The following is a 40,849-nucleotide window of genomic DNA, read 5'->3' as shown; positions in this document are numbered from 1 at the left end:
CCCGGGAATGTGCGCCCGGACCCTCGTGGCGGCGCTGGTGTCCGCCTACCCTGGTGGTGTGGGTGACCCGCGACGCGGCGGACGCGCCCTCGCCGCCGGTCACGGCGGTCTCGTTCTGTTCCGTTGCGGCAGTCTGCTGCGGATCGGTGTTATCGAGCATGCGGGTGGATCTCCCGTCAGGCCCCCGGGCTCCGCATCCGGGCACGGCACGACACCGATGGGCGGCCGGCATCGCGAGGATGCCCGGACCGGACCCTTTGACGGTGCCGCCGTGCGGACGCGAGGCCGCACAGGGGCTCGTAGTCTCGCTCGGCGCCCCGCACACGGCGGGGTGTCGAAAGTCTTCTGGTCTGACCAGTCTTCTGAGGTTTTCCCAAGCTGCGCCGTCCCCCAACCCCGGGTGGCTCCCGGACGGGGTCCCGGACCGGCCGACCTTCCTGGTCGGCAGGCCCCGGGTGGCAGGCCTGCGCTGCAACGACGCTCGCTCCCCTGGGGAGCCGCGGGAACCCTGGAGGACCGTCGGGCCCAGTGAGGCACTGGGCCCGGCCTCCCCCCGCTAGGCGGACGCGGTAGCGTGCGGCCCTGCGGCCGGCTCCGAGCCGACCGGGGCCGCGGCGCGGTCGAGCGCCAGCGGGTCGGTCACCGTGCCGGTCTCCTCGTCGAGCGGCCCCTGCGCCAGCCTGGTCACCTCTGCGGGGACCGGCGGCGCCAGGTCGGCCGTCACACGGAGACCGGACAATACGTCGTCGGGTCGTACGGCGGGTGTGGCGTGTCGTACTACCAGGCGCAGTATCGCACAGGGACGGCCGGTACGAACATCGCGGTCGGTTTCCGTCCCGGCGCCCGCACCCGTCTCGACCTGGGCCGGGACGGCTTCCAGCGCCGCCACCGCGCCCCGCGCGTCGAAGACCCGCAGGCCGTTCTTGGTGCGGCGCTCGACCTCGACGCTCTCGGCGGCGAGGAAGCTCGCGACCGCCGCGGCGGCCACGTCGGGCTCGATGCCGTCCAGCCGGAGCAGCCACTCGGAGGCCTCCAGGCGCTCCACGAAGTTCGGCGTGCGCACCTCGACCGCGTCGATCACGTCCAGGCCCGTCGGCAGCGACTCGTCCAGCTGCGCCCGCAGCTGCTCGGGGTCGCGGACAGCGGCCAGGCCGATCTCCAGGTACTCCGCCTCGCTCGCCACCCCGGTCGGGGCCGCGTTGGCGTAGGAGACCTTCGGGTGCGGGGTGAAGCCGGCCGAGTAGGCCATCGGAACGGCGGACCGGCGCAGGGCGCGCTCGAAGGCGCGCTGGAAGTCGCGGTGGCTGGTGAAGCGGAGCCGGCCGCGCTTGGTGTAGCGGAGACGAATCCGCTGCACCGTCGGCGCGGGCGGCGGACCGTCGGGCGTACGGCGTGCCAGGGTCGCTCAGTCCTTAGTCAGTTGTCCCCGTCCGGCGCGGCGTCTTCCCGCCGCTGTCCGGACTCTGTCACCTCAAAGGGTACGCGCCCCGCCACCCCCTCGCTCCGCCCCTGGTCAGAGCCGGTCCTCAGTCCAGCGACCCGGGCTCGGCCAGCCACCTGGCCTTGAGGTCGGCGTGCTTGGCGATGGTCTCGAAGTCCCGGTCGTAGTGCAGCACGGTCAGCCCGTGGTGCATCGCCGTGACGGCGACCACAAGGTCGACCACACCCGCGGACCGATGGCTGCCCGTTTCGGCGAGCAGCAGTTGCAGGGCCTGGATGTCACGCCAGACCTCATCAGGCACGACCCACCAGGTATACAACCGCTCGAACTGCACTCGCATCGCCCGCATTTCGGCAGCCGACCGGGCCGAGTACAGCAGCTCGCCCTCAGTCGGAGCGCACATGCCGATCGCCCCCGACGCCAGGGCCTCACCCCAGAGTGACAACGCCGACGGCTTCGTGATCAACCGCGCCGCCGCCGAGGTGTCGATCAGGAAGCCTTCCCGAGCTCCCATTCAGCCCCACCCTGCTTTCCGCGCCGGACCTCGTCCTTGAACCCGGGCTCCAGCAACTTGTCGAACGCGCCGTCCTCAGCGAGCCGCATCAGCTCCTGCAGTGCGAGCTCCCTGCGTCGCCGTGCTCCTATCTCGGCGAGCGCGGCGTTGACAGTGTCCTTCTTCGTCGTGGTCCCGAGCACTTCGGCGGCCAGGGCCAGCGCCTCTTCATCGAGGTCGATCATCGTCTTGGCCATACTCTACACCTCCAATCGGATATATCACCTACCCACCCATGACAATACAATGGGTATCGTGGAAAAAACATCGAACCCCGCGCCGATCCATCCAGCGCGGGGTTCGATGTTTATCTGACTACTTATTGACGACCGTCAGCGGCAGCATCTTCTTGCCCGTCGGGCCAATCTGGATCTGGATGTCCATCTGGGGCTAAATGGAGGCCACCCCACAACCGTCGAGGGGGTCACCGACATGGCGAAGCGCACCCGTACGGCACGTGCCGCGCAGCAGAGGACGTACACGGTCGAGACCGAGTGGACCGCCGCGGATCTGGCACTGCTGGAGGAGCTGAAGAGAGTCGAGGCCGCCCTTCCGGCGGACGCGCCCGGGCACTCCTCTCGGTCCGGCTGTCCGTGCTGACGGAGGACACCACCTCCCCCGTCCGCCAGGAGCTCGACCTCCGCCGCGAAGCCCTGAACCGGGGGTGCCGGGTGGTCGGCGTCGCCAGCGACCTGAACGTGTCCGCGACCAAGGTGCCCCCGTGGAAGCGGAAGCAGCTGGGCGACTGGCTGAACAACCGGTCGCCGGAGTTCGACGTGCTGCTGTTCTGGAAGCTCGACCGGTTCATCCGCCGGCTCTCCGACCTGAACACGATGATCGACTGGGCGTTGAAGTACGGGAAGAACCTGGTCTCCAAGCACGACTCGATCGACCTGACCACGGTCGTCGGCAAGATCCTGGTGACGCTGATCGGCGGCATCGCGGAGATCGAGGCCACCAATACGAGCACCCGGGTCGCGAGCCTCTGGGACTACGCCAAGACCCAGTCAGCCTGGCTGGTCGGCAAGCCCGCCTTCGGATACACCACCGCCGAGGACGAGAACGGGAACGCCGTCCTCGCCATCGAGGCCGACGCTCACAAGGCCCTGCACTGGTGCCGACGCATGGCCCGTCGAGGCGTCTCCGCCACCCGCATGGTCAAACTGCTCAAGCGCGCGGGTCTCGCCAGCGACGGCCTCACGGCCACGACCCTCCTCCGCCAGCTCCGCAACCCCGCCTTGATGGGCTACCGGGTAGAAGAGGAGAAGAAGGGCGGCGCCCGCCGGTCCAAGCTCGTCCTGGACAAGGCCGGGAAGCCCATCCGGGTCGCGGAGGCCGTCTTCGCCAACGATGAGTTCCACGAGCTCCAAGCGGATCTCGACAAGCGCAGCAAGAACCAACCCCAGCGCCAGCCCGGCGGAGCCACGAAGTTCCTCGGGGTCTTCGTCTGCGTCGACTGCGGGACGAACATGCTGGAGCAGCGGAACCGCGTCAAGGATCGGGTGTACGAGTACCTGCGGTGCCAGGGCTGCAAGGGCGGAGGCCTGGGCGCCACCAACCCCGACGCGATCAACGCCAAGCTCGTCCTCGACGTGCTGTCGGTCCTCGGCGACGAGCCCGTGCAGGTGCGCGAGTACGCACGAGGCGCAGAAGCACGCGCCCATGTGGCGCAGCTTGAGGAGTCCATCGCCTACTACATGAAGGAACTGGAGCCCAGCGGCCGATACGCCAAGACCAGGTTCACGCGCGAGCAGGCGGAGGAGACGCTGGACAAGCTGATCACCGAACTCGGGGAGATCGACCCCGAGACCACCGAGGACCGGTGGGTGAACGTGGCCAACGGGAAGACGTTCCGGCAGCAGTGGGAGGACGGCGGTACCGAGGCCATGGCGGCGGACCTCCTGAGGGTGGGCGTCCGCTGCGAGGTCACCCGGACCAAGGTCCAGGGTCAGCGGGCTCCCGCGATCAAACTGCGGCTCCTGATCCCTAAGGACTACCGCGACCGGCTGATCGTGAAGGAGGACGACTTCGCGAGCAAGCTCTGACGGCGGCAGCCCCCGTCATCACGGCGGGGGCTGCTAACCGTCAGTGCTTGGCCGAGTCGTACGGCTCCTCGTGCCCGTCGGCGTCCACGATGACGATCTCGCTCTCGATGACCAGGGCCCGGAGCACCATCGGGCGCAACGGTGCCGGTGCTGCCTCGCACGGACTCGCCGCTGCTCCGGCCCCCGCCTGCTTGGTCGTCACGGTCTCTCCCCTGCCTGCTCCGCGCGGACGATCTCCCGGTTGGTGGCGAGGTCTTCGGCGATGCCGGCAGCGATGAGCGCTTCGGCCGGGGTGTGCCCGGTTCCGACGAAGCGCCAGGCACCTTCGGCCACGGTCCCGTCGTCCCAGTCCGCGTACAGGCCGCAGGCGTGTTCGGCGCGGGCGGCTCTGAGCTGCCCATATGTAGTGGAGTAGGCCCGCGTCTTGGTCAGGCAGTGCCCCCGGTACCCGAGCATGTGGGCCCAGGCCCGAAGCCGCAGGTGCTGAAGTTCGGGCAGGCCGCCGAGGCGCCAGGCAGTGGCGATGAGGGCGCGGACGTGCGGGCTGACCCGCAGGGCCTGTATCTCCGCCAGAGACTCGATGCGACGGTCGACAGCGCCGGCGGCCTCCACACTCTTGCTCGTGTACTTGGCGACGTAGGCCGCCACGGCATCGTCCGAGATGTGCCCGCCACCTCCCTTTATAAGGGGGTGCACATCCAGCTGAGCGCCGAAGCCGAGCCGTCCACCGCCGGAGGCCATCAAGTCGGGACCCGGGAGCGCCACGGCAGCGGCCGCCGAGCGGACGGCTTCCAGCAGGAGGTCTTCTGCTGCCCACGGCGGAGGCGGAGTAGTGGGACCGTCCGGGCCGTCGAGTCTGATGACGGCGTGGAAGTGGACGGCGCCACGCTTCTGGTACTCGGCGACCTTGGCGGTGGAGACCCTGACCAGGGTGCGCACCTCTGAGCGGCCGACGCCCGCCCCGGTGGCGAGGTGGTGGTACAGGTTGTCGCGGAAGGCCTTCCACAGGGCCGGGGCCATGGCGTTCCACAGGACGTGCCCAGGGTAGTCGTAGCAGTCCGCGCAGAGCGGTTGCCCGACGAGCGGGTCAGCCTCCAGGTGGGTTCGACCGCAGCCTTGGCAGCCGCCGTGCTCACACCGTCGACGCCGAGCCGGGTGGCAGTCGCCCGCCCGGTGCACCGGCCCGAACGACGGCGCCGTCAGGGTGACGAACAACCGCGGGTGCGTCCGTACCGTTTCCGGGACGCCTTTGCCGCCGACCAGACCGGAGCGGACCAGGTGGAAGGTGTCGCCGCTGTGCTCCCAGGAGCAGGGCGCGCAGCGGGAGGCCCGCCGGTTGCGGCAGCGGACGGCGAGCCGGCCACCGGGTTCGGTGCCGGTCGAGTAGTGGCGCAGGACTTCGCCGGTGTCGGCGTCGAGGGTGGTGGTGTGCCCAGCGAGGTAGACCGGCTCGGCACACCCACCGGTGGTACGGATCTGCTCCAGCCAGCGGTTCAGGTCCGGCATCTCACCGAGGCGGACGAAGTCACGTTCTGTCGGCGGCAGTTGGCGCAGCCGCGCCTCCCGGTCGAGGAAGGCACGGCGTGCGGTGGGGCCGGTGTACGGGTTGGTGCTGGCGGTCATGGTGGATGTCTCCAGGGCCAGGGTTCGCCGGGCCCCGGCCGGGCCAGGCATGCGGTGGCGCGGCCAGGGGTGGCAATGGGACGGGCGGGCTGGGTGGCTGGTCGGGTTGGCACGGTGATCACGCCTCTCAGGTGGTGTGGGTGAGTCCCTGGACGAGCCAGGTCACCGCGTAGACGACGGGGTCGGCTCAGCCGATGCGGTCGAGGTAGATCCCGAGGACGCCCACGAGGAGGACGTGCCAGATCTTGAGTTCGCCGGAGCGGACCAGGAGGTAGGTGACGAGGGCCAGGACGGCGGTCAGGATGAGAGCGGCGCCCATCAGATGTAGACCCCTTCGTTCGGCTCGTCCGCCGTGTGGAGGCCGGGCCAGGACGGAGCCAGCCGGGCGTACTTCCTTGCCGCTCGGCGTGCCTGTTCGGGGGTGACGTGGACGGACCGGGCGCGGATCCACCGACCGTCGGCGCCAACCGTGATGGCGACGCCCTGCTCAGCGGCGGTGATCTGCTGCGCGGCAGCCAGGGCGTCCTTGTCGAGATCGCCCAGCGCCATCTCCGCCGTCCCGGCATCGTTCACCCGGTGGCAGACCCGGCCGGCCAACTGCGCCCGCAAGGCGGTCACCCCGGGGCCGAGGTCGGAGCCGACCCGTTGCCCCGCGACCACCAGGTGGACGCCCAGAGCGGCACCGAGCTGGGCGAGCCGGAGCAGGTTGGTGGAGATCTCCCCCACCTCCGCCTTGTCGTCCCTGGTCGCCACCAGGTACAGCTCCGCGACCTCGTCCACGATGACGACGACAGGCATCTTGCGAAGCTTCGGCGGCAGGTCCCAGACGGACCGGGCCCCGACCGAGCGGCACAGCTGCATCCGCGCCTCGGTCTCCGCGACCAACTCCGCGAGCAGGTGGGCGACTTCCGCCCTGGTCGCCGCCAGAGCCGACAGCCGGTCCTCGAACAGGGACAGCTCCATGCCGCCCTTGAGGTCGATGCCGAACAGTGCGACGCGTTGCGGGGCGAGTTCCTTCACCAGCGCGGCGATGAGGGTGGACTTCCCGGAGCGGGTCGCGCCGACGATCAGCCAGTGCGGCGCCCGCCGCAGGTCGATCGTCCAGGCCCGGCCGTCCTCCAGCAGCCCTACCACCGCCCTCAGCAGCCGCTGCTTCAACCTGTACGGCACCACGGGCATGGCCAGCGGGTCCCAGGCGAGCGCCGAGAGGGTGACGAACCCTCGCTCGTTCAGGGCCAGCCGCACCGAGTGCACCCGCCAGGCATGGGTGAACGCGTCCAGGGCTTCGGCAAAGTGCTCGGGCACCTGCCCAGGGTGAAGCCGCACCCTCACGTCGACGCCGCCACGCCGGTACTTCGCCACGCCCAGACGGGGCGGAGTCGGCCGCAGCGGATCCCCGCGGACCATCAAGTCCCCGACTCGGGCCCGCCCAGGACGCTTGGCCACGGCGAGGCCGAGGTTCGTGGTCAGACGCCGCCACGTCACGCGGACTCGGACCACCGCAGCCGGGTAGCCGAGCAGGTACCACCAGAGATAGGGGTAGCTGCGCCGCAGCACCGGGGCCATGCTGAGCCCGATCAGCACCGTCGCCAGCATCACGACCCACAGCAGCTGGAGGACGATCACGGCCGCCCCCCGTTCTCCATCGCCGTGTTGTGGGCTTCGGTCTCCAGGTCGCGGGCCTGGCCGGCGGCCTTGCTGGCGACGACGGCGATGTGGTCGAACAGCTGGGCACCGTCGTCGTCCCGGCCGAACGGGTCGACCTCTTCGGCCAGCTCCCCGAGTTCGCGCAGCAGACCGCGCAGGCGCACGCGGGTCGCGCCGCTCATCAGGCGTCGCCGCCCTTGCGCGAGGCCGCCGGAGCGCCGACCGGAACCGGGGTGATGGCGTCAGCCCGGAAGGACAGGCCGTGCCGGTCCCCCATCGCCCAGGAGAAAGCGGTCAGGCCCGTGACGTGCACCCGCACGCCCTCCACCACGCCGACCGGTTCGCCCGACACGCTGATCTCAATGATCGAGGCCCGCCGGCCGTCCTGCCGGACCGCGACCCCGACCGTGTAGACGGTCTGGCCCTCCCGGTCCTTCCTGATCTTCCCAGTCTCGCGGTTCGCGATCCGCGCTTCGGGGGCAACGATGCAGGTCATCGCGCCGAGCCGGGTTCCGTCCACGGGAATGGACTGCATGAGCGCACACTCCTCTGACACCAAGGGCCGCATGACGTCAGTCGTCAAACGTACTTACCTTTGGCGCCTCGATGATGCTCCTCCTTGACGCCCCGACGCAAGCAATTCATGCTTACGTTTAACGGCTAGCAACTGACGACAGACCTAGAGATTCCGCCCGACCAGGGCAGACGACCACAGACGAACCCTCGAAAACGACACGGCACACGCGAAGCGGACCCGCCCCCGGCGCCCGCACCAAGGGGTCAACACCATGGCGATCATTCGGAACGAGGCACTGCACAAGCAGGTGGCGGCGGCGATGCGACAGTCGATCGCCACCGGCGAATGGCCCCCCGGTACCCAGCTGCCCACCGAAACCGATCTCGCCGAGACCTACGGCGTCTCCCGCCCTACCGTCCGCCTCGCGGTCGCCGCCCTCCGCAGCGAGGGCCAGTTGGACGTGAAGCAGGGCCGCGGCACCTTCGTCCGCGCCGCCGTCCACGGCCCGAGCGCCAGCCTGGACCGAACCATCGCCACCCAGGGCGACACCTTCTCGACGCCCATCGATCCCTGGTTCGCCCACGCCGAGGAGCCCACGGTCTACCGCACCCGCACCGACGCCATCACCGGGCCGCTGCTGGAGATGGATCAGGACGAGCTGATGCTCGGCTGCGACCGTCTGCTCACCGACCCCACCGGCAACGGCCGCGCCCTTCACCGCCTCCTACTCCCCATGGAACGCATCGAGGCCACCCCACTCGCCCAACAACCTGCCGCCACCCCGGCCGAGGCCTACGCGGTGCTCGCCGCCGTCGGCCACAGCCTCACCTGGCACGAGCGGGTCAGCGCCCGGGTCCCCCAGCCCGACGAGCGCGAAGCCCTCCAACTCTCCGAAGCCGCCGCCCTCCTGATCGCCCACCGCATCACCTGCGACCAGAACACCGGCCTCCCCCTCATCCTCGAAGAGACCCGCCTCGGCGCCGAAACCACCGCCCTCACCTACGCCATCGACGCCCACAAGCTCAAGCGCGCCACCCCCCGCTAACCATCCCGAACACACCAAAGCCCCCGTGTCCACACTTGGCTTCTAACGGTCGTCGCAACACCCCAGCTGAGGGGATGCGATGGACTTCGAGATCCGAGGGGACAGGAAGCCGCAGGGGCCCAGGAAGCTCCGTGTCGAGCGGGAGGAATACTTCCGGCTCGTGCAGCAGGGCTACAGCAACAAGGAAGCGTCCCGGCTCGTGGGGGTCCACGAGCGGACCGGCCGTGAGTGGCGCCACGGCCGGCCCGAAGGGCGCGTGAAGAGGCCTCGGCCGCCCGCGCAACCGGCGCGTGCGGCCGAGGTTTCTTCACCGCCGGGGCCGTCTCGGTACCTGCGCGAGGACGAGCGGATCCACATCGCCGACCGGCTGCGGGAGAAGGCCACCGTCCGGGCGATCGCGGCCGAGCTGGGCCGCAGCCCGTCCACGGTCAGCCGGGAGATCCAGCGCAACCGCCACCCGGGCAGCGGCAGTTACCGGCCGCACGCCGCGCAGGCCCGCGCCGACGCCCGCCGCCCCCGCCCCAAGCCCGCCAAGATCGCCCACAACCGGGAACTGCGGGACTTCATCCAGCACCACCTGGACCGCAAGTGGAGCCCGGAGCAGATCTGCCAGGCTCTACGGGACACCTTCCCCGCACGTCCGGAGATGCACGTGGCCCACGAGACCGTCTACCGGGCCCTCTACATCCAGGGACGCGGCGAACTGCGCCGGGAGCTCGCCGGTGCCCTGCGGACCGGGCGCGCCCGCCGTGTTCCCCACCGGCAGGCCAACTGCCGCAGGCCACGCTTCATCGACCCCATGGTCATGATCAGCGAGCGCCCCGCCGAGGTCGAGGACAGGGCGGTGCCAGGGCACTGGGAAGGCGACCTGGTCATCGGCAAGGACAACGTCTCCGCCATCGGCACCCTGGTCGAGCGCCACACCCGCTACGTCATGCTCCTGCACCTGCCGAACGGCCGCACCGCCGAACAGGTCCGCGACGCCCTCGTGGACACCGTCCAGGCCCTGCCCGCACACCTGGTGCGGTCGCTGACCTGGGACCAGGGCTCCGAGATGGCCTCGCACGGCTCGTTCACCGTCGCCACCGGCGTCCCGGTCTACTTCTGCGACCCGGCCAGTCCCTGGCAGCGCGGCTCGAACGAGAACACGAACGGACTGCTCCGGCAGTACTTCCCGAAGGGCACCGACCTCGCGGTCCACGGCCCGGAACACCTGGCCTTCGTCGCCGCCGAACTCAACGGCCGCCCACACAAAACGCTCGGCTGGGAAACCCCAGCCGAGCGCCTGCATAAACTCATCGCGGCCTGATCAAACCGACCACGTGTTGCAACGACCCCTAGAAACCGCCCACCGGGCACGGGGGCTGTCGCAACTCTTCTTCACTTACTCAAGGGCGCGCGCCCTGCGCGCGCCGCTGCCCCGCCCTGGGCGGCCGACGCCGGGCGTGCGGGCTGGCGCCCGGTCCCGGCGCGACCGCCCGGACAGGGGCAGCAGGGTGGCTGGGGCGGGCGGCTCCGCGGTTTTACCCACCTCCCCGGCCAGGGACCCGCGTCGAGCAAGACCGGGGGGCCACTCGGCCAAACTGCGGTCAGGCCCAAAAGCCCTGACCGAGTCGCAGCAGCTTACGGCCCCCCGATCATGCTCGACCCCAGACCGGAAAGGACACCGGCCAAAACCGCTCCACCGCCCAAGTTTGCCGCGCAGGCACCGCCACCTGAAGTGCTCAGGCCACACTTCCCCGCGGAACTACCCACTCTCCCTTTTGGCCGGTATGCGCAATGATCCGATCAAAATCTGAGTCATAGTGCAGTAGCGTCAAATTATTTCGCTGGGAAACCGCCGCAATTAGAAGGTCTGGAACCTTTGGGCCGCGATGCTGGGATTTTGCCGCCAGCTCGCGCTGAACCTCAAGGGCCAGTTGAATATCACGCTCGTCAATTTCCAGATATCCAAAGATTGACGCGCGCTCTGCCCGGTTTTCTTCGTATTCACGCGGATTGCGCGAAGAGTAGAGCGCCTCAATATCCAAAACGCCACAAGTTGCCACGAGCCCGCCCACAATAAGGGGGGTAAGGCGGTCGGCAACAGCCTGGTGCTTGAGGCGGTTCATAGCACTATTATCGATCAGATACTTCGGCTCTAGCGCCAAGCTTCGCCTCGCAACCTCTCAAGCTCTTCGGGATCGCGCGAGCGCATCTTTTCGATGAATGAAAGCGCCAACTTCTGACGAACGACCTCTCGAAGTGCAGCGTTCACCGTGTCACGATTACTGCTCGTACCAAGCAGCTTCTGCGCTTGGTCGAGGAATGGCTCATCGATGTTTTCTACGGTTTTTCCCACGCTTGCTCACCTTCTTGGGGGAGTCTCCGCGCTGAAGCATCTTGGCGCAGGTAGGACAGACTGCTCCGGTCATGAAGAAGTGGTTGATTCTAATTGCGATCGGCTCGAATCTATCTGTCGGATTACGACAGTAGTCGCAGGTGAACTCTTCCTCGTCGCCGAGTTTGAACTTGCCATCAAGAGCTGACTGCCGAAGATAAGCGTAGCACTGATCGCAGCGCCACTCCGTGTCGCCAATCAGCAGGTTCCAAGTTTGGGCCGCTAGCGTTTCCAGGTGTCCGCACCGAGGAGCTTCGGCTGTCAGTCGCTTGTCTAGAATACTCCGCGCCCACGCTTCGAACTTCCTCCCCTTCACGTCGACCCGATTTACTACTCGCTCCTCGACCTTCTTCCGAGTGCTTGAATTTATCGCATTCAATGTCTCACCGATTGTGCGACGCGATAGATCATCGTAGTGCTGCTGCAGATTCGGAAGAACATTATCATCCGCAGCAGGACAGTTTCTGCGATGCGGAAACTTGGCCGCGCTAAAGGAAATTTCTTCCAGGTTCCCGAAAGCGCCAATCCCAAACGTGGCATTGCATTCGCCACATTTCCCAGTAAAGGTGGCTTCCCGCCTCAGTCGCAATGCGTACTCAAGAAGTGGCGGCGCGTCAGGCGGAACCACAGGGATAATGAACATCGCATTCCCTACCGCCCACATTTCATCACGGCCTGTTGGCAAAACTGACAAGAGCCGAGGCTCGGTACCCTGCGCGTAGACACCGGCCATCTGCGCCTTGAAATCAGCTTCCCGCATGCGCCCCTCCGCCGCTCTGACTGGAGGCTCAGTGTCCCACGGCAACAGCTAGCGAGTCAGGTCGATGGGCCTGCTGGGAACGGCTAGATGTGGGCGGACCCACCTGATGGTTACGGACGGTGCCGCCGGTAAGCCAGTGCTGGCCGGCCGTTCCACAGGCCGCGAGATCGGGGGTACGTGGCGGTCGGGCGCGGAGCCGGCTTGGCGATAGGTTCGGAGCGCCACGTTTCGCGGGGAGCCGGACAGCCTCTCACGTAGAGCAGGCGTGCAGGCCGCAGGACCCGGACGATGATGGCCCGCATGATGCTCCGCGGTTCACCAACCATGGCCCCCAGGATGCTGCTTCTGGACCGCGTCGACTTCGAGCCCGGCTGCTACGTGTTCGATCTCGATCAACCACTGTTCCTGACCTCTGGAGACCAGATCTGGGCGGAGTGCAGTTCGGTGGTCGTACGGCGCGCGGTCACTGGAGTGCTGGAGCGACCTGCGGGCAACATGAATGCCGAGCGGTGGGCGTACAAGTTGTTGTAGTGCGGCCTGGCTGAGCCATCCGCGACCGGCAGGCTGAGTGTCTAACTGCGCTACAACGGGCACGCACATCGGCGGACGGCCACAGACAGCTGGGGACCGTTCGGGCAGGTCAGCGGCAGCGCTCCCCAAGGTCGTCCAGGTATCCAGGTTGTTCGGGACAAAGAGGCCGGGTCGATCTGTAGTGTGCGGCCATGATGAGAGAGATGGAACCGGCCGGGCCGTTGAGCGACGTTGAGGCCGAGCAGCTCCGGCAGCTGCTGAAGCGCTACCTGTCCCACGAGCTTGATCAGTGGGAGACCTGGAAGAGTGAAACGCCGTATGGGCCGGCCTACGTGATTCTGAGTCGTGCGCTGCCCGACGCGGCGCTGCCGGAGCACTTCCTCGACTTGTGAGCGTGCCACCGGCGTGCCAGATCGGGCGGTACGTGGCGCTCAGTCGTGGGCGCCGGCGGTTCGATGGCCGGGGAACCGGCAGGGTGGCCGAGCCTCAGGTCACGCTGGGTACCGAACGCCTGTCCTTGTAAAAAGGGGGTGAAGCTACCCACTTGCCGCCCCTCATCGCTGGGCTCTGATCTGGAAGGAGCGACCAGCGGGTGGGCTGCCTGCACTGGCCCTGTCACGTCAGTTCGCCACGGGCGTTGGCGGCCAAGCAGAGCAGTTCCTTGAGGCTCATCCAGCCCTCCAGGATGCCCTCAAGGCGGACCAGCGCCCCACCCTGAGCATCGGTGTCGGCGATCGCCCGCAAGTGCGATCGATCCACGCCGCATGCTGCCAACAGGGTGTTCACCTCATCCGCCGTCTGCCGCGCGGCTCTCCAGCCGGCGGCGTAGTCCACTCCCGGCAGCCATACCCATGAGTCAGGGTCGAGGCTCGCCGCCAACTCCGCACCGAAGTCGTCGTCCCCGTCCAACTGTTCTTCAACTCCCCTGGTCAAGAACCGAACCGGCTATCCATGCGCTGGCATGCCGAGGAGCCCGATACCATCGGCATCGGGTTCCGACCCACCGGACCACCCCTCTCCCGCCAAGGTTCCGGGGTGGTCCGGCACGTCTTCAGTTGTCCCTGATCAGGTCAGGTGCGATCCCGCGTCGGCTGCTCGCAGTCGAAGATCCGCCGGAACAGCTCCGCCTCGGTCAGGTCGAGCAGCGGATCGTCAACGCCGGTCTTCTCCCACCAGATCTGCCGCATGAGCAGCATCCGCTCTTCCTGAGCGAAGTCAGGCTCCGTGTACCAGGCCACCGCGTCGCGGTGCGCGGCTCGCCGGCTCGGCGAGACGGCCCGCACCGGCCAGGAGAACTGGCCGTCCAGCAGCCACCAGGTCGAGAGCCGGTCCCATCGGGCCCGCAGATGTCGGATCACTGGGCCGCCCCGGGGCCGGCGGGGTACAGGCGGACCACGGTCGGGGTCAGGCCGACGAATGCCAGGGCCCGCACCTCTCCGTGCGTCGCGAGCCGGCGCCCGATCTCCTGCTCCTCCGACGGCCCGAACAGCTCGGCGAAGTAGGCCTGCTGGTCCGGGCCGAGCGGAAGCGTCTCGACCGCGGCCAGGAGCGCGGCCATCGCCTCCGGCAGCTTCCCGAAGTGCTCGGGCTCCGCGACACCTCGAACTTCCAGGATCACCGGGAAGGGGTACAGGGAGAGCGTCTCCGGCGCATCGGGGACTCCAAGCGGCATCACTTCCCCGACACCTCCCCCGCGCGACGCGGGTGCCACCTGTGAACAGCGACCGTCTGCCCGTTCACCACGATGCTTCGGGTCAGCGCCTTGCTCAGCCCCGCGCCGCAGTAGTAGCACCGAGCCGCCGCCCCGGACGCCCGCCTGCTCATTCCACACCGCCTTCCGGGCCCACCAGGGCCCAAACAATCTTTCCGATGCCTTCGGGTCGGGGCTCGAAGCCCCATTCCCGGGACAGGGCCTCCACCAGGTACAGCCCGCGCCCGGAGACGTCGCTCAGGTCAGCGGCGCACCGGATCGCGGGCTTCTCGCTGCTCGCGTCGTGCACCTCGATCCGCAGGTGGTCGCGCACCACCTCGAACCGGACGGCGATCTCACGCCCAGGCGAAACACGCGCGTGCGTCACCGCGTTGGCCACCAGTTCACCGAGCACCAGCTGGGCGTCGTCCATGAGGACCGGGCCGCCCGGGACGTTCTGAAGGAAGTCACGCAGGTGGTTCCTGGCCACCGTGGCGGACCGCTTGTGCCGCCTGAGCCTCGCCTCGAACGCGGGTATCCCGGGGGCCGGCTTGTAGGGTTCGGAGCCGTCGGGGGGTTCTCCCGAGCTGGTCACGTGCACCGCCTCCCGATGCCCAATGGCGGCCCGAAACCCGGACGTTCCGGCCCTTTACTCCAGGCTGCCGGGAGGAAGTGCGGACTTCGTACCCAAGCTGGTTACCCAATGTGGGTAAACTCACAGTCGATCAACTTGCTTGCAGCGGCTGCTGATCGACGGCAGGAGCAGTGGTGACCGAGGCTCGCGCACCGGACCGGCTCCCAGCGGGTCTGCTGTCCAACCCGGAGATGATCGCTGCGTGTCGAGCGCGAGACTTCGCCGCCGTGTTCCGGCTGCTCAAGACGGCGGGGCTCTACCCGTCGCTCATCGCCCGCGCCTGTGACATGACACCGAGCCGGGTCGGCGAGGTCACCGCCAGAGGGACGGGCCTCAACGCACCGATCGACCCCGATCTCTTCGTCAGCCATCTGCGCGGTGCGATGCCCGGCCACTACAAAGCCGCGAACCTGCTCGGCTTCCGCCACGCGCTCGACGCAGTGACGCGGCACTTCCGACTTCTCGACCGCCTCCAACAGGACGCCGGGGGCCGCGCCCGCGACGAACTGCTCACGATCGGCGCGCGCACCGCGGAGTTCCTGGGCTGGCTGAACCAGGATCTCGGGGACTTCGACCGGGCCCTGTTCTGGTCGGACCGCGCCATGGAGTGGGCGCAGGAGGCCGGCGACGACGTGATGGCCGCCTACGTGCTCTTCCGGAAGAGCAACCAGGCCACCGCCCAGCGCAACGCCCAGAAGACCGTCAGCCTTGCCCGCGCGGCCCAGCGGTCGGTCGGGGCCACTCACCGGATCCGGGCACTGGCGGCGCAGCAGGAGGCGCAGGGCCACGCGATGATGGGCAACCCTCGCTTCGCACAGGCGAAGTTCGACGAGGCTCACGAGATCGCGGCCGCGCCGGACGATTCGCACGCCGACGACGCTCTTGATCTCGCCTACTGCACACCGACCTACATCGAGATGCAGCGCGCGAACTGTCTGATCGAACTCGGCGACCCGCACACGGCCGTGGGCATGTTCGAGGCGGAGCTCCGAGTGCTGCCGCCGGTCTATCGTAACGACCAGGGCGTCTACCTCTCCCGACTGGCGCGGGCCTACGCGGTGTCCGGTGAACCCGAGCAGGCGGTCGCCGCAGCCGACCGTGCACTGTCCATCGCCGTCGACACCGAGTCAGCGCGCGCAATGTCCGAACTATCCACCGCCGGAAAGGCCCTCCAGCGGTGGAGTGCCGTGCCCGAAGTGGCCACGTTCACCCGCCGCCTGGCGCTGATGGGCAGTGGGAGCCCTCTCGACCGCTGACGGTCCGATGGGAGAGGCTGGGCCTATGGACGCACTGATCACGGCCGCCACCTCCGCAGACGAACGCCGGCGCGGCGCCAAGATCGCCGTGCTGCCGGTCGGCAGCTTCGAGCAGCACGGCGATCATCTGCCCCTGATCACCGACACCGTCGTCGCCAGCCTGATCGCCCACCGGATCGCCACCGACTACGACCTGTTCCTCCTGCCGCCCGTCACCCTGTCCTGCTCGCACGAGCACGCCCACATGGCGGGCACCGTGAGCATCAGCGCCGCCACGCTCTACGCCATGATCAACGACACATGGAGGTCACTCCGGGCGTCCGGCGTCCCCGGCCTGCTGATCGTGAACGGGCACGGCGGGAACTACGTCCTCTCCAACGTGGTCCAGGAGGCCAACACCGAGGGCCCTCGCGTCGCCCTCTTCCCGGTCCGCGAGGACTGGCACCACGCCCGCGAGGCCGCCGCCCTGGAGAGCGGCGGCGGCGAGGACATGCACGGCGGCGAGTTGGAGGTCTCACTCCTCCTCCACGGCGCTCCCCACCTCATCCGCGAGGGCATCGAGCAGGACGACCACGACGCCCCGGAGCGCCCCCACCTCCTCACTCTGGGCATGGCCGGCTACACCGAGAACGGCATCATCGGCCGCCCGTCCCTCGGTACCGCCGAAAAGGGCGGGGCCATCCTGGAGAGCCTGTCCAAGTCGGCCGCCGGGCACCTGTCACTCATCAGAGGTAGCTGACAGCCACCGGCCATCACTCGAAGGCGTTCAGCACTCCATCGAACGCAGGAGCCCTCCCCGACAGGATCGGGGAGGGCTCTGGGCGTGGCCTCAGCGGGTCAGACCCACTCGATGGAGGACTCGATGTCCGGGGCGCTCCGGGCGGCGGGCAGGGGGGTCTTCCGGCCCCTCTGCCGGGCCTCCCGTGGGGCCGGGGCGGGCCCGCCCGGGGCGCGCGTCACACCGAGCGCGCCCAGGACGAGCTGTCGTTCACCCTCCGAGAGGCCGTGAAATACATCACACAGCTCGCCGAGCGTGTCCCCCATGCCTCTGGCTAACCCTGCTGGCCAGTGGCGTTGACGACCGTCAGCGGCAGCATCTTCTTGCCCGTCGGGCCGATTTGTATGGCCGTGTCCATCTGCGGGCACACGCCGCAGTCGAAGCACGGGGTCCAGCGGCAGTCGTCGACCTCGACCTCCTCCAGGGCGTCCTGCCAGTCCTCCCAGAGCCAGTCCTTGTCGAGGCCGCTGTCCAGGTGGTCCCAGGGCAGCACCTCCTCGTAGGTGCGCTCGCGGGTGGTGTACCAGTCGACGTCGACGCCGGTGCCGGCCAGGCCCTTCTCGGCGCAGAGCATCCAGCGGTCGTACGAGAAGTACTCGCGCCAGCCGTCGAAGCGGCCGCCGTCCTCGTAGACCGCGCGGATGATCGCGCCGACCCGGCGGTCGCCGCGCGAGAGCAGGCCCTCGACGATGCCCGGCTTGCCGTCGTGGTAGCGGTAGCCGATGTTCTTGCCGTACTTGCGGTCGCCGCGGATCGAGTCGCGCAGCTTGGCGAGGCGGGCGTCGGTGTCCTCGGCGGACAGCTGCGGGGCCCACTGGAACGGGGTGTGCGGCTTGGGCACGAACCCGCCGATGGAGACGGTGCAGCGGATGTCGTTCTGGCCGGTGACCTCGCGGCCCTTCTGGATGACGTTCTTCGCCATCTCGCCGATCTGGAGCACGTCCTCGTCGGTCTCGGTGGGCAGGCCGCACATGAAGTACAGCTTCACCTGGCGCCAGCCGTTGCCGTAGGCGGTGGCGACGGTGCGGATCAGGTCCTCCTCCGACACCATCTTGTTGATCACCTTGCGCATGCGCTCGCTGCCGCCCTCGGGGGCGAAGGTGAGGCCCGAGCGGCGCCCGTTGCGGGACAGCTCGTTGGCGAGGTCGATGTTGAAGGCGTCGACGCGGGTGGACGGCAGCGACAGGCCGATCTTGTCCTCGGTGTAGCGGTCCGCGAGGCCCTTGGCGATGTCACCGATCTCGGTGTGGTCGGCGCTGGACAGCGACAGCAGGCCGACCTCCTCGAAGCCGGTCGCCTTCAGCCCGCGCTCCACCATCTCGCCGATGCCGGTGATGCTTCGCTCCCGCACGGGGCGCGTGATCATGCCGGCCTGGCAGAAGCGGCAGCCGCGGGTGCAGCCGCGGAAGATCTCCACGGACATCCGCTCGTGCACCGTCTCGGCGAGCGGGACCAGCGGCTGCTTCGGGTACGGCCACTCGTCGAGGTCCATCACGGTGTGCTTGGACACCCGCCACGGCACGCCCGGGGCGTTCGGCACGACGCGGCCGATCCGGCCGTCGGCCAGGTACTCCACGTCGTAGAACTTCGGGACGTACACCCCGCCGGTGCGGGCCAGGCGCAGCAGCAGTTCGTCCCGGCCGCCGGGGCGGCCCTCGGCCTTCCAGGCGCGGATGATCTCCGTGATGTCGAGGACGGCCTGCTCGCCGTCGCCGACCACGGCGCAGTCGATGAAGTCCGCGATCGGCTCCGGGTTGAAGGCCGCGTGGCCGCCGGCGAGGACGATCGGGTCGTCGTCGGTGCGTTCCCGGGACTCCAGCGGGATGCCCGCCAGGTCGAGCGCGGTCAGCATGTTGGTGTAGCCGAGCTCGGTGGAGAAGGACAGCCCGAACACGTCGAAGGCCTTCACCGGGCGGTGGGCGTCCACGGTGAACTGCGGGACGCCGTGCTCGCGCATCAGCGCTTCGAGGTCCGGCCAGACGCTGTAGGTGCGCTCGGCGAGGACGCCCTCGCGCTCGTTGAGCACCTCGTACAGGATCATGACGCCCTGGTTGGGCAGGCCCACCTCGTAGGCGTCGGGGTACATCAGTGCCCAACGGACGTCGCAGGCGTCCCAGTCCTTGACGGTCGAGTTCAGCTCGCCGCCGACGTACTGGATCGGCTTCTGGACGTGCGGGAGGAGGGCCTCCAGGCGTGGGAAGACCGATTCGACAGTCATGTACTAGGAACCCTTACGACGTGATTCGGTGCCGCGGTCCGGCACGGGAGGGGTGACCCTCAAGGGTAGCCCAATCCGGGGAACGGGCTGTCTGCCCCGGATCACGGGCCGTCCGCGCTCCGGCGCGCCCCCGGACGGCCGCGGCCTTCCCGTTCCCGCCGGTGTCCGCCACCGGTCCTGGCCGTCCGCCCGCACCCGCTGGTGCCCGCCCCGGCACGCGCGGTGCGCGCCCGACGGCCGGTGCAGTCCGCCGTTGACACGCCCGGACGGGCCGTGCGGTACTGACAGGGCTCCGCCAAAGAGATCTGCACCCCTTCCGGACAAGGAAGTTGAGTCGTACGCTCGGCCCTCGCCGGTTTTTCCGGCCGGCGTTCCTCTCCCTCCCACGGGCCGCCCCGGTACGGCCCCGTCCGTCTCCGCCAGGCCCCGCCCCGGCCCCGCGCGGCCGCCGTCCCGGCCCGCGGATGCCACGCCCCGCCCCTTCACCCGTCCCCGTCCCCCCGCCCGCACGCCGTGCCCGGCGGCGCACCCGCACGCCCGCGCCCCGGCGGCCGTACGACCGGCGCAAGGAGAACCATGACCGACACCGGTCGGAGGATCCGCCCGCTCCGGACCCTCGACACCCGGCCGGCCCGCTACCCCACTCCGGCCCAGGCGGAGTCCGCCGCACGGCGGCTCGCCCTGCGGCACCCGGACCGCTGCCGGCTGCGCGAGGTGGGCCGCTCCCGGGCCGGACGCCCACTGCTGCTGCTCTCCGTGGACCGCGGGCCGCGCGCCGTGCTGGTGGTCGGCGGCCCGCACCCCAACGAGCCGGTCGGCACCGCCGGGGCCGTCCGGCTCGCCGAGGTGCTGCTGGACCACCCCGCCCGCCCCGGGCTCTCCTGGCACCTGCTGCTCTGCCTCGACCCGGACGGCGCCGCGCTCAACTCCGGCTGGCTGGACGGCCCGCTCACCATGCGGCGCCACTACGAGCACTTCTTCCGCCCCTCCTTCGAGGAGCAGCCCGAGCTGCTGCCCGCCCCCGGCTCCGGCCGCCCGCCGATGCCGGAGAGCGTGGCGCTGACCGGGCTGATCGACGAGCTGCGCCCCTTCCTCCAGTGCTCGTTGCACGGGGTGGACTTCGGCGGCGCGTTCGCCCAGCTCACGCGTCCCGTCCTGGGGCTGGCCGGGCGCTTCGCCCGCTCCGCGCAGCGGGCCGGCGTCCCGCTCGACGTGGACTCCTACGACGCGATCGGCTGGGCCAGCCCGGACCCTGGCACCTATCTGATGCCGGCCCCGGGCACCGGGGGCTCCCTGGCCCTGCCGGACGAGCCCGAGCTGTCCACCTGGTCGTACGCGGCCCGGTACGGCGCGGTCACCGCGGTGCTGGAGGTCCCGATGTGGGCCGTGGACGCGGTCGGTGACGCCCGCCCCCACCCGGCCGGCCGGCGGGCCCTCGCGGATGCCGCCCGCGACCTCACGCTGGGCGCCGAGGAGCTCGCCGGACTGCTCCCGGGCGTCCCGGCGCACGGCCACGAGGCGTACGGCCACGAGGCGTACGGCGCGCTGCTGCGCACCGCGGAGTCCAGTCTGGCGGTCGCCCCGCGGGTGGCCGAGGAGTGGCTGGAGCGCTGGGGCGCCGAGCCGCTCACGACCTCCCGGGTGACCACCGCCGGGCTGGTCGCGGCGCGGGTGCCGCTGCGGGTGGCGTCGGTCCTGCTGCGGCTGCTGGCCGACGCCCGCGGCCCGGCCGCCGAGGCCGCCCGCGAGCGCGCCCGCGCGGTCGTCGCCGACAGCCTCGACCGGTTGCGCCGGCACTTCGGCGTCCGCTGGGTCCCGGTCCAGGAGCAGCTCGCGCACCAGACCCGCGCCGTCCTCGCCACCGCCGACTGCCTGCTCTGACCGGGCCCGACCGGACGAAGGCCGACAACCGTCAGCAGGACGGGAGTCGGCGAACACTTCGACCGGCCCGGCGGGCGCCGACCGGCCCGGGAACGGCGGCAAGGTCGGCCCGGCAACGGCGGCGGGGCCGGCCCGGGAGATCCCGGACCGGCCCCGCCGCACCGCGCCGCGCGCTCAGGCCGCTATCGGCCGCTGGCTCCGCACCGCCTGGAGCAGCCCGATGGCGATCCAGTTCGCGAACATCGAGGAGCCGCCGTACGAGACGAACGGCAGCGGGATGCCCGCGACCGGCATGATGCCCAGGCACATCCCTATGTTCTCGAAGGCCTGGAAGGACAGCCAGGCGATGACCCCGGCCGCGACGATCGTGCCGTACAGGTCGGTCGCCTGCCGGGCGATCCGGCAGGCCCGCCAGAGGACCACCCCGACCAGCGCGATGATCGCCAGCGCGCCGATGAAGCCCAGTTCCTCACCGGCCACGGTGAACACGAAGTCGGTCTGCTGCTCCGGCACGAACTGTCCGACGGTCTGGGTGCCGTGGAACAGCCCCTTGCCGGTCAGCCCGCCCGAGCCGATCGCGATCCGGGCCTGCGCGGTGTTGTAGCCGACGCCGTTCGGGTCGAGCTGCGGGTTGGCGAAGGCGGCGAAGCGGTCGATCTGGTACTGGCTCAGCAGCCCGAACTTCCAGATCGCCACGCACCCGGCGGTGCCCGCGACCAGCAGCCCGAGCACCCAGCGGTTGGCCGCGCCGGAGCCGAGCAGGATGCCCAGCACGATCGCGGCCATCACCATGACCGAGCCGGCGTCCGGCATCAGCAGCACTATGCCCATCGGCAGCCCGGCCCAGATCAGCCCCCGGAACACCGCCCGGTGCGAGGGGAACTCCCGCTCCCCCGCGTCCACCTGGTCGGACAGCACGACCGCCATCGCCAGCACGATCGAGAGCTTCGCGAACTCGGCGGGCTGGATCGAGAAGCCGCCGCCGAGCTGGATCCACGAGTGCGCGCCGTTGATGGTCGAGCCCAGCGGGCTGAGCGTGGCCAGCAGCATCAGGATCACGCCGACGTACAGGAACGGCACGATCGTGCGGAAGCGCCGGCTCCCTATCGCTATCACCACGGAGCACAGCACCAGCCCGACCACGAAGTTGGTCAGGTGCCGGTACAGGAAGTACTGCGGGTCCCCGTGGGTCAGCGAGTCGCGTCCGCGGGTGGCCGACCAGACCAGCAGCGAGCTGCCGGCCGACAGGGCCAGCGCGGCCACCAGCAGTATCCAGTCCAGCCGCCAGAGCGGGGAGTCCTTGGCCAGGGCCTTGGAGACCCCGCGGCGCTGCGGGGCCAGCCGCAGCTGCCGGTACGAGCCGTAGGAGGTCATGCCCGTCCCCTTCCCGGTCCGCGCGAGGGTTCGAGCGCGGCGTCGGCCGCGGTGTACGACGCCGGGCGGTCGGCCGGCGGCGTCTCGTCGAGGAAGGCCGAGGCCGGGGCCGGCTGCGCCGCGGCCGTGTCGAGCAGCGCCGGGGCCGGCACGGCGGCCTGGGCCTGCGCCGGAGCCTGGGCCTGGGCCTGGGCGCCCGGCGCCTGGTCGACGCCGTAGGCGACCGGCTTGATGATCGCGGTGCCGTCCGGGTTGAACTTCGGCAGCTCGGCCTGCGGCGCAGGCAGCAGCGCCTTGCCGTTGTCGATGGCGCCCTTGTCGTCGACGCCGTACAGCGCCTGGTAGATCCGGCGGATGGCGTCACCGGAACCGCCGGAGCCGGTGCCGCCCTGGCTGATCGTCATGACGACCGCGTAGTCCTTGCTGTACGTGGTCAGCCAGGAGGTGGTCTGCTTGCCCTCGACCTCGGCGGTGCCGGTCTTGGCGTGCAGCGTGATCTTGTCCTGCGGCCAGCCGTTGAACTTCCAGGCGGCGGTACCGGTCTTGATGACGCTCTCGGTGGCCTGGTCGATGTAGCTGAGCAGCTTCTGGTCGCCGGGGAACTTGGCGTCCTCGTGCGGGGGGATCTCGCGGACGAGGTCGCCGCCGGGGCTTATCACGGCCTTGGCGACGGTCGGCCGGTAGAAGGTGCCGCCGTTGGCCAGCGCCGAGTAGATCCGGGCCATCTGGACCGGGGTGACGAGGGTGTCGCCCTGGCCGATCGCGAAGTTGACGGCGTCACCGGCGCGCATCTGGTAGCCGTCGACGCAGTTCTCCCGGGCGATCTGGTCGGAGTAGCTGTTGCCGCCCTTCTGCCCCTGCGCGCACCAGGCGTCCTTGTTGTTGTCGTAGAAGGACTGCTTCCACTGCCGGTCGGGCACCCGGCCGGGCACCTCGGAGGGCAGGTCGATGCCGGTCTTGGCGCCGAGGCCGAACTCGTGGGCGGTCTTGAAGAACCAGTCGCCCGGGTCCTTCTTGGGCTTGATGCCGCCGTCCTTCAGCCACTGGTCGTACGCCAGGCCGTAGAAGACGGTGTCGCAGGAGACCTCCAGCGCCTTCTCCAGGGAGATCTGGCCGAAGTTCTCGCTCTCGAAGTTCTTGAACTCGCGGCCGCCGATGGTCATGCTCTTCGGGCAGTCGTAGCGGCCGTCCAGCGAGTAGCCGGCCTGCACGGCGGCGGTGGTGGAGATGACCTTGAAGGTCGAACCGGGGGCGGACTGGCCCTGTATGGCCCGGTTGAGCAGCGGGAAGTTGGACTCCTTGCTGGTCAGCGACTGGTAGTCCTTGCCGCTGATGCCGCCCACCCAGAGGTTGGGGTCGTAGGTGGGGGCGCTCGCCATCGCGACGATCCGCCCGGTGTGCACGTCCATCACCACGGCGGCGCCGGAGTCGGCCTCGTAGTTGCGGTTGGTGACCTTGTCGAAGGTGTTCCGGGCGTCGTTCATGGCCTGCGCCAGGTTGTCCTCGACGACCTTCTGCACCCGGGCGTCGATGCTGGTGACCAGGTTGTCGCCGGTCTGCGGGGCGACGGTGCCGGCGTTGCCGATCACCCGGCCGAGGTTGTCCACCTCCAGCTTGGTGATGCCCGCGGTGCCGCGCAGGTCGCGGTCGTACACCGACTCCAGGCCGGCCCGCCCGATCTGGTCGGCCGGCAGGTAGCGGTCCAGGCCGCTCTTGCCGGCGGTCTTGCTGACCTCCTCGTCGGTGACCGGCGAGAGGTAGCCGAGCACCTGGGCCATGTTGGCGCCCTCGGCGCCGGTGTAGCGGCGCACGGCGGTGGGCTGCGCGGTGACCCCGGGGAAGTCCTCGCGGCGCTCCATTATCTGCATCGCCTGCTGGGTGGTCGCTTCCTTGGTGACCGGGATCGGCTGGTACGGCGAACCGTTCCAGCAGGGCTGCGGGGTCTTGGCGTCGCAGAGCCGGACCTTCTCCTGCACGTCCTTGGCGGGCATCCCCAGTACCTCGGCCAGCCGGGCCAGCACGGCCTTGCCGCCGTCCTTCTGCTGGAGCAGCGAGGTGCGGCTGACCGAGACGACCAGCCGGGTCTCGTTGCCGGCCAGCACCCGCCCGGAGGCGTCCAGGATCTCGCCGCGGACGGCCGGTTCGACCACCTCGCGGATGTGGTTGCCGGTCGCCTTCGCGGTGTACTCCTTGGCGTTGCGGATCTGCAGGTACCACAGCCGCCCGCCGAGGGTGGCGAGCAGCGACAGCACCAGGATCTGCAGCACCACCAGACGGATCGTCACCCGTCGGGTGCGTCCGGTCTCGGGGATGTTGCTCACGTCTCGTGCGCTCCAGGATGCGGGGAGGTCGGGTGGTCGGGGCCGGGCCGGTTACGGGCGGCGGGCGAAGCCGGGCACGCGCCGCTTCTTGTACGACGGGCCGGACGAGGCGTCGCGGGTGGTGCGGTAGCGGGACAGCGTGCCGAGGCCGGAGCCGCCCTCGTCGTCGTCCGCGGCGGCCACCGGGTCGCGGCCGAATCGGCGGCCGAGGTACATCACCAGCGGCACCACGAAGGGCGCCAGCAGCAGGTCGTAGAGCAGGGCGCTGATCACCAGTCCGCCGAGGCCGACGTGCCGGGCCGCGGTGTCGCCGACCAGGGCGCCGACCATCGCGTAGAGCAGGGTGGAGGCGATCGCGGCGGCGCCGACGACGACGAGCGAGCCGGCCACGGAGCGCTGGCGGCCGTGGTCGGGGCGCAGCAGTCCGGCGGCGTAGCCCATCAGGCAGAGCACCAGCGCGTAGCGGCCGATGGCGTGGTCGGAGGGCGGCGCGAGGTCGGCGAGCAGGCCTCCGGCGAAGCCGACCAGGCAGCCGCCGGTGGGCCCGTAGACCATGGCCAGGCCGACCACGACGAGCAGCAGTATGTCCGGGGTGGCTCCCGGGAGCTGGAGCCGGCCGAACACGCTGACCTGGAGGATCAGGCCGAACAGGACGAGGCCGGCGGAGACGGGGATGCGGGCGAGGCGCATGGCTCAGTTCCCCCCAGTGGGCTTGGCGGGCGGGGCGGCGGGCGCGACGGCCGGGACCTGGCCGGGCGCGGTGGCCGGACCGGGCGCGGTGGCGGGCTGGCCCGCGGCGGGCGCCGGCGGCAGGATGGCGTCGCGCGGGTCGGTGCGCGGCGGCACGACCACCACGCCGACCAGGTCCAGCCGGGTGAACTGGACGAAGGGCTCGACCAGGACGGTCTTGGTCAGCTGGCCGGCGTTGGCCTGGACCTCGACGACCTTGCCGACCGGGACGCCGGGCACGAACGGGCGGCCGCTCTGCGAGCCGAAGGTGACCAGCCGGTCGCCGGCCTTGACCTGGGCCTTGCCGTTGAGCAGGGAGACCTTCATCGGGCTGTCGCCGCCGCCGGAGGCGAAGCCGATCTCGTCGCTGCCCTCCAGCCGGGTGCCGGCGGAGAAGCCTGGGTCGGAGGCGAGCAGCACGGTGGCGGTGGTGGGGGCGACGGTGGTGATCCGGCCGACCAGGCCCTGACCGTTGATCACCGTCATGTCGCGGGTGAGGCCGTCGTCGCTGCCGGCGTCGATGGTGATGGTCCAGGAGAAGCCCTGGGCCGGGCCGATCGCGATGACCTGGGCGGCCTTGACGGTGTAGCCGCCGGATCCGGCGGTGCGCAGCAGTTCGTCCAGCTGCTTGGTGCGGCCGGTCGCCATGTCGGAGGAGGCGAGCTTCTGCCGCAGCTCGGTGTTCTCGCGGGCGAGCTGGTCGGTGCGGCCGCTGTCGGTGGCCGCGTCGCGGAAGGCGCGGACGGTGTCGGCGACCGGGTCGACGACGGTGGCGGCTCCGCGTTCGACCGGTCCGAGGACACTGGCGGCGGCGTGCCGGGCCGGGCCGAGCGGGGAGTCCTCACCGCCCTTGATGTCCACGGTGATCAGCGCGAAGGCGACGGCCACCAGCAGGATCAGCAGCAGCCGGCTCTCTCGTGTGTCCCTCACGGTGCTGGTACTGCCCCTTCGTACCCGGCCGCCGCCCGGGGCTGTGGGGCCCGGGCGGCGGCCCGTTCAGTCGAGTGTCGGATGTGGCGCGTGGTACCGGTGGTGCGGCGATCTGTCAACGACGCGGTGAGGCGTCGAGTACCTGCTGGAGTGCCTCGAACTCCTCGACGCACTTGCCCGAGCCGAGTGCGACGGAGTCCAGCGGGTTCTCCGCGATGTGGATCGGCATGCCGGTCTCGCGGCGCAGCCGCTCGTCCAGGCCGCGCAGCAGGGCGCCGCCGCCGGTGAGCACGATGCCCCGGTCCATGACGTCGCCGGCCAGCTCGGGCGGGCACTGGTCGAGGGTGGTCTTGACCGCGTCGATGATCGCGTTGACCGGCTCGTCGATGGCCTCGCGGACCTCGGCGGCGGAGATGACCACGGTCTTGGGCAGGCCGCTGACGAGGTCGCGGCCACGGATCTCGGCGTGCTCGTCCTTCTCGCCCTCCAGGCCGAAGGCGCTGCCGATGCTCATCTTGATCTGTTCGGCGCTGCGCTCGCCGAGGAGCAGCGAGTACTCCTTCTTGATGTGCTGGACGATCGCGTTGTCCAGCTCGTCGCCGGCCACCCGGATGGACTGGGCGGTGACGATGCCGCCGAGGGAGATCACGGCGACCTCGGTGGTGCCGCCGCCGATGTCGACGACCATGTTGCCGGTGGCCTCGTGGACGGGCAGGCCGGCGCCGATCGCGGCGGCCATCGGTTCCTCGATGATGTGCACCTGGCGGGCGCCGGCCTGGGAGGAGGCCTCGATGACGGCGCGGCGCTCGACGCCGGTGATGCCGGAGGGCACGCAGACCACGACGCGGGGGCGGGCCAGGTAGCGGCGGCGGTGGATCTTGAGGATGAAGTAGCGCAGCATCCGCTCGGTGATCTCGAAGTCGGCGATCACGCCGTCCTTGAGCGGGCGGATGGCGACGATGTTGCCCGGGGTGCGGCCGATCATCTTCTTGGCCTCGGCGCCGACGGCCAGGATTCCGCCGGTGTTGGTGTTCACCGCGACGACGGACGGCTCGTTCAGAACGATGCCCTTGCCCCTGACGTACACCAGCGTATTGGCTGTTCCGAGGTCGATCGCCAAGTCGCGGCCGATGAACGACAGGTTGCTCGCCATGGGGTGTGGGTGCCTTCCCGGGCTCGGAGTTCATGGGGGGGTGGACGAATGCGTGCGCCCACGCTCGGGCGGAGACCAGCTGAGCTGCCTTACCGGGCCCTTGAGTCGCGTCCATCGTAGTCACGCCGCACGGTACGGACGTCGACGTGGGGCATACCGTCCATTGTCCGGGGCGTGATCGCATCTCCGAGGATTGGGACGCCGTGTCGGCGCCGCCAGTTCCCTATTTCACGATAAGAATGCCCCGGCCGGGCCAATGGTCCCGACCGGGGCGGTACGAACGTCCCCCCGGGCGTGTCGCCCGGGTCCTGCTCGCCGGATCAGGCGTGCGCGGGGAAGAAGATCTTGATCTCGCGCTCGGCCGACTCCGGCGAGTCGGAGGCGTGGATCAGGTTCTCGCGGGTGATCGTCGCGTAGTCGCCGCGGATGGTGCCGGCCCCGGCCTCCAGCGGGTTGGTGGCGCCGGCCAGCATGCGGATGCCCTTGACGACCTCCTCGCCCTCGACGATCAGCGCGATCGACGGGCCGGAGGTCATGAACTCCAGCAGCGGCTCGTAGAACGGGCGGCCCACGTGCTCCGCGTAGTGCTGCTCCAGCGTCGCCCGGTCGAAGGTGCGCAGCTCGATGGCGGCGAACCGCCAGCCGGCCTTGCGCTCGATGCGGCTGATGATCTCGCCGGCCAGGCCGCGGCGGACGGCGTCGGGCTTGAGCAGGACGAGAGTGCGCTGGGACACGGTGCGTCTCCTGGGGATTCGGTTCGGCAGACAGTCGGGTCGACAAGCGGTGCCGACAGGGCAGAGATTACCTTGCGTACACGGCGTGTCGGTCGGCCGGTCCGGGCCTCAGACCTGTACTGCGGCGGCCTCGGCGGCGGCCCTGGCGGCCTTGAAGTCGTCCACCTTGCGGCCGTAGTGCACCGAGCACCACCACAGGCCGGCGAAGACCACGCCGAGGCCGAACATGGTCGGCAGGACGAAGCCGGCGGCGATCAGACCGATCTGCAGCGCCCAGCCGATCTGCACCGCGCCGGGGCGGTTGATCATGCCGCAGAGCAGGATGCACAGGGCCATCGCGATGCCGCTGACCGTCCAGATCTCCGCGTTGGAGACGTCGGAGAGCCGCATCGCGACCAGCGCCGCGAACATGATCAGCAACGCCTCGCCGATCAGCGTCGAGGAGCAGAGCGTCCTCATGTCACTTCCTCCCGAGCAGCAGGCGGGCCTCGCCCACCGTGATGACCGAACCGGTGACCAGCACCCCGGCGCCGCCGAGGTCGCCCTCCTCCTCGGCGAGGGTGACGGCGGCGGCGATGGCGTCGTCGAGCCGGGGCTCGACCTGGACGCGGTCCGCGCCGAAGACCTCGACGGCCAGGGCGGCGAGCGCGTCGACGTCCATCGCGCGGTGGGTGGAGTTCCGGGTGATGACGACCTCGGCCAGGATCGGCTCGAAGGCCTCCAGCACGCCGGCCACGTCCTTGTCCCCGGAGGTGCCGATCACGCCGACGAGCCGGGTGAAGCCGAAGGACTCGGTGAGCGCGGCCACGGTGGCGCGGGCGCCGTGCGGGTTGTGCGCGGCGTCCAGGACGATCGTGGGGCTGCGGCGGACGACCTCCAGGCGGCCCGGCGAGGAGACGCCGGAGAAGGCCTGGCGGATCTTCTCCACGTCCAGCTGCCCGCCGCGCGCGCCGCCGACGCCGAAGAAGGCCTCGACCGCGGCCAGGGCGAGCGCCGCGTTGTGCGCCTGGTACTCGCCGTGCAGCGGGATGAAGACGTCCTCGTACTCCTCGCCGCCGAGTCCGCGCAGCGTCACCAGCTGGCCGCCGACGGCGAGTTCGCGGCGGATGACGCCGAACTCCATGCCCTCGCGGGCGACCGTGGCGTCCACCTCGACGGCGCGGCGCAGGATGGTCTGGGCGGCGTCCAGCTGCTGCTGGGCGACGACCGCCACGGCGCCGGACTTGATGATCCCGGACTTCTCGACCGCGATCTCGCCGGTGGTCCCGCCGAGCTTGTCGGTGTGGTCCAGCCCGATCGGGGTGATCACCGAGACGGCGGCGTCGATGACGTTGGTGGCGTCCCAGGAGCCGCCCATGCCGACCTCGACCACGGCGACGTCCACCGGGGCGTCGGCGAAGGCCGCGTAGGCCATGCCGGTCAGCACCTCGAAGAAGGACATCGGCACCGGCTGCGCCGCGTCGACCATCCGCACGTAGGGCTCGATGTCGCGGTAGACCTCGACGAAGCGCTCGGGGGTGATCGGGGCGCCGTCCAGGCTGATCCGCTCGGTCACGGACTCCACGTGCGGGCTGGTGTAGCGGCCGGTGCGCAGCTCGAAGGTGTTGAGCAGCTGCTCGATCATCCGGGCGGTGGAGGTCTTGCCGTTGGTGCCGGTGATGTGGATGGAGGGGAAGGACCGCTGGGGCTGGCCCAGGATGTCCATCAGGGCCTCGATCCGGTCGAGCGAGGGCTCCAGCTTGTTCTCCGGCCAGCGGTTGGAGAGCTCCACCTCGACGTCGCGCAGGGCGTCGCCGGTGCCGCCGTCGGCGGGGCGGATGGTGTACGGGTTCGGGTCGGCCTTGTCGCTCACGACCACAGTCTACGGAGCTTCGGCGGGTCCTCTTCACAGGGTGAGAACGACCACTTTGCCCGTTCTTTCCCATGATCATCTAGTTTCGCCCCTTTACTATTGATTTAGCGATCTGAACCGCAATGAAGCATCGATTCGCAGCCGATAGGAGTCATCAACCTTTGATCACGAGGAGCACTGCGCCATGCCCGACGCCCTGCACGAATGGATCGTGCTCCGCCAGGACGCCGTCGTCCTCGTCGCCGGACTGATCTCCCTGGCACTCGTCGGCTACATGGCCCTCGTCTTCGGACGCTTCCTCGTGTACTGGGCCGGCTCCCGGCACGCCTTCCGGCACAGCCGCCCCGCCGAGCCCGGCGACCCCGCCTCCTTCCAGTGGCACCTGGTGATCCCCTGCCGCGACGAGGAGGCCGTGGTCACCCAGACCCTGGACGGGCTGCGCGCCGGCGCGCCCGAGGCCCACCTCTGGGTGATCGACGACGACAGCGAGGACGCCACCCGCGAACTCGTGCTCGCCGCCGCGGCCCACGACCCGCGGATCCACCTGGTCCAGCGCCGCCGCCCGCACGCCCGGATCGGCAAGGGCGCCGCCCTCAACGCCGCCTACCGGGAGATCTCCGCCTGGCTGCCCGAGGGCACCGACCGCGCCCGGGTGGTGATCGGCGTGGTCGACGCCGACGGGCAGCTCGACCCCGGCACCCTCGCCCAGGTCTGCAACGCCAAGGCGCTCGGCCGCCCCGACACCGGCGCCGTCCAGATCGGCGTCCGGATGCGCAACGCCGACGACGAGCTCCCGCTGCCCGGCCGCGGCCGGGCAGCCAACGCCCTGGCCCGCGCCCTGGTGCGGATGCAGGACGTCGAGTTCCAGGCCACCAACACCGGCATGCAGCTGCTGCGCCGCCGCACCGGCAGCGTCGGCCTCGGCGGCAACGGCCAGTTCGTCCGGCTCACCGCCCTCGACTCGCTGACCGCCGAGGAGGGCCGGGCCGGCCGCCCCTGGCCCGAGCGCGCCCTGCTGGAGGACTACGAGTCCGGCCTCGACCTGCGCCTGGCCGGCTGGCGGCTCACCCACGTCACCGAGGTCCAGGTCTCCCAGGAGGGACTGATCTCGCTGCGCCGCTTCCTCACCCAGCGCACCCGCTGGGCCCAGGGCAACATGCAGTGCCTGCGCTACACCGGCCGGGTGCTGCGCTCGCCGCACTACACCCCCTTCGGCAAGGCCGAGGTGGTGTACACCTTCCTCCAGCCGGTGGTCTGCGTGCTGCTGGTGCTGCTCTTCCCCGTCTCGCTCGGGATCACCGGCGCCGGTCTGGTGCTCTTCCCGGAGGAGACCGCCGAGTTCCAGCTCAGGTTCGGTCCGTGGATGCTCCTCGTCCTCGTGCTCGCCACGCTGCCGATGGTGTACTGGGGCTTCGCCTACCGCAGGACCGTCCACCCCGACCGCGGCCGGCTCACCGGCCTGCTCTGGGGCCTCCTGGTCTGGCTCTACGCCTACCACCTGTTCGTGGTCGCCACCCGGGCCACCGTCCGGATGCTGCTCGGCCGCAACGGCTGGGCCAAGACCCGCCGCAACGCCGAGAAGGTCGCCCTCGGCGCCCCCACCGCGCTCGAGTCCTGAGCCCCCCACACCTCCTCTCCGCCCCACCTCCCGACCGGAGTCCCGCATGAGCACGTGCCTGCCCCCGTCCAGCGTCGCCGTCGTCCTCGGCACCCGCCCCGAGCTCGTCAAGCTCGCCCCGCTGATCCACGAACTCGGCGACGCCACCCGGCTGGTGCACACCGGCCAGCACTGGGACGAGGCGATGTCCGGCCGCTTCCTGCGCGACCTCGACCTGCCCGAGCCCGAGCTGCTCACCGGTGTCGGCGGCCGCCCCCGGGCCGGCCAGATCGCCCAGTCGCTGGGCCAGCTGGACGCCGCCTTCGCCGAGGACCGGCCCGTCGCCGTGGTCGTCCAGGGCGACACCAACGCCACCCTGGCCGGGGCGCTGGCCGCCAACGCCCGGGAGATCCCGCTGGTCCACGTCGAGGCCGGGCTGCGCAGCTTCGACCGGGCGATGCCCGAGGAGCACAACCGGGTGATGGTCGACCACGTCTCCGACCTGCTCTGCGCCGCCACCGGCGAGAACGTCGCCAACCTGCGCGCCGAGTCGCTGGCCGAGGAGCGGATCGAGCTCACCGGCAACACCGTCGTCGAGGTGGTCCGCCGTCAGCTGCCGGACGGGGCCGCCCGCGCCGCGCTGCTCGCCGCGCACGGCCTGCGCCCGGACGGCTACGTGCTGGCCACCGTGCACCGCCCGGAGAACACCGACACCGCCGAGGCGCTCGGCGCGGTGCTCGCCGAACTGGACCGGATCGCCCGGGCCGGCACCCCCGTACTGTTCCCGATGCACCCGCGCACCCGGGCCGCCGTCGAGCGCTTCGGCCTGGACGGCCTGCTGGAGCGGCTGGCCGTCACCGGCCCGGTCGGCTACGGCGACTTCCTGGGCCTGGCGAGCCACGCCGCGCTGCTGGTCTCCGACTCCGGCGGCGTGCAGGAGGAGTGCACCGTGCTCGGCCGCCCGCTGCTGGTGGTACGCCGCTCCACCGAGCGCCCGGAGGCGATGGCGTCCGGCTTCGCCGCGCTGGTGCGGCCCGGCGAGGAGCTGGGCACCCTGGCCCGCGCCTGGCTCTCCGACACCCCCGAGCGGCTCGCCCGGCTCGCGGCCACCCCGAGCCCCTACGGCGACGGCCTGGCCTCGGCGCGGATCGCCGCGCTCACCGCGGCGATCGCCGGCTCCGAGGCGGCCGAAGGCGTGCCGCTGGCCGCCTAGGCGCCCCGAGGGCCTCTTGACAGCAGAATTGGTCTACTCCACCTTGTGAGGCAAGTCTCCGTTCCCGACCGGGACTTGAGTTGTCGGTAGCTCCCGCAAGCGCACCATCGACACCCCGGACGGCGTTCCTCCCCCACGAGGCGCCGCCGGGCCTCCCCCACTGGAGATGGAGTCATGCCACCTGCCCGACACCGGCGCACCCGCGCCGTCCATTCGCTGCTCGCCGGCGCGAGCGCCGTCGCCGTCGGCCTGAGCGGACTCGTGCTCGCCGGCGGCACCGGCGCCCACGCGGCCGACACCGACCTGATCGTCAACGGCGGCTTCGAGACCGGGAACCTGTCCGGCTGGACCTGTTCGAGCGGCACCGTCCAGACCACCACCGCCCACTCCGGCACGTACGCCCTGCAGTCCACCCCGATCGGGAGCGACACCGGCGAGTGCAGCCAGACCGTCCAGGTGAAGCCCTCCTCCGCGTACACCCTGAGCTCCTGGGTCCAGGGCTCGTACGTCTACCTGGGCGCCCGCGGCACCGGCGGCACCGATCCGAGCACCTGGACCCCCGGCGGCACCGGCTGGGCCCAGCTGAGCACGAGCTTCACCACCGGCCCGAACACCACCAGCGTCACCGTCTACCTGCACGGCTGGTACGGCCAGCCCGCCTTCGCCGCCGACGACGTCTCGCTGCTCGGCCCCGGCGGACCGCAGCCCTCCCCCAGCCCGACGGCTACCGCCACCGCCTCGCCGAGCCCCACGGCCACGGCCACGGCCACCGGCAGCCCCACTCCCACCGCCACCTCCACCGGCAAGCCGCCGGACCTGCCCAAGCACATCCTCACCGGCTACTGGCAGAACTTCGACAACGGCGCCACCGTCCAGCGGATCAGCGACGTCCCGGCCGCCTACGACATCATCGCGGTCTCCTTCGCGGACGCCACCGCCACCCGCGGCGGACTGAGCTTCACCCTCGACCCCGCCCTCTCCTCCCGTCTCGGCGGCTACACCGACGCCCAGTTCAAGGCCGACATCGCGGCCAAGCGGGCGGCCGGGAAGCGGGTGGTGCTCTCCATCGGCGGGCAGAACGGCACGGTCTGGGTGGGCGATTCCGCCTCCGCCGCGACGTTCACCAGCACCGCCTGGGCCCTGATGCAGAGCTACGGCTTCGACGGGATCGACATCGACCTGGAGAACGGCATCAGTTCCACCTACATGGGCCAGGCGCTGCACGCCCTGGCGGCGAAGGCGGGGAGCGGATTCATCCTCACCATGGCGCCGCAGACGATCGACATGCAGTCGACCGGCATGGAGTACTTCAAGCTGGCGCTGAACGTGAAGGACATCCTCACCATCGTCAACATGCAGTACTACAACTCCGGTGCGATGAACGGCTGCGACGGGAACGTCTACTCCCAGGGCACCGAGAACTTCCTCACCGCGCTGGCCTGCATCCAGCTCAAGGGCGGGCTGCGGCCCGACCAGGTGGGCCTCGGGGTGCCGGCCTCCACCAGCGCCGCGGGCGGCGGGTACCTCGCCGCCGCCACCGTCAACGCCGCGCTGGACTGCCTGGCCTCCGGCACCAACTGCGGCAGTTACAAGCCGGACACCACCTGGCCGGGCATCGGCGGCGCGATGACCTGGTCGACCAACTGGGACGCCAAGGCGGGTGGTCCGGTCGCCGGCACCATCGGTTCGCACCTGCGCGCCATGCCGTAACCGGCGCGACCGGCCCGCCGGAGGCCCGGGTTCAGACCCCGGCCCGGGCCTCCGGCACGTGCGCGGCTCCGCCGTGCCGACGGCGCAACTCGGCGGTGATCTCGGACAGTTCGCCGTCGGGCAGCAGCGGGAGCATCATCGCGACGCCCTGCAGCAGGCCACCGAGCAGGAAGGTGGTGTCGGGCGTCGCCGCCACCAGTCCGCGGACCTCTGCCACCTCGCCGGCCGCCACCGCCTCGATCAGCCGGGCCGCGTTCGCGGTCTCCTCGTCGACCTCGACCGCGCCGGTGTCGTCCGGGGCGCGCCGGGCCATCGCCCGCAGCACCCGGTCGCCGACCTCGGGGGCGTACGCCTTGCGGACGGCCTCGGCGGCGATCCAGGCGAGCAGGGTGGTCACCTCGCGCTCGGCGTGCTCGGCGAGCAGCAGGTCCAGCTCGTGGTCGAAAGCGACCTGGTTGCCGTGCCGGAACGCGAGCAGCAGGGTCGCCGCCCTGGCCTTGGCCTCCTCGACCGCCTCGGCAGGCAGTTCGTCGGCCAATTCCTCGGTCACCACCACGCCATGCCCTCCCGTCCGTCGCTCAGCAGGAACGCTCAGCAGAAACACCCATTCGGAAACTCCGTGCACACGGTACACAGCGGACCTGCAAACTTCCGCGAACCCGCGCGGGCAAGACCGGAATCAATTCGCTCGGAATAGGACCTCACCCGGTCGCAGGATGATAATTCGCCGGAAGGGAGCAATGTTGCTGGGCTATTAGGCGTAGGAAAAACCCGGACCCGGCACCATCGCCGAACCGGAGCACCGCGAAAACGCCCGAGGGGCCGCACCCCGCGTGTCGCGGTGTGCGGCCCCTCGGGGACCGGCCGGGCTCAGCCCTGCGGCAGCGCCGCGAGCTGGACGGTGATCCGGGCGATGTCGGCCTCGGCGGCCTCCTGACGGCCGCGGATCTTGGCGACCACCTCGTCCGGCGCCTTGGCGAGGAACGCCTCGTTGCCGAGCTTGGCGGTGGTCTGGGCCTTCTCCTTCTCGGCCGCCGCGAGGTCCTTGGCCAGGCGCTTGCGCTCGGCCGCGACGTCGATGGTGCCGGAGAGGTCCAGCGAGACGGTGGCACCGGCGACCGGCAGGGAGGCGGTGGCCGCGAAGCCCTCCTCCGGGGCGGTCAGCCGCAGCAGCGAGCGGATCGCGTCCTCGTGGACGGCCAGCACGGTGCCGGCCAGCTCCAGCTGGGCCGGGACGCGCTGCGCGGGCTGCAGGCCCTGGTCCGAACGGAAGCGGCGGACCTCGGTGACCACCTGCTGGAGCGTGGCGATCTCCGACTCGGCGGCCGCGTCACGGTAGCCGCTGTCCTTCGGCCACTCGGACACGACCAGCGACTCGGCGCCGGTGAGCGTGGTCCACAGCGCCTCGGTGACGAACGGGACGACCGGGTGCAGCAGCCGCAGCGTGACGTCCAGGACCTCGCCGAGCACGCGGCGCGAGGCGTCCGCCTGCGGGCCGCCCTTGGCCAGGGTGGTCTTGGAGAGCTCGACGTACCAGTCGAAGACCTCGTCCCAGGCGAAGTGGTACAGCGCGTCCGTGGCCTTGGCGAACTGGAAGTCCTCGTACAGCCCGTCCACCTCGGCGACGGTGGCGTTCAGCCGCGACAGGATCCAGCGGTCCACCGCGGTCAGCTCCTCCGGCGCGGGCAGCGGGCCCTCGACGGTAGCGCCGTTCATCAGCGCGAAGCGGGTGGCGTTCCAGACCTTGTTGCAGAAGTTGCGCGAGCCCTTGACCCAGTCCTCGCCGATCGGCACGTCGGCGCCCGGGTTGGCGCCGCGGGCCAGGGTGAAGCGGACGGCGTCGGCACCGTAGGCGTCCATCCAGTCCAGCGGGTCGACCGCGGTGCCGGAGGACTTCGACATCTTCTTGCCGAACTCGTCGCGCACCAGGCCCGTCAGGGCGACGGTCTTGAACGGCGCCTCGCCGTCCATCGCGTACAGGCCGAACATCATCATCCGGGCGACCCAGAAGAAGATGATGTCGTGGCCCGTCACCAGGACGTCGGTCGGGTAGAACTTCTCCAGGTCGGCGGTCCGCTCCGGCCAGCCGAGCGTGGAGAACGGCCACAGGCCCGAGGAGAACCAGGTGTCCAGGACGTCCGGGTCCTGCACCCAGCCCTCGCCGGTCGGCGGCTGCTCGTCCGGACCGACGCAGACGACCTCGCCCTCGGGGCCGTACCAGACCGGGATCCGGTGGCCCCACCAGAGCTGGCGCGAGATGCACCAGTCGTACATGTTGTCGACCCAGTCGAAGTAGCGGCGCTCCAGCTCCTTCGGGTGGATCTCCACCTTGCCGTCGCGGACGGCGTCGCCGGCGGCCTTGGCCAGCGGCTCGACCTTGACCCACCACTGCAGCGACAGCCGCGGCTCGACCACGGTGTGGCAGCGCGAGCAGTGGCCCACCGCGTGCATGTACGGACGCTTCTCGGCGACGATCCGTCCCTGCTCGCGCAGCGCGCCGACGACGGCCGAGCGGGCCTCCAGCCGGTCCATGCCGAGGAACGGGCCGTGCACGGTGATCGCACCGCGCTCGTCCATGACCGACAGGTTGGGCAGGTCGTGGCGCTGGCCGATGGCGAAGTCGTTCGGGTCGTGCGCCGGCGTCACCTTGACGGCGCCGGTGCCGAACTCCGGGTCGACGTGCTCGTCGGCGACGACCGGGATCTCACGGTCGGTCAGCGGCAGCTTGATGGTCCGGCCGACGAGGTGCTTGTAGCGCTCGTCCTCGGGGTGGACGGCCACCGCGGTGTCGCCCAGCATCGTCTCGGCCCGGGTGGTGGCGACGATGATCGAGTCGTCGCCCTCGCCGTAGCGGATCGAGACCAGCTCGCCCGGCACCTCCTCGTGCTCCACCTCGATGTCCGACAGCGCGGTGAGGCAGCGCGGGCACCAGTTGATGATGCGCTCGGCGCGGTAGATCAGGCCGTCGTCGAAGAGCCGCTTGAAGATGGTCTGGACGGCCTGGGACAGGCCCTCGTCCATGGTGAAGCGCTCGCGCGACCAGTCCACGCCGTCGCCGAGGCGGCGCATCTGGCCGAGGATGCGGCCGCCGTAGCTCTTCTTCCACTCCCAGACCTTCTCGACGAAGGCCTCGCGGCCCAGGTCGTGGCGAGACAGGCCGTCCTCGGCGAGCTGCTGCTCGACCTTGTTCTGGGTGGCGATGCCGGCGTGGTCCATGCCGGGCAGCCAGAGCGCCTCGAAGCCCTGCATGCGCTTGCGGCGGGTCAGCGCGTCCATCAGCGTGTGCTGGAAGGCGTGGCCCAGGTGCAGGACACCGGTGACGTTCGGCGGGGGGATGACGATCGTGTACGCGGGCTTGTCGCTCTTCGCGTCCGCGGTGAAGTACCCACGCTCCACCCAGCGCTCGTACAGCTCGCCCTCTACGTCCGCGGGGGTGTAGGTCGTCGGGAGGGTTGCTGCTTCGTCCCCGGCAAAGGTGCTCACGGGGCGCTGGTTCGTCGTGTCGGTCACGACGCACAGTTTACGTAACCGGGGGGAGGGCCACGAACCGCGTGACGGCGCGGAGCGGCCGTGCCCGGGCGGGCCCCCGTCCGGCACCGTGCGGTAGCGTGCCCGGGCACCCGTCCGCAGGCCCGGACGGGCGGGGAACGACGGGACACCACGACAGGCCGCGGGTGCGGCGGGGGAGCACGGACGCTGATGTACGGCCAGGGACAGCAGTACCCGCAGGGACAGCCGCAGCCGTACGGGGGGCAGCCGCCGTACGGCCCGCCACCGCAGCAGCCCTACGGGGCACCCCAGCCCTACGGCGCTCCCCCGCCCCAGTACGGCCAGCCCCCGTACGGCCAGCCGCAGCAGCCGTACGGCGCGCCCGCCCAGCCCTACGGCGCTCCCCCGCAGCCCTACGGCGTACCGCCCCAGGCGCCGTACGGCCGGCCGGGCTACCCGCCGCCCCCGCAGCCGCCCAGGCGCAGGGGCGGGCTGGTCGTCGGGCTGGTGATCGGCGCGCTGGTGCTGGGCGGCGGAGGCTTCGCCGCCTGGAAGTTCCTCGGCGACGGCGGCGACAAGGGCGGCCGGTACAGGATGACCGCGCCGCAGACCCTCGCGGACGGCTACTCCCAGAAGTCCACCGAGGAGAAGGCCGTCGAGCCGACCAACTCGGAGGCCGGCCGGTTCGGCAAGGACCTCCACGTGATCGCGGCCAGCTACAGCCGGGGCGCCGACACCGACACCTTCACCGTGCTCGGGGTCTACGGGCAGCTCAACGACCCCGCGCAGATCGTCGACGACGCCAAGAAGAGCAGCGGCGAGACCGTCTGGACCACCCCGCTGACGGAGTTCCCGGCCCGCGACGCCCGGAACTCCTCGGCGAAGCTCTCCTGCGGCGTGATCGGCTTCACGGGCAAGCCCGGCCCGACGGTCTGCGTGTGGGCGGACCGCTCCACCACCGGGCGGGTCACCTTCAGCAAGGTGACCCTGAACAGCAGCGGCGTCGCCGGCGGCCAGGAGACCACCCTGTCGCAGGCCGCCGACAAGACCCGGGCGATCCGCGACGGCATGGTCGTCGCCAAGTAGCACGGCGCGCGGAAGGGGCCCCGTACCGGATCCGGTACGGGGCCCCTTCCGTGCGAAGGCCTCGGGTCAGGCGCTCTTGTCCCGGCGCTCGCGCTTGATCATGTCGCGCGGCACCAGGGTGGGGATGGCGTGCTTGGAGACGACGTCCCCGGTGACCACCACGCGGGCGACGTCCTGGCGCGAGGGGACCTCGTACATCACGGACATCAGCACCTCCTCCATGATGGCCCGCAGCCCGCGCGCGCCGGTGCCCCGCAGGATCGCCTGGTCGGCGATCGCCTCCAGCGCGTCCCGGGAGAACTCCAGCTCCACGCCGTCCAGTTCGAACAGCTTGCGGTACTGCTTGACCAGCGCGTTGCGCGGCTCGGTGAGGATCTGGAGCAGCGCCTCGCGGTCCAGGTTGTGCACGCTGGTGATCACCGGCAGACGGCCGATGAACTCGGGGATCATGCCGAACTTCACCAGGTCCTCGGGCATCACCTGGCGGAAGTGGTCGCTGGCGTCCGACTCCCGCTTGGAGCGGATGTTGGCGCCGAAGCCGATGCCCTTGGCACCCGCGCGGCCCTCGATGATCCGCTCCAGGCCGGCGAACGCGCCGCCGACGATGAACAGCACGTTGGTGGTGTCGATCTGGATGAACTCCTGGTGCGGGTGCTTGCGCCCGCCCTGCGGCGGCACCGAGGCGGTGGTGCCCTCCAGGATCTTCAGCAGGGCCTGCTGCACGCCCTCGCCGGAGACGTCCCGGGTGATCGACGGGTTCTCGCTCTTGCGCGCGACCTTGTCGATCTCGTCGATGTAGATGATCCCGGTCTCGGCCTTCTTGACGTCGTAGTCGGCCGCCTGGATCAGCTTGAGCAGGATGTTCTCGACGTCCTCGCCGACGTAGCCGGCCTCGGTCAGCGCGGTGGCGTCCGCGATCGCGAACGGCACGTTCAGCATCCGGGCCAGGGTCTGCGCGAGCAGCGTCTTGCCGGAGCCGGTGGGGCCCAGCAGCAGGATGTTGGACTTGGCCAGCTCGATGGCGTCCTCGCGGCCGTTGCCGCCGCTGCGGCCCGCCTCGCCCGCCTGGACGCGCTTGTAGTGGTTGTAGACGGCGACCGACAGCGCCTTCTTCGCGAGGTCCTGGCCGACGACGTACTGGTCCAGGAACTCGTAGATCTCGCGCGGCTTCGGGAGTTCCTCGAAGCGCACCTCGGAGGTCTCGGCGAGTTCCTCCTCGATGATCTCGTTGCACAGGTCGATGCACTCGTCGCAGATGTACACGCCTGGGCCGGCGATCAGCTTCTTCACCTGCTTCTGCGACTTGCCGCAGAACGAGCACTTGAGCAGGTCGCCACCGTCTCCGATGCGTGCCACGAGGTGCTTCCCCTTCGCCAGGGGCCCCGCAGGGTTCCGGGGCCTGGTGCTGTGGACCGTCAACGCCGACGGCGCTCGGTCTCGCTATCCGACGGTACTCTGCCGGGCCCGTGATTCCGTCCTCTTCGCCAGGTCTGCCCTACGCCCTGGGCGAATTGATACCGAACAGATGCCGTCGCACGTGCCCGCCGATGGGCCGGGGCGGGGGGGGGGGCCCCCCGCCCCCCCCCCCCCCCCCCCCCCCCCCCCCCCCCCCCCCCCGGCGGGGGGGGGCCCCCCCCCCCCCCCCCCCCCCCCCCCCCCCCC

The 40,849-nt window shown here is 70.5% G+C and carries 41 protein-coding genes; 13 read left to right on the top strand and 28 right to left on the bottom strand.

Features of this window, described 5'->3' with window-relative positions:
* Positions 1-556: 556 nt before the first annotated feature.
* The 3 genes from AB0E96_RS07910 to AB0E96_RS07900 all read right to left on the bottom strand — a co-directional run bounded on the left by AB0E96_RS07910 (position 557) and on the right by AB0E96_RS07900 (position 2,191).
* Positions 557-1,357 (bottom strand): TIGR03936 family radical SAM-associated protein, encoded by an 801-nt coding sequence (locus AB0E96_RS07910; protein ID WP_359819958.1) that lies wholly within the window; start codon positions 1,355-1,357, stop codon positions 557-559.
* A gap of 169 nt (positions 1,358-1,526) precedes the next feature.
* Entirely contained in the window at positions 1,527-1,955 is a 429-nt protein-coding gene (locus AB0E96_RS07905; RefSeq protein WP_359819957.1) for a PIN domain nuclease, read from the bottom strand.
* On the bottom strand, positions 1,931-2,191 hold the full coding sequence (locus AB0E96_RS07900; RefSeq protein WP_359819954.1) for a type II toxin-antitoxin system VapB family antitoxin: 261 nt from the start codon (positions 2,189-2,191) through the stop codon (positions 1,931-1,933). The genes AB0E96_RS07905 and AB0E96_RS07900 overlap by 25 nt, the downstream gene beginning before the upstream one ends.
* Positions 2,192-2,426: 235 nt before the next feature.
* Between AB0E96_RS07900 and AB0E96_RS07895 the strand changes: the two genes are divergently transcribed.
* Complete coding sequence (locus tag AB0E96_RS07895) at positions 2,427-2,594, top strand: hypothetical protein (protein WP_359819952.1); 168 nt, start codon at positions 2,427-2,429, stop codon at positions 2,592-2,594.
* Positions 2,588-4,039 (top strand): recombinase family protein, encoded by a 1,452-nt coding sequence (locus AB0E96_RS07890; protein WP_359819949.1) that lies wholly within the window; start codon positions 2,588-2,590, stop codon positions 4,037-4,039. Before AB0E96_RS07895 ends, AB0E96_RS07890 begins: the two co-directional genes overlap by 7 nt.
* 40 nt (positions 4,040-4,079) lie before the next feature.
* Here the strand turns inward: AB0E96_RS07890 and AB0E96_RS07885 are convergent, their stop codons facing one another.
* The 6 genes from AB0E96_RS07885 to AB0E96_RS07860 all read right to left on the bottom strand — a co-directional run bounded on the left by AB0E96_RS07885 (position 4,080) and on the right by AB0E96_RS07860 (position 7,844).
* Complete coding sequence (locus AB0E96_RS07885) at positions 4,080-4,241, bottom strand: hypothetical protein (protein WP_359819946.1); 162 nt, start codon at positions 4,239-4,241, stop codon at positions 4,080-4,082.
* Positions 4,238-5,662 (bottom strand): replication initiator, encoded by a 1,425-nt coding sequence (locus AB0E96_RS07880; protein ID WP_359819943.1) that lies wholly within the window; start codon positions 5,660-5,662, stop codon positions 4,238-4,240. Before AB0E96_RS07880 ends, AB0E96_RS07885 begins: the two co-directional genes overlap by 4 nt.
* A 187-nt stretch (positions 5,663-5,849) precedes the next feature.
* Positions 5,850-5,981: a hypothetical protein gene (locus AB0E96_RS07875; protein WP_359819940.1), complete on the bottom strand. Its 132-nt coding sequence runs from the start codon at positions 5,979-5,981 to the stop codon at positions 5,850-5,852.
* Positions 5,981-7,288 (bottom strand): FtsK/SpoIIIE domain-containing protein, encoded by a 1,308-nt coding sequence (locus AB0E96_RS07870; protein ID WP_359819937.1) that lies wholly within the window; start codon positions 7,286-7,288, stop codon positions 5,981-5,983. Before AB0E96_RS07870 ends, AB0E96_RS07875 begins: the two co-directional genes overlap by 1 nt.
* Positions 7,285-7,491, bottom strand: coding sequence for a hypothetical protein (locus AB0E96_RS07865; protein WP_359819935.1), 207 nt, complete (start codon positions 7,489-7,491; stop codon positions 7,285-7,287). Before AB0E96_RS07865 ends, AB0E96_RS07870 begins: the two co-directional genes overlap by 4 nt.
* Positions 7,491-7,844, bottom strand: a complete 354-nt coding sequence (locus AB0E96_RS07860; protein WP_359819964.1) for a hypothetical protein — start codon at positions 7,842-7,844, stop codon at positions 7,491-7,493. Before AB0E96_RS07860 ends, AB0E96_RS07865 begins: the two co-directional genes overlap by 1 nt.
* Positions 7,845-8,097: 253 nt before the next feature.
* On the opposite strand from AB0E96_RS07860, the gene AB0E96_RS07855 reads away from it, so the two are divergent.
* Together AB0E96_RS07855 and AB0E96_RS07850 are read left to right on the top strand one after the other, a co-directional pair.
* Positions 8,098-8,871 (top strand): GntR family transcriptional regulator, encoded by a 774-nt coding sequence (locus AB0E96_RS07855; RefSeq protein ID WP_359819933.1) that lies wholly within the window; start codon positions 8,098-8,100, stop codon positions 8,869-8,871.
* 79 nt (positions 8,872-8,950) lie between these two features.
* Positions 8,951-10,180, top strand: coding sequence for an IS30 family transposase (locus AB0E96_RS07850; RefSeq protein ID WP_359819930.1), 1,230 nt, complete (start codon positions 8,951-8,953; stop codon positions 10,178-10,180).
* A gap of 415 nt (positions 10,181-10,595) precedes the next feature.
* Here AB0E96_RS07850 and AB0E96_RS07845 read toward each other — a convergent pair whose 3' ends face one another.
* From AB0E96_RS07845 to AB0E96_RS07835, 3 genes are read right to left on the bottom strand one after another with little or no spacing between them, the layout of a single operon-like run.
* Positions 10,596-10,982 carry a PIN domain nuclease gene (locus tag AB0E96_RS07845; RefSeq protein ID WP_359819927.1) on the bottom strand — a complete coding sequence of 129 codons (387 nt, stop codon included), beginning with the start codon at positions 10,980-10,982 and terminating at the stop codon, positions 10,596-10,598.
* A 29-nt stretch (positions 10,983-11,011) separates the two neighbouring features.
* Positions 11,012-11,212, bottom strand: a complete 201-nt coding sequence (locus tag AB0E96_RS07840) for a type II toxin-antitoxin system VapB family antitoxin (RefSeq protein WP_359819925.1) — start codon at positions 11,210-11,212, stop codon at positions 11,012-11,014.
* The gene (locus AB0E96_RS07835) at positions 11,184-12,011 is read right to left on the bottom strand and encodes a hypothetical protein (RefSeq protein ID WP_359819922.1); all 828 of its coding nucleotides are present in this window, start codon (positions 12,009-12,011) and stop codon (positions 11,184-11,186) included. The genes AB0E96_RS07840 and AB0E96_RS07835 overlap by 29 nt, the downstream gene beginning before the upstream one ends.
* 336 nt (positions 12,012-12,347) lie before the next feature.
* On the opposite strand from AB0E96_RS07835, the gene AB0E96_RS07830 reads away from it, so the two are divergent.
* Positions 12,348-12,542: a hypothetical protein gene (locus tag AB0E96_RS07830; protein WP_359819921.1), complete on the top strand. Its 195-nt coding sequence runs from the start codon at positions 12,348-12,350 to the stop codon at positions 12,540-12,542.
* A gap of 191 nt (positions 12,543-12,733) precedes the next feature.
* Positions 12,734-12,934 (top strand): hypothetical protein, encoded by a 201-nt coding sequence (locus tag AB0E96_RS07825; RefSeq protein WP_359819918.1) that lies wholly within the window; start codon positions 12,734-12,736, stop codon positions 12,932-12,934.
* Positions 12,935-13,157: 223 nt separating this feature from the next.
* Here AB0E96_RS07825 and AB0E96_RS07820 read toward each other — a convergent pair whose 3' ends face one another.
* The 4 genes from AB0E96_RS07820 to AB0E96_RS07805 all read right to left on the bottom strand — a co-directional run bounded on the left by AB0E96_RS07820 (position 13,158) and on the right by AB0E96_RS07805 (position 14,827).
* Positions 13,158-13,451, bottom strand: a complete 294-nt coding sequence (locus AB0E96_RS07820; protein WP_359819915.1) for a hypothetical protein — start codon at positions 13,449-13,451, stop codon at positions 13,158-13,160.
* 161 nt (positions 13,452-13,612) lie between these two features.
* Positions 13,613-13,900 (bottom strand): hypothetical protein, encoded by a 288-nt coding sequence (locus AB0E96_RS07815; protein WP_359819913.1) that lies wholly within the window; start codon positions 13,898-13,900, stop codon positions 13,613-13,615.
* Entirely contained in the window at positions 13,897-14,214 is a 318-nt protein-coding gene (locus AB0E96_RS07810; RefSeq protein WP_359819911.1) for a hypothetical protein, read from the bottom strand. The genes AB0E96_RS07815 and AB0E96_RS07810 overlap by 4 nt, the downstream gene beginning before the upstream one ends.
* 148 nt (positions 14,215-14,362) lie before the next feature.
* Positions 14,363-14,827, bottom strand: a complete 465-nt coding sequence (locus AB0E96_RS07805) for an ATP-binding protein (protein WP_359819908.1) — start codon at positions 14,825-14,827, stop codon at positions 14,363-14,365.
* A 173-nt stretch (positions 14,828-15,000) separates the two neighbouring features.
* Here AB0E96_RS07805 and AB0E96_RS07800 point away from each other — a divergent pair, with 173 nt between their 5' ends.
* Entirely contained in the window at positions 15,001-16,122 is a 1,122-nt protein-coding gene (locus tag AB0E96_RS07800; protein WP_359819906.1) for a hypothetical protein, read from the top strand.
* A gap of 25 nt (positions 16,123-16,147) precedes the next feature.
* The gene (locus AB0E96_RS07795; protein ID WP_359819904.1) at positions 16,148-16,861 is read left to right on the top strand and encodes a creatininase family protein; all 714 of its coding nucleotides are present in this window, start codon (positions 16,148-16,150) and stop codon (positions 16,859-16,861) included.
* A gap of 313 nt (positions 16,862-17,174) precedes the next feature.
* Here the strand turns inward: AB0E96_RS07795 and AB0E96_RS07790 are convergent, their stop codons facing one another.
* A complete protein-coding gene (locus AB0E96_RS07790) occupies positions 17,175-19,118 on the bottom strand; it encodes a TIGR03960 family B12-binding radical SAM protein (protein ID WP_359819901.1) in 1,944 nt (647 codons plus the stop codon).
* Between the two features lie 576 nt (positions 19,119-19,694).
* On the opposite strand from AB0E96_RS07790, the gene AB0E96_RS07785 reads away from it, so the two are divergent.
* Entirely contained in the window at positions 19,695-20,999 is a 1,305-nt protein-coding gene (locus tag AB0E96_RS07785) for a M14 family zinc carboxypeptidase (protein ID WP_359819899.1), read from the top strand.
* A gap of 174 nt (positions 21,000-21,173) precedes the next feature.
* On the opposite strand, the gene rodA is transcribed toward AB0E96_RS07785, so the two are convergent.
* The 8 genes from rodA to AB0E96_RS07745 all read right to left on the bottom strand — a co-directional run bounded on the left by rodA (position 21,174) and on the right by AB0E96_RS07745 (position 30,059).
* Positions 21,174-22,373, bottom strand: coding sequence for a rod shape-determining protein RodA (gene rodA / locus AB0E96_RS07780; protein ID WP_359819897.1), 1,200 nt, complete (start codon positions 22,371-22,373; stop codon positions 21,174-21,176).
* Positions 22,370-24,694 (bottom strand): penicillin-binding protein 2, encoded by a 2,325-nt coding sequence (mrdA, locus tag AB0E96_RS07775; RefSeq protein ID WP_359819894.1) that lies wholly within the window; start codon positions 24,692-24,694, stop codon positions 22,370-22,372. Before mrdA ends, rodA begins: the two co-directional genes overlap by 4 nt.
* Positions 24,695-24,745: 51 nt before the next feature.
* Positions 24,746-25,384, bottom strand: coding sequence for a rod shape-determining protein MreD (mreD, locus tag AB0E96_RS07770; RefSeq protein WP_359819891.1), 639 nt, complete (start codon positions 25,382-25,384; stop codon positions 24,746-24,748).
* Between the two features lie 3 nt (positions 25,385-25,387).
* The gene (gene mreC / locus AB0E96_RS07765; RefSeq protein WP_359819889.1) at positions 25,388-26,353 is read right to left on the bottom strand and encodes a rod shape-determining protein MreC; all 966 of its coding nucleotides are present in this window, start codon (positions 26,351-26,353) and stop codon (positions 25,388-25,390) included.
* A 115-nt stretch (positions 26,354-26,468) separates the two neighbouring features.
* The gene (locus AB0E96_RS07760; RefSeq protein WP_049648984.1) at positions 26,469-27,494 is read right to left on the bottom strand and encodes a rod shape-determining protein; all 1,026 of its coding nucleotides are present in this window, start codon (positions 27,492-27,494) and stop codon (positions 26,469-26,471) included.
* 332 nt (positions 27,495-27,826) lie between these two features.
* Positions 27,827-28,240, bottom strand: a complete 414-nt coding sequence (ndk, locus tag AB0E96_RS07755; protein WP_224277488.1) for a nucleoside-diphosphate kinase — start codon at positions 28,238-28,240, stop codon at positions 27,827-27,829.
* 108 nt (positions 28,241-28,348) lie between these two features.
* Positions 28,349-28,699: a DUF4233 domain-containing protein gene (locus AB0E96_RS07750; protein WP_359819886.1), complete on the bottom strand. Its 351-nt coding sequence runs from the start codon at positions 28,697-28,699 to the stop codon at positions 28,349-28,351.
* A gap of 1 nt (position 28,700) precedes the next feature.
* Positions 28,701-30,059 (bottom strand): folylpolyglutamate synthase/dihydrofolate synthase family protein, encoded by a 1,359-nt coding sequence (locus AB0E96_RS07745; protein WP_359819961.1) that lies wholly within the window; start codon positions 30,057-30,059, stop codon positions 28,701-28,703.
* A gap of 217 nt (positions 30,060-30,276) precedes the next feature.
* Here AB0E96_RS07745 and AB0E96_RS07740 point away from each other — a divergent pair, with 217 nt between their 5' ends.
* The 3 genes from AB0E96_RS07740 to AB0E96_RS07730 all read left to right on the top strand — a co-directional run bounded on the left by AB0E96_RS07740 (position 30,277) and on the right by AB0E96_RS07730 (position 34,612).
* The gene (locus AB0E96_RS07740; RefSeq protein ID WP_359819883.1) at positions 30,277-31,710 is read left to right on the top strand and encodes a glycosyltransferase; all 1,434 of its coding nucleotides are present in this window, start codon (positions 30,277-30,279) and stop codon (positions 31,708-31,710) included.
* A 46-nt stretch (positions 31,711-31,756) separates the two neighbouring features.
* Positions 31,757-32,902 (top strand): UDP-N-acetylglucosamine 2-epimerase (non-hydrolyzing), encoded by a 1,146-nt coding sequence (gene wecB / locus AB0E96_RS07735; RefSeq protein WP_359819881.1) that lies wholly within the window; start codon positions 31,757-31,759, stop codon positions 32,900-32,902.
* Between the two features lie 174 nt (positions 32,903-33,076).
* Positions 33,077-34,612 carry a glycosyl hydrolase family 18 protein gene (locus AB0E96_RS07730; RefSeq protein ID WP_359819879.1) on the top strand — a complete coding sequence of 512 codons (1,536 nt, stop codon included), beginning with the start codon at positions 33,077-33,079 and terminating at the stop codon, positions 34,610-34,612.
* Between the two features lie 31 nt (positions 34,613-34,643).
* Here AB0E96_RS07730 and AB0E96_RS07725 read toward each other — a convergent pair whose 3' ends face one another.
* Both AB0E96_RS07725 and AB0E96_RS07720 read right to left on the bottom strand, forming a co-directional pair.
* Positions 34,644-35,162, bottom strand: a complete 519-nt coding sequence (locus AB0E96_RS07725) for a hypothetical protein (protein WP_359819876.1) — start codon at positions 35,160-35,162, stop codon at positions 34,644-34,646.
* A gap of 320 nt (positions 35,163-35,482) precedes the next feature.
* Positions 35,483-38,122, bottom strand: a complete 2,640-nt coding sequence (locus AB0E96_RS07720) for a valine--tRNA ligase (protein ID WP_359819873.1) — start codon at positions 38,120-38,122, stop codon at positions 35,483-35,485.
* Positions 38,123-38,311: 189 nt separating this feature from the next.
* Between AB0E96_RS07720 and AB0E96_RS07715 the strand changes: the two genes are divergently transcribed.
* Positions 38,312-39,187, top strand: a complete 876-nt coding sequence (locus AB0E96_RS07715; RefSeq protein WP_359819871.1) for a hypothetical protein — start codon at positions 38,312-38,314, stop codon at positions 39,185-39,187.
* A gap of 66 nt (positions 39,188-39,253) precedes the next feature.
* Here the strand turns inward: AB0E96_RS07715 and clpX are convergent, their stop codons facing one another.
* Complete coding sequence (clpX, locus tag AB0E96_RS07710) at positions 39,254-40,543, bottom strand: ATP-dependent Clp protease ATP-binding subunit ClpX (protein WP_030058268.1); 1,290 nt, start codon at positions 40,541-40,543, stop codon at positions 39,254-39,256.
* Between the last annotated feature and the right edge of the window lie 306 nt (positions 40,544-40,849).

The sequence above is a fragment of the Kitasatospora sp. NPDC036755 genome, from assembly GCF_040636595.1.
Classification (GTDB): domain Bacteria; phylum Actinomycetota; class Actinomycetes; order Streptomycetales; family Streptomycetaceae; genus Kitasatospora.
The sequence above is the reverse complement of the archived record's forward strand: the minus strand, read 5'-3'. Positions and strand labels throughout refer to the sequence as shown.

Bases quoted from the DNA above. Each gene is read 5' to 3' on its own strand.
- AB0E96_RS07845 (WP_359819927.1), bottom strand. From the start codon at position 10,982: ATGAACCGCCTCAAGCACCAGGCTGTTGCCGACCGCCTTACCCCCCTT.
- wecB (WP_359819881.1), top strand. From the start codon at position 31,757: ATGAGCACGTGCCTGCCCCCGTCCAGCGTCGCCGTCGTCCTCGGCACC.
- AB0E96_RS07810 (WP_359819911.1), bottom strand. From the start codon at position 14,214: ATGCCGCTTGGAGTCCCCGATGCGCCGGAGACGCTCTCCCTGTACCCC.
- AB0E96_RS07875 (WP_359819940.1), bottom strand. From the start codon at position 5,981: ATGGGCGCCGCTCTCATCCTGACCGCCGTCCTGGCCCTCGTCACCTAC.
- rodA (WP_359819897.1), bottom strand. From the start codon at position 22,373: ATGACCTCCTACGGCTCGTACCGGCAGCTGCGGCTGGCCCCGCAGCGC.
- AB0E96_RS07835 (WP_359819922.1), bottom strand. From the start codon at position 12,011: ATGCGGGAAGCTGATTTCAAGGCGCAGATGGCCGGTGTCTACGCGCAG.
- AB0E96_RS07795 (WP_359819904.1), top strand. From the start codon at position 16,148: ATGGACGCACTGATCACGGCCGCCACCTCCGCAGACGAACGCCGGCGC.
- AB0E96_RS07830 (WP_359819921.1), top strand. From the start codon at position 12,348: ATGCTGCTTCTGGACCGCGTCGACTTCGAGCCCGGCTGCTACGTGTTC.
- AB0E96_RS07790 (WP_359819901.1), bottom strand. From the start codon at position 19,118: ATGACTGTCGAATCGGTCTTCCCACGCCTGGAGGCCCTCCTCCCGCAC.
- AB0E96_RS07850 (WP_359819930.1), top strand. From the start codon at position 8,951: ATGGACTTCGAGATCCGAGGGGACAGGAAGCCGCAGGGGCCCAGGAAG.
- AB0E96_RS07785 (WP_359819899.1), top strand. From the start codon at position 19,695: ATGACCGACACCGGTCGGAGGATCCGCCCGCTCCGGACCCTCGACACC.
- AB0E96_RS07865 (WP_359819935.1), bottom strand. From the start codon at position 7,491: ATGAGCGGCGCGACCCGCGTGCGCCTGCGCGGTCTGCTGCGCGAACTC.
- AB0E96_RS07730 (WP_359819879.1), top strand. From the start codon at position 33,077: ATGCCACCTGCCCGACACCGGCGCACCCGCGCCGTCCATTCGCTGCTC.
- AB0E96_RS07880 (WP_359819943.1), bottom strand. From the start codon at position 5,662: ATGACCGCCAGCACCAACCCGTACACCGGCCCCACCGCACGCCGTGCC.
- AB0E96_RS07855 (WP_359819933.1), top strand. From the start codon at position 8,098: ATGGCGATCATTCGGAACGAGGCACTGCACAAGCAGGTGGCGGCGGCG.
- AB0E96_RS07860 (WP_359819964.1), bottom strand. From the start codon at position 7,844: ATGCAGTCCATTCCCGTGGACGGAACCCGGCTCGGCGCGATGACCTGC.
- AB0E96_RS07750 (WP_359819886.1), bottom strand. From the start codon at position 28,699: ATGAGGACGCTCTGCTCCTCGACGCTGATCGGCGAGGCGTTGCTGATC.
- AB0E96_RS07895 (WP_359819952.1), top strand. From the start codon at position 2,427: ATGGCGAAGCGCACCCGTACGGCACGTGCCGCGCAGCAGAGGACGTAC.
- mreD (WP_359819891.1), bottom strand. From the start codon at position 25,384: ATGCGCCTCGCCCGCATCCCCGTCTCCGCCGGCCTCGTCCTGTTCGGC.
- AB0E96_RS07715 (WP_359819871.1), top strand. From the start codon at position 38,312: ATGTACGGCCAGGGACAGCAGTACCCGCAGGGACAGCCGCAGCCGTAC.
- AB0E96_RS07900 (WP_359819954.1), bottom strand. From the start codon at position 2,191: ATGGCCAAGACGATGATCGACCTCGATGAAGAGGCGCTGGCCCTGGCC.
- AB0E96_RS07825 (WP_359819918.1), top strand. From the start codon at position 12,734: ATGATGAGAGAGATGGAACCGGCCGGGCCGTTGAGCGACGTTGAGGCC.
- AB0E96_RS07905 (WP_359819957.1), bottom strand. From the start codon at position 1,955: ATGGGAGCTCGGGAAGGCTTCCTGATCGACACCTCGGCGGCGGCGCGG.
- AB0E96_RS07740 (WP_359819883.1), top strand. From the start codon at position 30,277: ATGCCCGACGCCCTGCACGAATGGATCGTGCTCCGCCAGGACGCCGTC.